We start from the raw sequence: 57,671 nt of genomic DNA on the forward strand, positions 1-57,671 counted from the left end.
CTCTGTGTCCTTATTTTGCTCTGTGTCTACAGATCTTTTTGACTTTCTGCCCCGCTACCACGCCCAAGCTTCTGCAATTTATGTCCCTGCTTTTTGAATTCTTTCTGAATCAGCTTAAACACATCCAGTTCAAATTTACGTGGCTTGGCCATTAGGGCGGGCAGCTCGTCAATGTGGTTGATCGCACCCAGATAGCACCATTGATCGAACACCTGTAACACTGGTGCCCATTCAGGGCCTTCTGCCAGAGCAACTGCCCCCTTGTAGGGCCACAACGGAAAGCGATAACGCTCTATTGCGGCAGAAAAGCGGGCGTTATGAGTGATATCGCGCCCCACACAGGCACCTCGACAACGGTTTTCTAAGAATGCCGAGCAAGGCGCAAGCGACTTGGGCTTAGGCTCTAGCCCCAAAATCTGTCGACAAAGTCCATGACCATCAATCATTTTATTTAATACATTGGCGGCTTCGCGGCGCGAACGGAACGGGCCGAATACTGGCTCGCTGCCCACCTCGGTCCACGGCGTCCAATAGGGCTGTAGTACGTCGTCTTTCGAGACTAAGCGCCACCCACCTAGTTCTTTAATCCGTCGCTGAGGCGGGTTGTAGCTTGGCTCTAATTGGGAAACAAGACTGGTTTCCAGTAGCACCGCACCTAACTCGCCCGATGTTTCATGCCAGGCCAGCCTTTGAGTACGCTTAGCCAGCTGCACTTCCTTAGGATTGGCATCACTAAAATGAGCCAGTACGCGCTTTCTGATATTGTGATTTTTGCCGATATAAAGCGCCACATCGTCCGAGCCGTAAAAAATATAAACGCCGGAAGACTCAGGCAACTCATCAATCTGGACGGGGTCCAGCGCAGGCGGCAAGGCAGGCTGACGTAACAATTCGGCAATCGCCTGATGCAGCGCCTCAAAGCCGTGATCTTTCAGCGCCACATCCAGAAACTGCTGCAAAAGCTCCGCATCGGTGAGAGCACGGTGACGACCACCAACAAAGGTCAGCCCGTAACGTGCAATCAAAGCATCCAGGCTATGCTTATGCTCAGTAGGGTAAAGCTTGCGTGACAGCTTAACGGTACACAGTACCTGCGCCTGTAAACGCATATTGAGGCGTTTGAATTCTTGCTTTAAAAACCCGTAATCAAAACGCGCGTTATGCGCGACAAACACCCGCCCCTGTAATAGCTCTAGTACCTGCTCCGCCACATCGGCAAAGGGTGGCGCATCGGCGACCATTTCATTGCTAATGCCGGTCAACTCCTGAATAAACTCAGGAATCTCTTTTCCAGGATTCACCAGTTGCGACCAGCTACGGCTGCCCTGTTCGTCGATCTGCACAATGCCCACTTCGGTAATACGATCCGAATTCGGGTTCGCTCCGGTGGTTTCTAAATCAACCAGAACGAGAGGATAGGAAAAATAGGGATTGTTCATTGACGGGATAATCCAAACAAGCGGGGACGTACAGAAGATAAAATACTCAAGTCTGTAGACACAGAGAACAGGGAGAACACAGAGCACACTCAGAAAAAATCAGCAGCCTACAGCTTTGCTCGCAGATTTTCTTCCCGTCCTCTGTGTGCTCCGTGCCTACAGAACTTTCAAACCTAATCAGGCTTTTACAAACCTAAAACACTGATGAATTTTGCGGTTGCGGAAGTCTTCTGGTACGGATTGCCCAGAAATATCAGTGCACATTGGCTTAAGCCAGTCATCCAGCGTAAAGGTGCGTAGATTATTGGAAAAATACAGCACGCCGCCCGGTTTCAGTAAGGCCAGCACGCTTTCTAGTAGCCAAGAATGATCACGCTGGATATCCAGAATACCGTTCATTTTTTTGGAATTAGAAAAAGATGGCGGGTCCATTACGATCAGATCGTAGCGGGTACTTTCGCTTAAAGCTTCAGATAAAAACTCAAACACATCGGCGCGCACGCGCTGATGGCGAGATGGATCCATGCCATTTAAAGCGAAATTACGCTCAGCCCATTCCAGATAAGTATTCGACATATCCACGGTGGTGGTATGCGTGGCTCCTCCCGCTGCAGCGTAAACGCTGAACGAGCCGGTATAGCTAAATAGATTTAAGAAGCGCTTGCCATTGGCTTCTTCCATCACACGCTGGCGAGTATTGCGGTGATCCAAGAACAAGCCGGTATCTAAGTAAGCACCTAAATTCACCCAGAATTTATTGCCACCTTCTTGTACCACAAAGTCTTCAGACAACTCGCCTTCCAGCTTTTCATACTGCTGCAGGCCTTTTTGCCGCTGACGTAATTTCAGCACCACGGCAGATTCGTCAATCTCTAGCACTTCGGCACAAGCATTGCGAATCGCTTCCAGCCAGGCAGCGTGGTCTTCATCGCTTTCCATCCAGCCGGTTGCCACTTCTTGCAAGTGCACACGGCCTTCGTAAAAATCAACGATAACAGGAAATTCGGGTACATCTCTATCATATACACGGTAGCAAGTAATGCCCTGCCGGCGGGCCCATTTGCCCCAATGCTTAACGTTTTTGGCAAAGCGGTTACGAAAGCTAGCGATATCAGCCATTTTTATAAAATCTTGAGCATATAAAAGCAGAAGTGTAACAGGCGGGGGAATATGGCGCACAGCGCTCTCGCAAGCGGAGCTTCAAGTACGCCCTAAGCTAAGCACCCTTTGTTTCAGAGATATCCAGACTCAAGGTTGAGGTACGGCCAGCCCTCAGCGCAAGAAAGCGATTAAATACCGGCTCGGGCACATATTGCCTTACCACGCCTTGCCAGCCAGCGGGGCCAACAAGACCTTTCACCATTGTCGAGCTGACTTCGGCGATTTCTCGCGGTGGCATTAAAAAGACAGTGTCGATATGCGGAGCCAGATCAGCGTTTACATAGCGCATTTTGCGCTCGAACTCATAATCGGCCGCTTCGCGAATACCACGCAAAATAAAATTAGCACCTTGCTCGCGGGCGTAATTCACTAAAAATGAATTTTCAAAGGATTCCACACGCAAGGAAGGAAGATGTGCGGTGGTTTCTCTTAGCATGGCCAAACGTTCGGCCAAACTAAAAGTGTAAGACTTATCTGGATTATCACCAATCGCAACAATCATTTCATCGAACATACCTACACCATGCTCAATCATCCACAGATGACCATTGGTCACGGGATCAAAACTGCCTGCATATACCCCTTTACGCATGGGTATCACTTCCTGTTTAAAAGGTTGTGCCACTATACCACCGGCAAAACTAACTCACCCAAGGGGATATCCCCACATAAAAAACGGCGTTTGCTCCTGCTTGCCTAGCTGCCAGAGCATCACGCCGTTTGACTTACATCTGCATCGTCAACGTTTTAATAGAATTATTAAGCGATTGATGTGTCGATTTTAACAATTTGCAGCGTATTCGCGCCCAAACCAGCCTGCGAGCCCCAAGTCATGGCAACACAATCGCCCGGTACAACACGCTCATCGCGCACCAGAGCCATTTTCACGTGTGCAATTTGTGCGTCGCGCTCGTTACCTACCGATTCTGGCATCAGAGTCGGCTGAACATGGCGGTACAAGGCCAGCTTGCGGTAAGTGGCTATATTCTGAGTCACTGCCATAATAGGCACCGCGCTGATATAACGAGACAGCCAAAGCACCGAAGTCCCTGAATCTGTCAGCGCCACAATCGCCTTCATCGGCAAATGGCTGGCCGCGTAAACCGCCGCCATCGAAATCGCCTGATCGATACGCTCAACAACAGCATCGCTAATAAAATCATTATCGCTTTGCATATCGGCGTGTTTTTCCACTTCCTGACAAACACGCAGCATCGCTTCAACTGATTCTACAGGGTACTTACCCGCCGCCGATTCCGCCGACAACATCACCGCATCAGTGCCATCGAGCACCGCATTGGCCACATCAGAAACTTCAGCGCGCGTTGGCACTGGGCTAGTGATCATCGATTCCATCATTTGCGTAGCTGTAATCGACAATTTACGCATCTGACGTGCCATTTTGATCATGCGCTTTTGCAAGGCAGGAACAGCAGCATCGCCCACTTCAACGGCCAAATCACCACGCGCCACCATAATGCCGTCGGACGCTTCGAGGATGTCGACCAAATTAGTAATGGCTTCAGTGCGTTCAATCTTAGCGATCAAGCCCGCATGGCTGCCTTCTGCCAACAGTAAAGTGCGCGCCAACAGCATATCTTCGCCGCTTTTAGGAAAAGACACCGCCACATAATCAGCATGCAATGCAGCCGCTGTTTTAATGTCGGCCATGTCTTTTTCGGTCAGCGCAGGCGCAGTTAAGCCGCCGCCTTGACGATTGATACCCTTATTATTAGAAAGGGTGCCGCCCACCAAAACTTTGGTTAATACTTTAACGCCCGTTACCGAAATGACTTCCAGCTTAATTTTGCCGTCATCCAGCAATAAAATATCGCCCGGCTCTACATCATTTGGCAATTCTTTGTAATCCAAACCAACATAGTCCTGATTACCCAGCTCACAAGCGGCATCCAGAATAAACGCTGCGCCTTTTTCTAACTCAATTTTGCCGTGCTCAAACTTACCCACACGAATCTTCGGGCCTTGCAAATCAGCCAGAACCGCAACAGATTGCCCAAGGCGATCAGCAATAGATCGAACCAGATTGGCTCTGTCAGTATGGTCTTGTGCGGTGCCGTGGGAGAAGTTCAGCCTGACCATATTTACCCCAGCGACGATCAGCTGTTCCAAGACCTTAGGGTCGTTGGAAGCGGGGCCGAGGGTTGCAACAATCTTTGTGCCTCTGATCATTAGGTCTTACTCCTGAATAAGGGGGAATCTTCAAATCAAAAATATATCTTCGATAGTTCTTTCTGATTTCTTGATTTTGCTCGCGATCATACCTACAAAATGCTTACTTTGTGCAAGCACACATCTTTGCCCAAGCCTATTGCGACTATCCCCTTAGCATGAATTAGCCCATAACTCACTGAGATTTTAGCTAAAAGAGGAGATTTTCACCGCCCAAAAGTGTTGTTTTAATCATGCGCATAAAAAGTGCACCATCGGGCAAATCAACGTAGGCAAGAATCACTAAAGCGGATGCCATATATTGTTTATTCCGCATGAGTGAATAACGCGCAGAGATAAACATAGAGCACCTGCCAAACAGAATACGCTTCCCCAAAAATAATTCTTAGATGTAAATCAGTAAGTATGTAAGCCTTGAAATAGCGTAACGCTAATTCGAGCGCAGACGCCATGGCAAGTTCCGCCAAAGCGGAAAAGGAGAATGCTTGCAATTCATGAAGGGTAAAGGGGCAATACAAATCTAATACGTGCCGGGCAAGATCATCGGTTCATTGCTCTATGATCCACCACGTATCAATCAGCATGAATCATGCTTAGGGCAGCTTCCCCGCTCCCTACATGACATCGCATTAATTTACGTTGAGACCAAGAAAAAACTCAAGCCGTCTTACTTACCGATCCTTGCCATCAGCTCGGCGTTTTTAGCTTTTCGCTCTTCCTTGCTCATGGCGGGTTTGGGCTTGTCCCCTGCCAATCGACCACTGATGACCACATCTTCGGGGGGTAATTCTTTTAGAAAGCGGCTCGGCTCGGTAATTTGCCATTCACCCGCGCGGCGGCGCTTGCCGCAATAGCTGATAGTCAGGGAGCGCTGGGCGCGGGTGATCCCCACATACATCAGCCGCCGCTCTTCTTCCACCATATTGCTTTCAATCGAGTTCTGATGCGGCAGGATATTTTCTTCACAGCCGATCAAAAACACATGCGGATATTCCAGCCCCTTAGAAGCATGCAGCGTCGATAACTTCACCGCATCGACATCTTCTTCATCGCGCCCTTCCAGCATGGTGATCAGCGCGATGGTTTGCACGATATCAATCAGGCTTTTATCGTCTTCCTCGCCTTTTTTAGTAATCCAGGCGACTAAATCGAGAACGTTTTTCCACTTGGCCTCGGCTGGGCGTGGCTCGTCGTTTTCATACAGCCATGTTTCAAAATCAATCCCCAGCAGTAACTCATTTAATAAAGGCCCGGCTGGCTCTTTTGCTGCACGGTCTTGCATACGATTAATAAAATCGCAAAAAAGGCGCAAAGGCTCGTATTGAGCAGCTTGCACCTGATGAATAAAGCCTTCTTCATACACGGCAGCAAAAAAAGATACATTGCGTGTGGCAGCATAGCTGCCCAGTTTTTCCAGCGTCACATTGCCCACGCCTCGCTTAGGCGTAGTGACAGAACGAATAAACGCCGGATCGTCGTCTTGATTGGCGATCAGCCGTAAATAAGCCAGCACGTCTTTTATCTCGGCCTTGTCGTAAAACGATTGCCCGCCCGAAATCACGTAGGGAATGCGGCGTCCCCACATCTGCTTTTCGATAATCCGCGCCTGATGATTGCCGCGGTACAAAATAGCATAGTTGGAATACTTGCCATTGCTTAAAAAACGGCTCGACTCCAGATGATCCAACACCATGGCCGCTTCTTCTTCCTCGGTTTTGGTTTCGATCACCATAATCGGATCGCCAACGCCTAGATCAGACCAAAGCTTTTTCTCGAATAATTTAGGATTATTGCCAATAACCGCATTAGCGCAGCGCAAAATACGCGCCATCGAGCGATAATTTTGCTCCAGCTTAATCACCTGCAGCTTAGGAAAATCCTCTTGCAGGAGGCGCAAATTATCCACATTCGCACCACGCCAAGCATAAATAGACTGGTCATCATCCCCCACGGCAGTAAACAACCCCGTTACACCACTGAGAAGCTTAACCAATTGATACTGGGTGGTGTTGGTGTCTTGATATTCATCGACCAGTAAATAACGCAGACGGTTTTGCCATTTTTCCAGCACTTCGGGATGCGCTTCAAATAAATCGACCGGCAGGCGAATCAGATCGTCAAAATCCAAGGCCTGATAGGCAAACAAGGTGTCTTGATAAGAGCGGTACAGCTTAGCCAGTTGCAACTCGCCCTCTGATTGCGCCATAGCCAAGGCCTTGTCCGGCGAAATACGGTCGTTTTTGAGCATGGAAATCTGGCTCATGCTGCTGCGAATCAGCTGCTTATCGGTGGTGACAAGTTGCTCGCTAATAATCTTGGCGGCGTCTGCCGAATCCAGAATAGAAAACTGCGGCTTATAGCCCAGATGCCGCGCTTCCTCGCGCAACATTTTTAGCCCCAAGGAGTGAAAGGTAGAAACCGTCAGCCCCTTAAGCATCTCTTTTGGCAGCAGCGCCCCCACCCGCTCCTGCATCTCGCGCGCGGCCTTATTGGTAAAGGTAATCGCAGCGATGTTTTTGGCATTCATGCCCGCCTTCTCAATTAAATACGCAATCTTCTGCGTAATCACCCGCGTCTTGCCCGAGCCAGCACCAGCCAGGACGAGGCAAGGCCCGCCCAGATAAACGACGGCCTCGCGTTGCGGAGTATTTAAGAGATGCAGCATGAAAAACCTTGAGAGTGAAAGCGGGCGAAGTTTAACATGGGCAGGCCTGCCGCTGATCGGGGGCGGTCCCTCCACTTAAAACAAGCGGGCTAAAGCCTCACAAACCTGCGCCAGATACCTAGCATCGATTTCATCAAACGTCGCCAGCTCGGCGGAATCAACATCCAGCACCGCCAGCACCACGCCATCGCTATTAATCAGTGGCAAAACGATTTCCGAACGGGCCAAGGACGAGCAGGCGATATGCCCGGCAAAGGCGTCTACATCCGGCACCACCAGCGTTTGCGCCTGAGCCCAGGCGCTACCGCACACACCGCGCCCTTTTTGAATACGGGTGCAGGCAATCGGCCCCTGAAATGGCCCAAGCACCAACTCATCCTGCTTCACAATATAAAAGCCCGTCCAAAGCCAGCCAAAGGTGTGATGCATGGCGGCGCAGACATTGGCCATGGCGGCAATCAAATCGCTCTCGCCTTCAATTAAAGCCAAAGCTTGCGGAATCAGATTTTGGTACAGCTCTTCTTTGCTATTGCCTTGAATCAGTAAATTTTCTGCCATTTTTATTCCGATTAATATTGATGATTTATGGGTGAGTACACTCCCCCCAATCAAACCCAAATCTTGAACCACGGAGGGAAGGAGAACACGGAGGAGCACGGAGAAAAACAAAACTTTTGTAATAAAGCCAGTGTGGAAGAAATAAGTAAGTGGCGAGTTATTAAGGTTTTCTCCATGAAACTCCGTGTTCTCTGTGTCCTCCGTGTTTTAAGATTTGGGTTTCCGCTGCGTAACATCAGATCCTAACAATAATTCCCTGTCTGTATCCAGTATGATGCTGTCAAACCTAGTCAGATCAACCCGAGACTTCCATGATCCAAATTTCTGGCCTTACCTTTGATTACCCCGGCCACCGGGCGTTAAATCAATTGAATCTGAGCGTAGAGCGTGGCAGCGTTACAGCGCTGGTAGGTGCCAATGGCGCGGGTAAAACGACCTTGATGCGCTGCATTGCTGGTCTTGAAACACCACTTTCCGGCTCGATTGCTGTGGCGGGTTTAGATGTTCAGGAAGAGCCACGCGCGGTGCATCGGCAGATGGGCTATTTATCAGATTTCTTTGGCCTCTACCAAGATTTAACTGTGGCGCAATGTTTGGAATACGCGGCGGCGTCCCAAGGGCTTGCCAAAGAAGCCATCGCTGCCGCCATCAGCAGCACGGCGCAGCGCTTGTCTTTACAAGATCGCTTGGGACAAAAAGCCAGCAGCTTGTCACGAGGCTTGCGCCAACGCGTAGCCATCGGGCAGGCGATTATCCATGCACCTCAGGTATTGCTACTGGACGAGCCCGCATCGGGTCTAGACCCGGAAGCGCGTAATGAGCTGGCAATATTATTCAGGCAACTGCAAGCCAGTGGCATGACGCTGCTCGTGTCGTCGCATATTTTGGCCGAGCTGGAAGCCTATTCCAGCCATATGCTGGTGCTAAAAGACGGAAAAATCCTCGAGCACCGTGCGCTATCAAATGGCTCACACGGCACAAGCAGCAGAGCCTTGCAGCTCAGCCTGGCCAGCCCCAATCCGCGCCTTGCCGAAATACTGGCTGCCCATTCCAGCGTTGTGCTCAGCAAAAATAGTGATAATCACGCCGAGTTTGATTTCAGCGGCAGCAGCGATGAGCAAGCCCAATTACTAGCGGAGCTGATCCAATCTGGCCTCGCCATCAGCAGCTTTGGCGAACAGAACTTGCAACAAGCTTATTTACGCACCATCGCCAGCAAGGACACAAAATGAATCCTGAATTCAAACGCAATCTTTGGCTGACTTTTTCTACACCACGCTTAATCGGCATGCCTGCCATCCTTGCGCTGATTTTTTTAGCCGTAGGAATGAACACTGAACTAAGCAAACTGGGCAGCACTGCTGTCACACTATTTGTGGGGATAGTCTGGCTGTGGGGCACAAAAAATGCTGCCGCCGCCATTGGTGACGAGCAGCGTGATCACACCTGGGATCAGCAAAGAATGAGTGCGCTTAGCCCGTGGGAAATGACCTGGGGCAAACTATTTGGCGCAACGCTGTTTAATTGGTATGGCGGCGCACTCTGCCTGCTAATGCTGCTTGTGGCAGAGCTGCCCGCCAGCCCAATCAATGCCATTAGCAAGGCGCTATCAATGATTGCCATCGGCCTTTTGCTGCATGGCTCTGCGCTGGTGATCAATCTGCAACTGGGCCAATCCGATCTGGCCCAAAACCGCCGGGGCAGCTTTAATTTGCTGCTGGCGATTCCCGCCTTTTTTATGATGCCCAGCCTGTTTGAAATGGGCGATACGCCAATTGTATGGTGGGATATTTCCTTTTTGCCGCTGCAATTTCAGCTGCTGGCAGGCTCTTTCTTTGCCATTTGCAGCGTGTTTGCTGCATGGAGGCTCATGCAAAATGCGCTGCAAGTCCGTACTCGCCCATGGGCATGGCCGCTGTTTGCCTGCCTGCTGGCAGGATTTATAGCTGGCTTTAAACATGAAAACTGGGCAATACCAGGGCTAATTATTTGCAGTGTGATGACTTATGCCATGCTCTTTGCAGAGCCAAATGGCTTCACCGTCTGGCAACGTGTTATCACCCGCATTCAAAGCCAGAACTGGCACGGGGCACTGATTAATCTGCCGCTCTGGCCAACAACCCTCATGCTGTCTTTCGTTTTTGCACTGCTGGCTAGCGGATCAGGTGTGGACGAGTTTTCCGTACTCAGCAGCACCCCACTCGCCATCGCCCTGATCTTGCTGCGAGACAGCGCCATCTGCTTATTCCTCGCATTGAATAGCAATAGCAAACGGGTGCTCGCCAGCAGCCTGCTCTATCTGGCCATCATCAACGGCCTGCTCCCCTTCTTAGCCCACAGCAGCGGACTGGAAAGCCTGGCATCCATCCTGATGCCCATCAGCCGCACATCCGCGATTGCCAGCATTTTAATCAGCGCAATACACGCAGCAATCGCCATTGCCTTATTGGTTTGGAGATGGCAGGTGATGGTAAAGCAGAAGGATTGATACTGATACGACTCTAGTAATTGCACTAAAGCATCTTGATACCACATTAGTACCACCAAAACATTGTCGCCTTTTAAGCTACATTTGTGGCTTAAAAGGCGACAATTAAAACAAATTTAACCAGAATTATTTGTAATTTCATTCTTCTGTTCTCTCAATTTCAATGAAATAGGGGATGATAACGTCTTGAGAACTGGGGGCTTCTATCTCAATTACTTGTGCACCCAATGTGTACAGTGTTCCACCAAGATGAGTATTAATACAAATCTCAATAATCTCTCCAATCACGATATTAATAAGACTCACCATTTTACTGGTATCGTCAATGAGTCGCCTTAATGCCCCTTCTGCATCACCAACCATAATTGTTTCTAACATTGCTCGACCAGCAATACTCTCACCAAAAACATAAAGTCTATTTGCACAATTTTTCGATAAATAAATATCAAGTGAGTCACCTTCGCCTAAAGCATGGTATCCGGCATCTATTTGATCTAAAGAATAGTGAAAAGCATGCTTATTTCGCACTTTTGATATTAAACTACCCTTCCCAAAATATTGCTTTACATCCTTTAACGCCTTTTCCGCCTCTTGATCAAACCGCGAGATATATGTCCGTGACAAGGCAGGGCGTTTAAAGAATGCCACCTGAAGCAAATTCCAACATTCATAAATTTTCCCCGTCAACACCCGCCCCAAAGCAAAGGTCTGAGCCTTTTCTGCATTTTTCAAAATCGGATTATCAGAACACCCTCCAGCAGAAAAATGAAAAAGCTTTGCAAAAATATTGAGTTCATTGGCAGCATGAGCAATAAGCACTAATAGCTTCCTCTCGTCATCAGGAATAGCGTCAAGCTGTGAACGAGAAATAGTAATTTTATGAATGTCGATCATATTCAAGCTCCTAATATCCAGCCGGCAAAAGACTAAAATTCACAAAGTTAAATATTATCGACCTGCATTTTTTCTTGGGATTTATCTCTCACAGCCACGACCCCAATTTGGATTAACGATTTCAATAATAGATACAAAAACCGCTCCCTAAAGACTCATAAACATCCCCTCACCGCCCCGGTGGCGGAGTGATTTGTTTGGGTTTGTAATCACACACATCATTCACCACACAGCTCCAGCATTCGGGTTTACGCGCTTTACACACGTAGCGGCCGTGCAGGATAAGCCAGTGGTGAGCATTGAGTTTGAATTCACTGGGGGTCACTTTGAGCAGTTTTTCTTCGACGACTTTCACGTCTTTGCCTGGTGCTAAGCCGGTGCGGTTGGATACGCGAAAGATATGCGTATCGACGGCAATGGTCGGTATGCCAAAAGCCGTGTTCATCACCACATTGGCGGTTTTCCGGCCCACACCTGGCAGCGCTTCAAGCGATGCTCTGTCTTGCGGTACTTTGCTGCCGTGCAAATCGATCAGCATCTGACAGGTTTGCAGCAGGTGTTTGGCCTTGCTGTGATAGAGGCCGATAGTGGCGATATAGGATTCAAGCCCCTCCAACCCCAGCGCCAGAATGCTTTCGGGTGTGTTGGCAACGGGGAACAAACGCTTTGTGGCTTTGTTGACGCCCACATCGGTAGCCTGAGCCGAGAGCAAAACGGCAGTAAGCAGCTCGAATGGCGTGCTGTAGTTCAGCTCGGTGGTGGGATTGGGGTCTAGATCGGCAAGGCGCTGATAAAAAATACGCCGGGTTTCTTTATTCATTTTTTATTCCAGAAATTCATTTCTGGCTCAAAACAAGTGCCCGGCATATCCAGCGCTTTGTCTTGCATATAGGCCTGCGCATCAGCGATAGCCTGGTTGTAAACACTAGGGCCGATTTCCTGCATAAAGAAATCCAATAACTGCGCCGCCTGCAAACCACCAATCGGCTCATCCATATTGGCATCAAAATAACGGCAAATAGACTTCACTAATAATGCTTCAGCTTCTTTAGATATTTTTAACGCCATGGGATACCTGTGTATTTAATTTAAAAAAACCCATCTTAGGGTGGCACGATTTTGTTCCACCCTACATATCATCATCAGACATCTCGTCCCACTCATCCCAAGGCCCACTCATTACTTGGAAGTAGTAATACATCGCCACAACAAGAACCACTACGCCCAAAATCAATACCGCCAGCTGGCCCCAAAAGCCCATGCTCATCAGCCACCAAACCAAGCAGGCCAGCAGCAGGTAGGCCAAAAACTCAGTGATTCGGCACAGCATCTGGTAGCCGTTCAAGTTGCGCCTTAGCGGCGGCTCTTTTATCCATTGCAGTTTTGCCAGCAATCAAAAGCCCAAGGCCGATAAATGCGCCGGGGGGAAGAATGGCGAGTAGAAACTGGTAATGCATATCGGCGGGGATAATATAAATTGTCCACGCTTTGGCGGCGGGGCCAAACACCAGATCGATGCCAGAGAGCAGCGTGCCCTTGCCCACCAGCTCGCGCATCCCTCCCAATACCGCCAGCACCATCGTCAGACCAATGCCCATAAAAAACCCATCGAGAGCCGAATCCCAAACACTATTGCGGGAGGCAAAGGCTTCGGCACGCGCCAGCACAATGCAATTGGTGGTAATCAGCGGAATAAAAATCCCCAGCACCACATAAAGGCCATGCGCGTAGGCGTTGAACAATAAATCAACCACCGTAACCAGCGCTGCGATGATCAGAATAAAAATTGGGCTGCGTAATTCATTGGGCACAAATTGCCGGATCGCAGCAATGGCCGCGCCAGAAACCAACATCACCAAACTCGTCGCCAAGCCCAGCGATACGCCATTCACAATATTACTGGAAACCACCAACACGGGGCACATGCCTAAAACCTGCACCAAACCCGCATTCTGCTTCCAGATGCTATTTCTGATAATTTCTTTGCTCACTTGCTGCTCCATGACGTGATGCAATTAAAAGCAGTAACTCACAGCACAGATGAGTTTCCCTCTGAAAAAATTTAAATCTTGAACCACAGAGTAAAACGAGGACACAGAGTTCCACAGAGAAAACCTAAGCTCCCTTTTGAATTTCCTCTGTGAAACTCTGTGCTCTCTGTGTCCTCTGTGGTTCAAGGTTTTGCAAGAGATAAACTTCAACTACCGTTTACTTACATACTTTTCTCGGTGAGGTCTGTATCTACAGACCTTCTTTAACTTACCGCACTCCAAAGCTGCGGTTTGCTGGCCACGTATTCCAGCACTCGTTTTACCGCTGCGGTCACCGCGCGTGGGCTGATGGTGGCGCCGGCCATATAGTCAAAGCCACCGCCGTCTTTTTTAACTTTCCATGCTGCTGCATTCTGGGCGTTCAGCTCTTTGCCTTTAAATTGCTCTATCCATGGCGATTTGGCCGCGTCGATATAATCCCCCAGCCCCGGCGTTTCCTTATGCGCTACGACGCGCACGCCCAGCACCTGGCCATCAACATCCACGCCAACCAGCAATTTAATTTTGCCCGCATAACCATCCGGCGCGGTGGCTTCAAATACGGCGGCGACCGTTTTACCGGCTTTTTTTGCCAGATAAAAAAAACTATCGCCATCGTTACCCAATACTTTTCCATCCGCTGCCGACAAGGCGTGGGCATCTTTCAGCAGATTGTTATCAAAGCTTTTGGCGGGCAATACCTGAGCAATCAGCGCCACTTTGGCTTTTTCTTCGTTAAACAAGACTTTCTTGCGCGTCAGCTGATAAGTGCCCGCCATTAAAGCTGTAAACACCACCGCAAACAAAAACAGCGTCGCCGCACCACGCACCCCATTGGCAAACATGGTTTTCATTAAAAAACTCCTAAAATCTGGAAAACCTAAAGTCTGTAGATACAGAATATGTAGGGTGGGTTAGGCCAGAAAATGCACCGAACACACGTCGCTACCGCATCTTGGCCGTAACCCACCCTAAGATGACTCTCCTACCTCTGTATTTACAGATCTTTTTTAATCAAGACTTACGCCCAAAGACCGGTGGTTGGGTGTATTGGTCGATAAAGGGCGTGGCTATATTCATGATCAATACTGCAAATGCCACACCATCAGGATAAGCACCAAACACGCGGATCATATAGGTCAGCATGCCAGCCAAAGCGGCAAAGATGAGCCTGCCGCGTGGCGTAGTGGGTGCGGTAACCGGATCGCTCACAATAAAAAACGCCCCTAAGATGGCAGCGCCACTAAATAGATGAAACCACGGCGGGCTGTAATGGGCGGGGTCCACCCCATAGAACAAAGAGGCGGTCAGTATAAAGGCAGCAAGAAAACCCACAGGGATTTGCCAGGCGATCAGCTTAGACCAAAGCAAATAAAGGCCACCCAGCAAAAACCCCACCGCCGCCCATTCACTGCCGACCCCGGCTACAGCGCCAAAAATGGGTTGTTGAAAAATATCGCTTAAAGCATGCTGCTGAAGCAGCGCCGTTTTAACCGTATCCAGCGGCGTAGCAGAAGCCATGGCGTCAAAAGCTTGCGGGAGCTGACCGCTAAAAATGGTGAGTATCTGCGCCAGGCTATCCAGATGGGGAATATCCAGCGGCAAAGGGGCCGCCCAGCGCGACATTTGTGCGGGGAAAGACACAATCATCACCGCAAAGCCCACCATGGCCGGATTAAACGGATTCTGCCCCAGCCCGCCATAGAGATGCTTAGCGAGGCAAATGGCAATTAAAGTCGCCAGCACCACCATCCACCACGGCGCAAGCGGCGGCATAGAAAGCGCCAGCAAAACCGCCGTCACCGCGGCCGAGCCATCGCAGAGAAAAGGTTTAATCGGATAGTTGCGCAGCTTTAAACAAGCAGCCTCAGCCAGCAAGGCTGTGCCAAGAGCTAGCGTAATTTGTACCAGCACGCCCACGCCAAAAGCCCAAGTCAGCGCAATAATCCCCGGCAACAAAGCCGCCGCCACTTTGAGCATGACGACTTGCAAGGGCGTCGGTTTAATAAAAAAGGGCGATGTGTTCATTTGATTCCAAAAAAGTAAAAACTCAGGTGCACCACAAAAACCTAAAATCTGCAGACACGGATAACTCAGAGTTTAAAAACAGAACACGGAGAAATCATAAGAAGAAAATGAGTATTTGTTTGGGTTTTATCATGTTTAAAAACTTTCAAAACACAAAAACTTCTTAACAAAGGTTTTTCTCCGTAAAACTCCGTGCTCTCTGTAGCCTCCGTGTTTTCAAGACTTGGTGCGTCACATCGGCTAATAAGGCAAATCGTCCGCATCGATGCCGATAAAATCGGGTTCCGGGTCTTGGTTAAACTGTACGCCCTTAATTTCTGCCAGGCCCAGCATTAAGGCTTTAACCACCCGGTGCATGCCGTCCATTACCCTGCTGTCTTGCGACAAAATAATAGGGAAGCGCAGATCGGTTTCATTGATTAATTTGGCGTGCTCAGAAATAGCCCGGCAAGTTGGCGCGGCTCCGCCCTCATCAAACCAATAGCTCTGATCTAACTCAGCAATCTGTTCCAGCGGCACGCTGATCACGGCAAACTTTGCGCTCAGCTGAATCAGCCGGTGCACGTCCCAAGCCTTTAAGCCCTGCTCAGATGCGCGTAAATGATATTGCTTTCGCATTGCCTCAAGATCATTCATCTTTCGCCGCCTTGGCTGCTTTGGCCGCCATCGCCGCATCAATGCGCGCCTGGCGCTCTGCGGCCAGCACCGCTTTTTCCTCAGGGCTCATGGCAGCAAGCCGGGCTTTTTCTGCATCTCTTTTGGCCATAGCGGCCCGAATCTTGGCCGCTTTTTCTTCATCAAGTAAAGGTACTGCCTCTTCAGCAGGCACAACGCTTTCTGTTTTTCTTAATGCTGCAGCGGCTTTAGCTTCGGCGATTTCTGCCTGCTTGGCCGCTTCCCACTCGCTACGCTCTTCCGGGCTCATGGCCGCAATTCTGGCTCTTTCTTCACGGCGTTTATCCAGAATTTCTTTGGTGCGGTCGGTTTTATCCAGGCTGCTGGCAGGCAGAGTTTGCGATGGAGCCATTGGCAGATCCTCACTGCGCGCCACAGGCACGGCGGCCTCGGCCTCGGCTTTTTTCGCTGCGGCTCTGGCCATTGCGGCGGCAATTTTGGCTTTTTTCTCAGCGGCTAATTGCTCGGCCTGATCGGCATCGCTCGCAGCAAGGCCTGCATCTCTCGCTGCCGATTCGTTTGCTGCCACCGATTTAGCGATCGCGGCTTTAATTTTGGCTGCGCGGATAGCATCTTCAGGATCATCAGACGCCACCGCTTGAGCAAGCTTTTGTGTAGCTTTGGCGGCAAGGCGCTCGGCTTTTTCCTGTTTCTCGCGCTCGGCCCTGAATTCTCTGAACTCAAAACGCTCGCGCGCTAAATCAGCGGCGTGTTTGGTTTTTTCAGCCGCCCAGATTTCAGATTTTGCAAAGCGGTAGTAATCCACGAGACGAATATTGCTGGGGCACACATAGGCGCAAGCGCCGCATTCGATGCAATCAAACAGATTGCGCTCCTGCGCTTTGCCAAAGTTTTTGCTTTTGGCAAACCAGAATAAATCCATCGGTTGCAATTCGGCGGGGCAAGCTTCGGCGCATTTGCTGCAACGAATACAGGGCATTTCGCGCGGTTTTTCGGGGAAATCTGCAGGCGTTTTGGCGATTACACAATTGCCCGCCTTGCTTAGCCCCACGGCCAGAGACGGCAGTTCAAAGCCCATCATCGGGCCGCCATAGATATAGCCGGAGCTGCCCTTCTCACCCTCTCCCGCTGCTTTTAATAAATCTTGCAGCGGTGTGCCGATCAGCGCCTCATAATTCCCTGGGCGCTCTACATTGCCGGTAATCGTTACCACGCGGCGAATCACCGGCTCGGCATGGGCCAAGGCACAGTAAATACTGTGGATAGTGGCGACATTAAAACATTGCACGCCCAAATCTGTAGAACGCACGCCACTTGGCACTTCGATATTGCACAGCAATTTAATCAGCTGCTTGGCGCCGCCCGATGGATACAGCGTGGGCACTTGCACCACTTCAATGGCCTCCACTGCCTTGCTGCGGCTGGCTTTAATCGCATCCCGCAAAGCGGCTGCGGCTTCTGGCTTGTTGTCTTCAATCCCAATCAACACCTGTTTCGCGTTGAGCAAAGACTGCACCATCAAAATGCCGGCGATGATCTCGGCGGCGCGCTCCCGCATCAGCCTGTCGTCGCAGGTGATATAAGGCTCGCACTCTGCACCATTAATAATCAGCGTATCGAGCTGAGTTTTACTGCTTAATTTAAGATGCGATGGAAACACCGCACCGCCCAAACCCACCACGCCCATATCGCGCAAATAAGTGCGCACCGCATTAGGCTCTGCATTGCGCCAGTCAAACAAAGGGCGCTCCTGCCACTGATCTTTGCCATCGGGGATCAGCACAATACAGGCATCGCGTAAGCCAGAAGGATGGGCGATCGGATATAAATCAATTGCTTCAATCCGCCCCGAAGTCGGCGCATGCAAAGCGGCCGAGATCATGCCGTCTGCCGCTGCAATCATCTGGCCCTTTGCGACTTGGTCCCCAACTTTAACCAAGGGCTTGGCGGCGCTGCCTATGCTTTGTTGCAGGGATAAAATTAGCCGCGCCGGTAGCGCCGCTGTTCTGATCGGGTAGTGGCTGGATTCGGCTTTATGCTCGGGCGGATGAACACCGCCATGGAAGGTGATAATTTGCCGATTCATAAGCCACTCAGATGTTTCATAAATTCACACGATGATCGCGCAGGAATTTGTTCGTAATGGGGATTTTGTGAAGGAGCGGCGTAGTGGTTCATACGCCCGACTGAGTAAAACGCCCCAGTACGAACAAAGAGCAAGTGAGGACGGGGGATCATTTATGAAGCATCCGAGTGTAACTTGATTGGGATGACAGGATAGCGCCAACGCCAGTTACTCACCGTGGTGCCAAGCGGAACAATATCGATACAATCGACAGGACAGGGCGCCACGCATAGCTCACAGCCTGTGCATTCCGCAGCAATCACGGTATGCAGCTGCTTGGCCGCGCCCACGATGGCATCCACAGGGCAAGCCTGAATACAGAGCGTACAGCCGATGCAAACGGCTTCGTCAATCAGCGCTACGGATTTAGGTTTTTCTACGCCATTCTCGGCATTAAGCGGCTTGAATTCTTTACCCAGCAAATCCGCCAGTTTGCGAATGCCATCTTCACCACCCGGCGGGCAACAATTGATATCGGCTTCTTCATTGGCAATCGCCGTGGCATAGGGCTTACAGCCAGGAAAACCACACTGGCCACACTGGGTTTGCGGCAAGATCGCATCAATTTTATCGACTAATGGATCTTCATCAACCTTGAACTTAATCGCAGCAAAGCCCAGCACCGCCCCCAGCGCCAAAGCAAGAACAGCCATTAACAAAATGGCCAGTAAAAAAGACATAGCTTTCCTAAAAATGATTACAGATCACAAACCCAAATCTTGAACCACGGAGGACACAGAGAACACGGAGAAAACCTATGAATGAATGAAGTGATAATAAACAAAGGATCTCCCGAAGAAGACATAGATTGAAAAACAAATCCATTACCCACGTAATGCCTTCATCAGGTCTTGATATCGTATTGGTTTTCTCCGTGTAACTCTGTGTCCTCCGTACTCTCCGTGGTTAAAGATTTGGGTTTTACCGCACCAAGCCAGCGAACCCCATAAAGGCCAAGCTCATCAGCCCTGCGGTGATAAAGGCCACCGGTGTGCCTTTAAAGAATTCGGGGATATCTGCGCCCTCTAGTCTTTCGCGCATGGCGGCAAATAGGATCAGTACCAGACTAAAACCTACTGCCGAACCAAAGCCAAATAATAGCGATTCGACAAAATTATATTTTTGCGCCGAGCTAATCAAAGGCACGCCCAATACCGCGCAATTGGTGGTGATCAGAGGCAGATAAATCCCCAGCGCTTGGTAAAGAACAGGGCTGGCTTTATGAATAAACATTTCAGTGAATTGCACAATCGCGGCAATCACCACAATAAAAGCAAGGGTGCGCAAATATTCCAGCTGCCAGAAGATCAATATCTGATCGATCATCCACGATGTGCCTGATGCCAGCGTCAGCACAAAGGCAGTGGCAAGGCCCATGCCGATCGATGCTTCCAGCTTTTTAGACACGCCCATAAATGGGCATAAGCCCAAAATACGCACCAGCACGGCATTATTAACCAGCACCGCGCCCAGAAGCAGCAGTAAATAGTGTTGAAAATCCATGGTTTAAAATCTCTCCGTAGGACGGGGCAAGCCGTCATTGAACTCAATTGCTAAAGTGGCGGCTTGCGCCGGCCTACGGTTTTTTATCTACTTACAAAGCGGCAATCGCCTCAACGCAATCACTAACCATTTGCGGGCCTTCGTAAATCAGGCCGCTATACACTTGCACTAGGCTTGCGCCTGCGCGGATTTTCTCTGCGGCGTGTTCGCCCTTGAAAATCCCACCCACCCCAATAATAGGCAGGGCGCCGTCTAGGGCTTCGGCCAGATCACGAATTACCTTGGTTGATTTGGCCCTGACCGGTGCGCCCGACAAGCCCCCCGCTTCTTGCCCATGTTTTAAATGCTCGACACCAACACGGGATAATGTGGTGTTGCTGGCAATCACAGCATCGATACCGCTAGCCACTAGGCGCTCGGCAATATCCTGAACTTGGTTGCTATCTAAATCGGGCGCTATTTTAAGGGCAAGAGGTACGTAGCGGCCATGACGATCCGCAAGCTCTGTTTGCTTTTGCTTTAAAGCCGTCAGCAAACGCCCCAATTCATCCGCGCCTTGCAGCTGGCGCAAGTTCTTTGTATTAGGGCTAGAGATATTGACCGTGACGTAGCTGGCGTGTTCATACACTTTATCTAAGCAGATGAGATAGTCATCAGCTGCGTTCTCGATCGGCGTGTCCGCATTTTTGCCGATATTGATACCCAAAATACCCTGATAATTGCTGTTTTTAACGTTCTCGATCAGCTTATCCACGCCATCATTATTAAAACCCATACGGTTAATAATGCCCTCGGCTTCCGGCAAACGAAACAAACGTGGCTTAGGATTACCCGGCTGAGGACGAGGTGTGATGGTGCCGATTTCTAGGAAACCAAAACCCAGCTCGGCCATCGCATCGATATGGTCACCATTTTTATCTAAGCCAGCGGCCAGCCCAACAGGATTCGGAAAATCCAGCCCCATCACAGAAACAGGGCATTCAGGCACCGTAGGCGTAAACGTGCGCAAAAATCCCAAGCTATGCAAGGCATGCAAGCCGGTAAACGCCGCAGCGTGCGCTTTTTCGGCGTCGAGTAAAAAAAGAAAAGGTTTAACTAACTGATAAGACATGAGGCAGGGAATCCGGCAATTGATAGGCAAAACTGCGCCAAAGACGCTACTTGTTTCCCTTTTCCAATGTGGCATCACACTGGAAAAGAGTTACATATGTAAGACTAAATGCTCAATCAACCCTTGCGATTTACGCAAGCATCAAAAGTGTTTTGCATCAGAGTAGCCACAGTCATCAAGCCCACCCCCCCCGGCACTGGCGTAATCCACGCTGCTTTTTCTTTGGCAACATCAAACTCAACGTCACCACAGAGCTTGCCGTTTTCTAAGCGATTGATGCCCACGTCGATCACAATCGCGCCCGCCTTAATCCAGTCCCCTTTCACAAAATTAGGGATACCTACGCCAGCCACTACAATATCTGCGCCACGTACTTTGCTTTCTAAGTCTTGCGTTTTGCTATGACAGATCGTAACGGTAGCGCGAGCCAGTAAAAGCTCTAAAGCCTGCGGGCGACCTACGATATTAGATGCGCCCACGATGACAGCGTCTTTACCAACGATATCAATTCCGGTTCGCTCTAATAAAGTCATCACACCGCGTGGGGTGCACGGGCGCAGCAAAGGCATTTTTAAAGCGAGGCGACCAATATTATAAGGATGGAAACCATCGACATCTTTTACCGGGTCGATCAGCTCGATCACTTTCTCTGCATTAATATGTTTTGGTAAAGGCAGTTGTACCAAGATACCGTCGATCTCATCGTCCTGATTAAACTTAGCCACTAGGGCCAGCAAATCAGCTTCAGAAGTATCCGCTGGTAAATCGATATCAATAGAGCGAATCCCAGCATTAGCGCACTGACGCTTCTTATTACCTACATAGACTTGAGAAGCAGGGTCTGCCCCAACCAAAATCACGGCAAGTGCAGGAGCACGTAAGCCACTTGCCACACGGGCATCTACTTTGGCGCGAACATCACTAACAATTTCGGCCGAAATGATTTTTCCGTCGAGAATTTGGGCTGTCATGGGTAAAACTCCTGCTGTTTCTATCGCAAAAAACGCATTTTCTCATGCAAAAGCATCTAGCCCAAACATTTCCTACATATTTTTCTAAGTGGGTGCTGTTTAACTAACTAGGAAATATCAAAAAAATTAACCTATATTTCAGATATTTTTTACGACAAAAATCACCATAAAAAACAAAGAGTAGCGTAAGAATCCACCCCATTTACCCACGTTTAGCGTTATCCGTCTCAGAAAAAAGATCGCGAAGGTGCTTGACGCCAAAAAGCCTGCACAGTATATTGCGTCCTCTGTTCGGGGCGTAGCGCAGCCCGGTAGCGCATCTGCTTTGGGAGCAGAGGGTCGTGAGTTCGAATCCCACCGCCCCGACCAGAACTTATCCTTATCCGATAAGTTGTTTTAAAGTAAGAACTTATTCACCCAGATAAGTAGATTTATAGTACGGTTGTACAGTGTGCCCGTAGCTCAACTGGATAGAGCAACGGCCTTCTAAGCCGTAGGTTACAGGTTCGATTCCTGTCGGGTGCGCCAAGTGTGTGATCGACTATTAAAACGAACCAAGATTTTAGTTTTAGACTTGTAGTATATTAAGTCTTAAACGCACCGCTCAGCGGTGGCTGTAGCTCAGTTGGTAGAGTCCAGGATTGTGATTCCTGTTGTCGTGGGTTCGAGCCCCATCAGCCACCCCAGTAAGAAAGCAAAAAGCCCATCCGCAAGGTTGGGCTTTTTGCTTTGCTGCGTTTCAATCAAATACAGGCTTAAGCTGCAGTTTTACGGCGGCGAGCTACTCCTAATAATCCGAGCAAGCCCATGCCCATTAAGGCATATGTTTCTGGCTCAGGTACCGGAGTTACAGAATCCACTCCGCTTAAATGTACGCTCCAGTTTTTGCCCTTATTGAGACCATTGGCTGGCTGAGCCCAATCTTCCAGACGAATTGGAGCCTGATTGTCGTATGTAAAGCCACTGCTAAGCACTGAGCCACGAGCGCGATTATTATAAGTAGCGATCGTAAACAGATATTCACCAGCGGCCAGAGTTGTAAATTTCAAACCAGAATCAAAGCGGGTTTGGCCCGGAGCAATACTGGCATCATCATCATTCTGCCCCAATAAGCTCCATACTGAGCCTTCCTTTTTCCATACGACAGTAACCGGGTCAAAATTTATGCCGTTACGGAATGAATCTGTCCAGACTTTTACGTTTGTATTTGCTTGATTCAAGGTAAAACCAAGCTTCACAACGTCTTTGTGGTAATTGATACTTCCACTAAAATCAAAAACTGCAGCGTGTGAAACGGATGAAATAAATAGTGTTGCTAGTGCTAGTTTTTTCAGCATGCCAGATCCCCTAAAATTTTTATAGAAACAATTTTACAACAAAAGAAAGCTAACACAAAACTTCAAGTAATTCACAAAAATGAATATAAGAATTATTGTATATAATAAAAATCAAACACTTAATTTCAATAAAATAAAAACACCTAGCAAACCTCGTTCATTTATTTTTATAGAAAAACAAACTGTAAAATTGCCTTTTTGAATTTAAAAATATAAATTTAAAAAATAAAAACATTAAACAAAAAAAATAAAAAAACATTAAAAAAAAAGTAAATTATTAATGTTTTTGTTGTATAAAAACACACAACGCCTGTGCCGGACTCAGTTGTAAAACAAACTGGCATTCGTACTTTGCATGGCTTAACATCCTTGTCATCCAAAGATCAGGACCCTGCTTGTGAAGCTTCTCTTCGGCCTTATCTCTCTCTTTCTTTCTGCCTCACTCTGGGCTGCCCCGCCTAAGCCGCCTTTTTATCAGCTCAACGCCAGCCAGCTAGCCGTGGTCGTGAATCGTAATGATCCCTTATCAGCCGAAATTGCACGTTACTACGCAGAAAAACATGGTTTAAAGCCTGAGCAGATCTTTCAAATTAGCCTGCCCACAGACCGTAGCTGGATTAGCGAAGGTGAGTTGGCGCAAGCCAAAGCGGAGCTAGATACAGCACTGCCCGCTCATATTCAGGCACTGGCACTGGCATGGACCAAGCCTTATCGGGTAAATTGCCTGAGTATCACTTATGCCTTTACGCTGGGTTATAAAGAGGGCATTTGTCAGAGCACGGGCAAGCCGACTCCTGCCTCACCATACTTTAACCATGCCAGCACCCAGCCCTTCAGCGATTTAGGCTTACGCCCCAGCATGATGCTAGCGGCCAATAATCTGGCAGAAGCTAAAAAATTAATTGATCGCGGCAGCGAGGCTTGGGGGAGCTTCCCGCGAGGCACGGCTTATTATTTAACCACGAGTGATAAAACCCGCAGCGCCAGAGCGCCTTTATTCCCGCCCACACAGACGGTAGAGCGCCCAGCCATTAAAATTGAGAATCTGCACGGCGATGTAATCAGCCATAAAAAAGATGTGCTGATTTATCAAACAGGGCTCACCAAGGTAGATAAGCTGGAAACCTTGCAATTTTTACCCGGCGCACTGGCCGATCATCTGACTTCTTTTGGCGGCATGCTGACCGACAGCAGCCAGATGAGCAGTTTAAAATGGCTGGAAGCTGGCGCTACTGCCAGCTATGGCACGGTGAGCGAGCCTTACTCTTACCCACAAAAATTCCCGCATCCACAGGTTTTGCTCTATCACTATCTGGCGGGTGCCACAGCAGTAGAAGCCTATTGGAAAAGTGTGGAATGGCCTGCGCAAGGGGTATTTATTGGTGACCCGCTGGCCGCGCCGTTTCGCAGCCTTAGCCCGCGCAAGCAATAAACCCCTCTAATCCCCCAACCTTAAACCACGGAGAAAAGGGAAAACACGGAGGGTCACGGAGGAAAACAAGGCTTTCTCTGTGCCTCGTTTTACTCTGTACCCCAAGGTTTAGCACTCTATCCATTAACATCTACAGTGCTTTTCCCTAGCCCTGAGTCGTTACAAAGCACCATGCAAATTCAAAAGCCTTATAATCAGGCAGCGATTCCCAGAGGCTTTATCTATATGCATACCTTTTACTGGCACGATTACGAAACATTTGGCATCAACCCACGCCGTGATCGCCCTTCGCAATTTGCTGGCATTCGCACCGATGCAGAGTTAAATGAAATCGGCAAGCCACTCAATATTTTCTGTAAACCCACACCTGACTATCTGCCCGATCCTGAATCCTGCCTGCTTACGGGCATTACGCCTCAGCAGTGCTTAGAAAATGGTGTAGACGAGTTTGAGTTTGCGGCCCGTATCGAGGCCGAGCTGGCTATGCCTAGCACGGTAGGGTTAGGTTATAACTCGATTCGTTTTGACGATGAAGTCACGCGCTTTATGTTCTGGCGCAATCTGATCGAGCCCTATTCGCGTGAATGGCAAAATGATTGCAGCCGCTGGGATTTACTCGATGTGGTACGCACCACCTATGCGCTGCGCCCCGAAGGCATTGTTTGGCCAACACACGACGATGGCCGCCCTTCCTTCAAATTAGAACATCTCACCAAGGCCAACGGCATCAGCCACGAAGCGGCGCACGATGCGCTATCTGATGTGCGTGCCACCATTGCACTGGCACGGCTAATCCGTGAGAAACAACCCAAGCTATTCGATTTTTGCTTTTCACTGCGTAAAAAAGACAAGGTGCTAGAGCAAATTGGCCTCCCCAATGCCAAACCTTTCCTACATATCAGCGGCATGTTTTCCGCAGAGCGCGGCTGCATCGCGCTGGTTTGGCCACTCGCCATGCATCCCAACAATAAAAACGAAATCATCGTTTGGGATTTAGCCTTTGATCCAAGTGAGATTTTCAAGCTGGACGCGGAAACCATCCGCCTGCGTATGTTCAGCAAAACGGCTGATTTACCCGAAGGTGTCCCTCGCCTGCCGATTAAAAGCATCCATATTAATAAGTCGCCCATTGTGATTGGCAATCTCAAAACATTAAGTAGTGAGCGAGCTGCACATTGGAATATCGACGTAGAACAGGCCTTGGCTCACGCCAAAATAGCCGAAAGCGCCCCCGATATGAGCGCAATCTGGCAGCAGGTGTTTACGAGCGAGCATGCAAAAAGCGATGTGGATGAAGATTTATACGGCGGATTTATTGGCAATAATGATAAGCGTCTTCTAGCTAAGCTACGCAACTTTAGCCCCGAAGAGCTGGCTAAAGAGCGGGTGAGCTTTGAAGATAGCCGCCTTGAAGAAGTGCTTTTCCGCTACCGCGCCAGAAACTTTCCAAGCACATTAACCGCGGCAGAATTGCAACGCTGGGAGCAACACCGTGCAGCAAAGTTGTTCGATGGCACAGGTGGCGCACGCACGCTGGAAGCCTTTGGTGAAGCAATTGATACGCTATCGGAAAACGTCAGCGAGCAGCAGGCGGACATTCTTTCTGCACTCTTTGATTACGCCGAAAGCATTATGCCCGACTAGAGCTCCGGGCATTTCTTACTAGCAGACAAAACGCTTTATCTTGCCCACGCAGGCGGTACTCAGCGCACCATTTAGCCCTGCCGCGTGGGCACAAAAGCATGCCCACCACGCCAAGAAGCAACTTGCAGCTTCCCGCAAAAAAACTACTGACCGTGAAAAAAACTAATGTTCTTCTCTAGCACACTAGCGTGCTCGGCCAGCTCCTGTGCGGCGCGGCTGAGCGCATCGGCGGCGCTAGCGTTAGCTTGTGTGCCTTGCGTGAATTGCTCTACCGAAGCGCTGATCTGATCAATTCCTTGTGCCTGCTCCTGCGATGCACAGGATATTTCCTGAATCAAAAAAGAAGTTTTGCGAATCGTCGGCACAATATCTTCAAGCAACTTACCCGCCCCCTCTGCCTGCTCAACACTATTACTGGCTAAATCACTAATTTCCTGAGCGGCCAGTTGGCAGCGCTCAGCCAGCTTTCTCACTTCAGATGCAACCACAGCAAAGCCCTTACCATTCTCCCCCGCCCTTGCTGCTTCAATAGCCGCGTTCAACGCCAGTAAATTAGTCTGATAGGCAATATCATCAATAATGCTAATTTTCTTAGCAATTTGCCGCATGGCATTCACGGTTTGCTTAACGGCTTCTCCGCCCTTTACCGCATCACTAGCCGATTTTCCAGCCATTCCTTCAGTCACTTTGGCATTGTCGCTATTTTGCCCGACAGTAAAGTTAATCTCTTTCAATGCGATGCTGGTGCTTTCGATACTATCCATTTGCTCAGATGCATTTTGCGATAAACGCTGCGCTGAAGCATTAACCTGCACTGAAGTCTGCGCCAAAACAGCCGATGTACTTCTGATGTCGCCAATCACCAGCCTAAAACGTTGATTCATCCCATCCAGAGCGCCTAAAAGACTGCGCTGATGGCTGGCGTTAAATTTCGCATTTAAATTACCCGCAGCAATTTCCTGCACAATCTGCAATGCCTCTTGGGGCTCGCACCCCAAAAGACTAATCAGGCGGTGATACATCCAAACTAAAACCAGCAATAAACCCAAACCAAATAAAAAAATCATGGCCAGTAAAATTTGTAAATAAAACTGCTTGCTTTGCTCGGCACTTATCACCTGGGCCGCAGTGCGTTTATCCAGCAAAACAAAAAACGCATCGACCGGGCCCATAATTTGTGCTTTGTACTGGTGATAAGCCACGTTATGCATCAGATCTGCTGCGAGTTTTAAATCAGGCTCACCTTGCTTGCTAAAACCACCCGCATCATCTGCAAAGCGTCCTTTCACGGCATTCATGGCGATGGTTTCACTTTTAACCAAGCCATCTGAATTAGCCTGAGCTTCTTTTAATTTGGCGAATTCTGCTTCAGTAAAACCGGCTTGTTTCATTAACTCTTGCAGGGCAACTAAGTGGCCATCTGGACGCGGCAGGCTATCGCTCACCGCCTTAAAATCCCAATAAATACGCTGATACTCTTGAGGTCTGGGCTTTTTGCCATTGCGTATATCAAGCACATCCCAGTATTGCTTTTCGTATTTGGCATCGCCTGTAATCACATAGCTACGAGCCAAGCGGGTAAGGTCATCCGAGCTTTGCCTTAACTCATCAGCCAATAAGTAAGAGTTGTAGCGTTGTAATTCGGCCTGGCTATGCTCATCAGCGCTTTGCTTCAGTAAAATGGCGACGCTTACCAATAAAATCAGTGATAGCACAACCAAGCCACCCAGCGCTAAGAACATACTTTTTACACTACGCATACTGTAAGCCCCATTAAGCGATGTGCTTCTATTCAAGAATAGGACAGCTTTGCGCTAACAAAACAAAGAAATGCTTTTTCCAACCTTAGTAGCGCAGTACGGCAAAGCAAGAGGAAGTCATCATTTCGTCTTTTCCTACAAGGCACCATGCCCCGCTACCCGCTAAACACAGAGACAAGCTGAACATGGCCTTAAATGCGGGCACGATAAAACAGCGCCCCACTCTACATACCCGCTACGTTCTAGCTTAAAATAGGTTTTTTGCTTCCAGCCGAAACCCTTACGATGAAAATCGCCATTGCCCAGCTCAACTCCATCGTCGGCGATCTTGCCGGTAACACGACTAAAATTTTTGCTGCGGCTATCGAAGCCAAAGCCAAGGGCGCTGATATTTTGCTCACGCCTGAGCTGGCATTAAGCGGCTACCCGCCTGAAGACCTACTGCTGCGCCCAGCCTTTTTGGCCGAATGCGCCCAGTGTGTTGGCCGCTTTATTGACGAGCTGGACGGCATCACACTGGTGCTGGGCTATCCGCGTGCTAGTGGTGACGAGCGATTTAACAGCGCTATTGTGATTCGGGATGGCAATGTACTGGGCCGCTACGACAAGCTCTTGCTGCCTAATGATCAGGTGTTTGATGAAGTGCGCTATTTTTCACCCGGCTATTCGCCCTTTGTCTTCGAGCAGGATGGCGTACAGATTGGCTTAGCCATTTGTGAAGACATCTGGGATATCGAGCCTGCATCGGCCGCCGATGACGAAGGCGCTGAATTACTGTTAATTCTTAATGCATCGCCTTACAACCAAGCCAAGCAATCCACCCGCCGCGAAGTAGTCGGCCAGCGCGTTGAAGAAACCGGCATGGCGATGGTGTATTGCAATATGATCGGCGGGCAAGACGAGCTGATTTTTGATGGCCAGTCCTTTGCGCTGAATAAATCAGGCGAACTCGTGGCCCAGCTGCCCGCATTTAGCGAGCAAATTGCCATCGTTGAATACAGCAAGGGCAATTTACAAGCCGCCACCATTACCCCTGATTTAAGCGATGAAGCCAGCGCCTATCAGGCCCTCGTCTTGGGCGTGCAAGACTATATCGGCAAAAATCGCTTCCCCGGCGTGCTCTTGGGTCTATCAGGCGGGATTGATTCGGCGCTAACGCTCGCGATTGCCGTAGATGCGCTAGGTGCAGACAAGGTACATGCGGTAATGATGCCGTCTCGCTACACCGCCGATATCAGCGTGGATGATTCACGCGAAATGATTAAAATCCTTGGCTGCAAATATTCAGAAATAGAAATCTGGCCGATCTACGAAGCCTTTATGAATGGCCTGGCGGGTGAATTTGAAGGCACGGCCGCGGATACCACCGAAGAAAACCTGCAAGCGCGCGCTCGCGGTACGCTCCTGATGGCGCTATCGAATAAATCCGGCAAGCTGGTACTCACCACCGGCAATAAATCCGAAATGACCACCGGTTACGCTACGCTCTACGGTGATATGGCAGGTGGCTTTGCGGTGCTCAAAGACGTAGCAAAAACGCTGGTGTATCGCCTCTCTGCCTGGCGCAATACGCAAGGCGTGGTGATTCCAGAGCGGATTATTACTCGCCCACCCTCGGCGGAACTTCGGCCTGATCAAACCGACCAAGACTCATTACCCGCTTATGAAGTCTTAGATGCCATTTTGCAAGCCTATGTAGAAGAAAACCTCAGCCGTACCGAAATCATTGCCAAGGGCTTTGCCAAGGCCGATGTAGATCGCGTGGTGCATTTACTCACGATCAATGAATACAAGCGCCGTCAGGCACCAGTAGGCCCACGTATTACTCACCGCGCTTTTGGCAAAGATTGGCGTATGCCAATTACCAATCGTTTTTCGATGTAGATTTTTGAGGAGTTGGGAGTTGGGAGCAGAACACCAACTCCAGCTCCCAATAACTGACACCGCTCTCCCGACCCCCGGATTAAATCATGCTTAAGCTCGACCGCTTCGCAGGTATTGCCAGCTATTGCCTCATTGGACTGTTTTTACTATTAGTGATGCTCAATCACTTACTCCCTGCTTTACTGATTGGTTTGCTGGTTTACGAGCTGGTGGCTCAGGCAGCTCAAGGCCCCTTTATCTCACGCCTGCCCCCCAAACACGCCAAGCCCGTTGCGCTGATTATTTTTTCTGCGGGCATTATCCTGCTGCTGGTATTAATGGGATTTAGCTTAGCTTCGGTATTTCATGGTGAATCAGCATCAATGCCCAGCATCATGCGTAAATCAGCAGAAATCGCCGAAGCGCTGCATCTGGAGCTAGCCAACTGGCTGCCCGCCTGGATACTGGAAAGCCTTCCGCAAGATGTAAGTGCCTGGAAAACAGCGTTCTATCAATGGTCTGATAAACATATTGCCCAATTACAGCAAATGGGCGCGCGCACCGGCCATACGCTGGCACAGATGCTAATTGCAATGGTGATTGGGGCCATGCTGTCTTTGCACCACAATAATAGTAATAAAGCCCCCTTACTCAATGCGCTACAAACACGCTGCTCTCGCTTAGCCGATTCTTTCCGTCAAATTGTGTTTGCTCAAGTTCGTATTTCCGCCCTGAATACTTTTTTTACGCTGATTTATCTGGCCATGGTTTTACCCGCGCTTGGTATTTCGCTCCCCCTCACCAAAACCTTAATTGTGATTACCTTTCTGGCAGGTTTATTACCGGTCATTGGTAATCTGATTTCCAATACCGCCATTGTGGCCGTCAGCATGAGTGTCTCCGCTTCTGTAGCCGCAGGCTCACTGGCCTTTTTAGTCATTATTCATAAGCTGGAATACTTTTTAAATGCACGAATTGTAGGTGGGCGCATCCATGCTTTTGCGTGGGAGCTGCTGCTTGCTATGCTGCTGATGGAAGCCATTTTTGGCTTGCCCGGCTTAGTGGCTGCACCCATTTTCTATGCCTATTTAAAACAGGAACTCAAGGCAGCCAACTTGATTTAGTTCATCTAAATTACCGGATGATTCAGGCCAGTCATCTGTAACGCGAACGTAACTCTCCGCTGTTATGCTTACAATTCACGTTGCATATTTGGCTTTACAATGAATGAATCACCTAGCCTAGAATCACTCAGGCACGAACTTGAAGATATTATTAGCCAAAACCAGTTAACGGCACTTTTCCAACCCATCGCATCCACCCGGGATGGCGAAATTTTTGGCTATGAAGGGCTCATTCGCGGTCCTTCTTCCAGCTTTTTACATTCTCCCATTAATCTTTTTCGCACAGCAGAAGAGCTAGGCTGCCTGCATGCTTTAGATTTTGCATGTCGCAGAGCGGTGATCAAAGCCTTTGTGCGGGAAGAATTAGCCGGACGTTTATTTCTGAATGTGATTCCTTCTTGCTTAGCAGAGCAAGACTTTAAACCGGGCGCAACGCTGGCCCTACTGAATGATGCAGGGCTAGCCCCGCAGCGCGTCGTCATCGAGCTTACCGAAACCCAGCCTACTCACGATTACAATCTACTCAAAGAAGCATTGCTGCATTATCGGGATATGGGCTTTAAAATTGCACTCGACGATTTAGGGGAAGGCTTTTCCTCGCTCAGGCTCTGGTCAGAGCTCAAGCCTGAATTTGTCAAAATTGATAAATACTTTATCCAAGGCTTGGCTTGCGACGCGCAAAAACGCCAGTTTGTCAGATCAATTCAACATATCGCACTCAATACCGGCACCCGCGTCATTGCAGAAGGCATTGAATCTCAGGCTGATTTGCAAGTCGTACAAAACATCGGCATTGGCTATGTACAAGGCTATTTTATTGCCCTGCCCAATGCGCATCCGCCAAGACAGCTCAATCTTAATCTGCAAGAAAAAGATTACCGCCCAAGCCTGCTTAAAGCGCAAACAGCAGGCCAATTATTAGTTGAAGTGCCCACTGTTTTACCCAAGCAAAGCGGCACAGAAATCTGCCGTATTTTTAGCAAATACCCGCAAATTCATGCGCTACCCGTGATTGATGAGCAGCGCCCTGTTGGCTTATTACGGCGCCATGAAGTGATCGAATTCTTTGGCCGCCCCTTTGCCCACGAGCTCTATGGCAACAAACCCTGCAAGGGACTGATGGATTGCACACCCCTGATTGTAGAGCACTCCACCAGCTTGCAAGAGCTCTCCCAGCTGGTTACCGCGGCAGATCATCGCCATCTGGCCGATGGCTTTATCATTATTGAACAAGGGCATTATCTGGGCATGGGCACAGGCCATGACTTAATGCGCGCCATTACCGAATTGCAAATTCGCGCCGCACGGCACGCCAATCCGCTGACCCTGCTACCGGGCAATGTGCCTATAGAAGAACAAATAGAGATTTTACTGACCGAACAGCGCTACTTCACCGCAGCCTATATCGATTTAGACCACTTCAAGCCCTACAACGATGTCTATGGTTATGCCTGCGGCGATAAAATGATTCGCATGCTAGGGGAGCTGCTGCTCAGCATTGCCGACCCACAAATCGACTTTGTTGGCCATATTGGCGGCGATGATTTTATGATTTTATTTCGCTCAACAGACTGGAAACAACGCTGCAAAAGCTTGCTCAAAGAATTTGAGCTGCGGGTGCAAAGCTTGTTTAAGCCGGAGCATCTCTTACAAAATGGTTACAGCAGCACTGATCGCCGCGGCGAATTGCAACACTTTCCGCTAAGCAGCTTATCGATTGGTGTGATTGAGGCGCATCAAGATATGTATCTTACCCATCATGAAGTCGCCGCCGCAGCGACCCATGCCAAGCATCTTGCTAAAAGTAAACTGGGCAACAGCTTGTTTGTAGAACAGCGCCAAACAGATGACACCGAAGTGCAAATGGCTTAGCGCGGCTCCTGCTTCTTATGAATGATTAACTTCATCTGGTTTACGCAAAAAATCCAAAGACCACCCCAGCCCGTACTCTTCATTTGCCAAATTAATTAATGGCGTTAAGCTCGCCAATAAGGCGGGAAGATGCGGGCGCACCTCATCCTGATGCCCTTTATGTAACATCAGCAACGCATCTGCCAGTGGTAATAGAGGCAGGCGATTGATGTTCTCATCCGGCATTAAAATCCGGCCATCTCCAACCGAGGCATAAAGACGCGTTATGGCTTTGCTAAATAAAGCCGGGGCCGAATGCGTGTCATCATGCCAAGAATTTGCGATTGCCACGCTGGCGCTCACTTCCAAACGCTCATCGCGGAAATTAATTCTGGCTGCCGCAACGCCCTGCCGCAAACGCTCGGCCATCACCCGCACTTCACTTAAGGAAGTACCCGGAGCCACAATCGCAAACTGCGGCCCGTCCACATGAGCCAAAGTATCTTCACGCCGTAATTTAGCCGCCAATAATTTAGCTAATAAATTCAGCATTTGATCAGCCAGCCTATCACCTAGTTTTTGCTTCAGAGGCTGGTAATTATCAATTTCTAAAAGCAGCAGAGTCACTTCAGAATTGTGGCGCAAAGCATAGGCCATGGATTGCTCCATTTGCAGCATCAGCAAATGTGAGCTAGCTACCCCAGTACTCTTGTCCCTCGTCACCGCCTGCGCCTGCTCTGCACGCGCTAATGCCAGTTCACACTGAATCGCCGCCAATTGAATATTAGCCGCCACACGCGCCAGCATTTCGCTGCGATCTGTGGATTTGGTAATAAAATCAGTTGCGCCGCATTCAACGCATTTTTGCTTGGTGATATCGTCTTCTTCACCCGAGATAATAATCACCGGTAATAAATAAAGACGACCATCGCCCGCACTGCGCACCCGGGCCAAAAGGCCCAAACCATCAAGTACAGGCATGGATAAATCGGAGATCAGCAGCTGAATTGTTTCATCGGCCAACAGGCGCTGCCAGCCCTCCTCGCCATTGGGCGCTTCAACTACATCATAAGCCGCAGCAAGGTGCTTCTTAATTGTTGCGCGGACAATCCGAGAGTCATCCACAACAAGAATGCGTGGTAAAGGAAGTTGTTCTGAATCCACTTGCGACATCAATTCATGCTCGTCTTGCATCGTTGATAAAATTTAGCATAAACGCGTCCGCCCTGCCGATATACGGTCAAGAAAGCAGCTATAAATCCTATAAGATTCAAGCCACCCACAGGGCTTAAGACTGATCTAGCTAAGGGAAAAACAGATTAGGCCACACTTCAGATTCTTTTTATTTTTAAACCAACTACTCGCCTCAATTAACGCATAAAATTTGTATCAAACCGGAACCTGCAAACATCATCAAAACCAACAAACTGCCAGCCAAAACAAGGAGCGAGCATTATGTCCGTTAATTTGCAGCTTCAACTGAGTATTGCACCACTTTCCTGTTTTGAGGCTAAACGCTGCCTTTATGCTCTGACGCGAGAAGGCATTGTAACGCTATGGCATGAACAGCGCCTCTTAAGTAGTGATACTTGTCTACTAAATCTGAATGGAGAATGCAGCAGCTCTGAAAGCCCGGAGTGGATCAGTGAGCGTTTAGCTGCTGCTATCTGGAAAGAAACAGGCCGTTTTGTACGGCTCACTTGCCTTGTTGATCACGATGAAATAGAGCATTTATCTACCTTTGAAGAAGCAGACTATCAGCGCCTTATGCCCGCCTTCCGGTTGAGAATGCCGCCTTTACGCCGTTAACCTGTAAATAGCAGGCAAACAAAAACCCCAGCCGAGGCTGGGGTTTTCTTCACTCGAACATCTACAGAATTAGGCCATAGCCTTGATTGCTGCAGACAGACGGCTCTTATGACGAGCTGCCTTGTTCTTGTGGAAGATTTCTTTGTCCGCGATACGGTCAATGATGCTGACTGATAGCTGGAAGACGGTCTGAGCCGCAGCTTTATCACCTGCTTCCACAGCCTTCAGCACCTTTTTGATCGCGGTGCGGAAAGCGGAACGCTGGCTAGTATTGTGCTGGCGGGCTTTCTCAGCCTGACGTGCACGCTTGCGAGCTTGGGCACTGTTAGCCATGTTTTGAAACTCCTGACGGGCTTGCCCAAAAATCGGGCTAATTCGGAAACCGGCGATGATAGCCTCACTTTTACCTTCTGGCAAGCACATATCAACTCGATCTTTGTAGCCTAGGCAAAAAAAACTCATTTTTCCCATAAATTCAGTGAGTCAGTGTTTGCTTGCTACAGGAATAAGATACGGCCTTATAATTGGCCCCTCACTACTCAGACCCTCCGGTATGAACCTCCTTAAAACACTGGCCGCAGTCAGCTCAATGACACTGGTCTCCCGTATTCTGGGCTTTGTTCGCGATACCATTATTGCCCATGTATTTGGCGCAGGCGCTGCCACTGACGTCTTTTTTACCGCATTTAAACTGCCCAATATGCTGCGGCGCATTTTTGCAGAAGGTGCGTTTTCACAAGCCTTTGTCCCCACGCTGGCAGAATATAAAACGCGGAAAGGCGAAGAAGCGACCAAAGAATTTATCGCCAAAATTGCGGGAATGCTGACCTTGGTTTTGATTTTAGTCACCCTAATCGGTGTTTTAGCGGCCCCGGCAATTATTTATTTTTCTGCGGCAGGTTTTGCTAAAAGTCCGGATAAATTTAATCTGGCGGTAGAGCTGCTCCGCTATATGTTTCCCTATATTTTATTGATTTCTCTATCATCTTTAGTCGGGAGCATTCTCAATACTTATAACCGATTTTCGGTTCCTGCCTTTGTCCCCACACTTTTAAATATTTCATTTATTGCCTGCGCATTATGGCTAGCTCCGCTGATGGATCACCCTATTTTTGCGCTTGCCATTGCCGTACTCATTGGAGGCGTGGCCCAGCTTTGCTATCAACTACCCCACCTAGCCAAACTGGGCATGCTCATGTGGCCCAAGCTAGATTTGAAAGATGAAGGGGTATGGCGCGTCATCAAGCAAATGGGCCCTGCTATTTTTGGCGTATCAGTGGCGCAGATCAGCTTGATTATTAATTCCAACCTCGCTTCTTTCCTAGCTTCAGGCAGTGTGTCATGGATTTACTATGCCGACCGCCTGATGGAATTCCCGACCGGCGTGCTTGGCGTTGCACTGGGGACGATTCTGTTGCCTAGCCTAGCCCGTAGCCATGCCAGTGGCGATCAGGTCAGCTACGATCGTTTGCTGGATTGGGGGCTGCGCCTGTGCATCATGCTTTGCCTACCCGCCACCGTGGCTTTAGCCATCCTTGCCGAGCCCTTAGTGCTCACTCTATTCCAAGGCGGCAAGTTCTCTATGCACGATGCCTTAATGACCCAGCAGGCGCTAGTGGGCTATAGCGTGGGCTTAATTGGACTCATCCTAATTAAGATCCTCGCCCCCGCGTTTTATGCAAGGCAGGAAATTAAAACCGTAGTACGAATTGGGATAATCACGCTATTCGTAACGCTAGCAATCAACCTGATCTTCTTGTATACCCTGCCTTTCAAGCACGCAGGACTGACGCTAGGGATGAGCCTAGGCGCATGCCTGAATGCAGGCTTGCTATACCGCACGCTGCGTTTACGGGGCTATTACACGCCACAAGCAGCATGGAAGGGCTTTATGCTGCGCATCGCATTCGGCGTAGTCGCCATGAGCGCCCTGCTGTTTCTCTTATTGCACTTTATGCCTGTCTTTGCCGAAATGAGTAAGCTGGTACGCGTTGGCTGGCTCAGTGTATTGGTGGTCGCTGGAGCAGGGACTTACTTCGCATCGCTATTTGCCTTGGGCTTTAGACCCAAAGACTTCTCACGCAAGGCGATTACGGATTAGTTAATCATCGTCAGGGGATTTACCCTCCCTGCTGGCCACAAGCTCATTCACGTTAAACAGAGGTATCAATGAAGCCGCTAAGAAAAATCATTACTGGCATGATGTTTGGATTTATTTGTCATGCTTCTTGGGCTGCTGATGAATTTGCCCTGCTGCGAGAAGAGAAAATAGGCAATCTACTGATTGATCTTCCTGAGAAAGAAGTCAGAAAAGCAATCAGCTGCAAAGAAAAACGGGGGCCTGATCAATTGTGGGGGGCAGACGGGGCCTATCATCAGGAGTGGGCCTATGCCGATTGTGGTATTACGCTGGATATGGTTTCAGATAAAAAACAAGGCGCAAAAAAAATAGCATCAATCACCCTATTTGCGCCCAGCACTTTAAATACCCAGCGTGGCATCCGAATTGGCAGCTCCACTCAAGAGGTGATGAAGGCCTACAAACCTTATTGGAATAAAGAAGAGAGTGACTCCAATCAGTTTGTAGCAGGTAGCATCTATGGTGGGCTAATTTTTACCCATAAAAAAAAGAAAGTGAACGGCATTTTTCTTGGCGCAACGGCTGAATAAGGGGCCTTGCCGTGACTGCCGAGCCCTTACGATTTTCAGCAATAAAAAACCCACGAATCGCTTCGCGGGTTTTTTATTGAGCGCAAGCTAAATTTACAGCACTTTAGCAATCGCATCCGCTACGTAATCAATGTTTTTAGTATTGAGTGCAGCCAAACAAATACGACCAGTCGACACAGCATAAATGCCGTACTCATCTTTCAGCACTTCAACCTGAGCCGCTGTCAGGCCGGTATAGGAGAACATACCGCGCTGAGCCGCTACAAAGCTAAAGTCTTGCGCCACACCGCGCTCTGCCAGTTTGGCAACCAAACTGGTACGCATGGCACGGATACGATCACGCATACCAGCTAGCTCGTCTTCCCACTGCTGACGCAATTCTGGGTTCGCCAATACCGCCGCCACCACAGCACCGCCGTGAATCGGCGGGTTGGAGTAGTTGGTGCGAATCACACGTTTAAGCTGGCTTAATACACGGCCCGCTTCTTCACGGTTTTCGGTCACGATAGACAAGGCACCTACGCGCTCGCCATACATCGAGAAGCTCTTAGAGAATGAGCTGGAAACAAAGAATTGCAGGCCAGAAGCAGAGAATAAACGCACAGCAACTGCATCTTCTTCAATGCCATCGGCAAAGCCTTGATAAGCCATATCGAGGAACGGAACCAGCTTACGCTCACGGCAGGCTTCAACCACTTCGGCCCACTGCGCATCGCTCATATCTGCGCCCGTTGGGTTGTGGCAGCAAGCGTGCAAGACAATAATCGAACCTGCTGGCAAGCCAAGTAAAGCGGCCTTCATCGATGTGAAATTAACACCGCGAGTCGCTACATCGTAGTAAGGGTAGTTTTCTACCTTAAAACCAGCCGATTCAAACAATGCGCGGTGGTTTTCCCAGCTTGGATCGCTGATATAAACGCTAGCGTTGGCATCAAGGCGCTTTAAGAAATCAGCACCGATTTTCAAAGCGCCAGTGCCGCCTAAAGCTTCTGCGGTAACCACACGACCTGATGAAACCAACTCGCTGTCTGCACCAAATACCAGATTTTGTACTGCTTGATTGTATGCACCAAGGCCTTCGATGGCTTGATAGCCACGAGGCGGCTGAGCATCCATGCGGGTTTTTTCGGCCGCTTTTACTGCAGCCAACAATGGAATCTTGCCATTGTCATCGTAATACACACCTACACCCAGATTAACCTTGCCAGCACGTGTATCGGCATTGAAGGCTTCATTAAGACCCAGGATCGGATCGCGAGGTGCCATTTCTACTGCGGTAAAAATCGAGGATGTCATCCTGTACTCCAGCAAAAGTAATTGGGGAAGGCGTGAAAGCAATCTGGCTATCTATAAGGCCGCATGCGGCTTAGCAGTAGAAAAGCAAGACAGCTAGCAATGCACAAAAAGCGCACTTTACAGTCTTTAATTTTAGCATGGACAGGCACAAATACGACCTTTTCCTTGTAAGCTAATGTGCTGCGCACACCAATCTTACCGACCACCGGTCATGATTTTTATGCAGTGCAACAAAAAGCGAGCCTGTCAGCTCGCTTTTTAATAAATATCCCCAAGCATTAACTTCCAGCTAAAGGCTCAACCAGCTTCACCACCTGCCGCACACCCGATACACGGCTAGCAGCACGAGCGGCAGATTCGGCGATATCGGGCCTGCTTACGCCCATCAGATAAACCACGCTACGCTCGGTAATCACTTGCAAATGCACTGCATCGGCATCATTGGCATCGGCCAGCAAGGCCGTTTTAACCCTTGCAGTTAGCTGCGTATCAAATAAGCGATTCGCGGCAGTAGAGGGCACAGAAACAACGGTTTCATTGTAGATCTTGCGCGCCCTTGATTGCCGCTGCGCAATCTCATACGCCTTGGCTTTAGCCGCCTCATCTGGCACTTCACCCGTCAGCAGCACGATGCCATTAAAGGCAGTCACGTTCACATGGGCTTGTTCTTTCCATGTATCGATCAAATCGCTGCTAATTTTGGCGCCTAAATCAAAATCCGTTTTAATCACTTCTGATTTACGTGGATCCGACCCCACCATAGCGCCCACAGCGACACCGCCCACTAATAGAATCGGCACGCAGGCAGATAATGATGCTGCCAGCCCCAAGGCGAGTAATGCGCTTTCTAGCCGCATCATTCGCCGCCCAGCAGCATATAATCAACCGCATCGCATAAAGCATGAATCATCGTAATGTGGACTTCCTGAATCCGCGCCGTGCGCTGCACAGGCACACACAGATGCACATCGTCCCCCGAAAGAATCTCACCAATTTGCCCGCCGTCCCGCCCAGTAAAGGCAATGACGTTCATTTGCCGATCATGCGCGGCATGAATCGCTGAAATCACATTGGCCGAATTGCCCGATGTAGAGATCGCAATCAGCAAATCGCCCGGGCGTCCCAAGGCATGCACTTGCTTAGAGAAAACCAGATCGTAGTCGTAATCATTGGCAATTGCGGTAATCGCCGAAGTATCGGTCGATAAAGCCACCGCAGCCAAACCTGGGCGTTCACGCTCGAAGCGGCCCACCATTTCTGCGGCAAAGTGCTGTGCATCAGCAGCGGAGCCACCATTGCCACACGTTAAGATTTTGCCGTCCGAGATAAAGGTTTGCACCATTTTCTCGGCACCAATGCGAATCCCTGGGGATAGCAGCTCCATCGCCATTTGCTTGGCGTCGATGCTATCTAGAAAATGCTGTCGAATACGTTGTGCTAAATCCATTTTTATCCCTCAGTGGCGTCTATACAGTTTTTGAGCCAGTTGATCGTTTCCCCTTCAAAGCAAATTGCATCAAAGCGGCAAGGCGGTAAAGGAGAAACATTTATTAGGTAATATTGTGCTGTCGCCCGCAGTTTAGCGCGTTTCGCCGGGCTTATGCTGGCCGCTGCCCCACCAAAGCGCGCATTACGGCGCTGCCGCACCTCTACAAATACTAAGGTATTACCATCCTTAGCGAGTATGTCAATTTCACCACGGCGGCATTGCCAGTTGCGCGCAATGATTTTTAAGCCCTGCTGCTGCAAAAAAATCACGGCTGCGTTTTCAGCGGCAAGGCCTAAATTATTCATGGCGCAGGAATGACCGGCGCGCTTTCTTCTGCGCTACTAAAAGTATTCAGCGTTAGTTCGCGCACAATCAGGCCACCACTGCCCAAACTAATACCACCGCTTAAGCCATCAAAATTAATCTCTTCTTTTTTACTTAATAGCGTGGCTAATTTCCAAGCATCAACGCCTAAAGCAAATAAGCGCTCAACATCATTTGATTTAGAACGAATGCGGTTTAATAAGGTGTAATCGCTGTTGAACGGATTCAAAATCCACGGTGCTTCTAAATAACGAATCCCATTCATGTCCACACGGGCCGTTCTGCTCAAATGACCAGGATTAATTTGGCTGGTGGCATAAACGGGCCGCTCATTACCCACAAAAGGGCGAGACAAGCGCGTTTGCCTCGAATTAGCCGCAAAAAAAACCGAATCATGCTCGCCTTCTTTCAGCTGATCGCGCAAAAGCTGCGCCTGGCTGCGTGCATCTTTTAAAGTAAAAATTTTAGGTAATGAGCCATTTGCCTCCTGCCAGGCATCAGCAAAACCCTGCACCATCCTTGCTGACAAAGGACTATCGCCTTGCAAAACCAGAGGCATACGCAAGCCCTCATCAAACATATGCTTGGCCATTTGCTGGGCTTCTTGCTCTATTGATAGTGAAAAGCTATAGAGCTGGGCACGACGCAATGTTTTTTCATCAAAAGAATTCAAAGCAATCACAGGAATATCAAACTCACCTGTATCCGCCAGATAATTAATGGATGGCTTAGTTAAAGGCCCGATAACCGCCACCGCACCTTGCTGGCTAAGCTGTTTAAATTGCTCCAGCACCTCTTCAGGCAAATCGTCCGTATCAAAAATTTTTACCACTGGCAGCTCAGCATTACCATTCGATTTTTCTGCCGCCAGCACCCCGGCCTTAATCGCATCCACGGCCGGGCGCATTGCTTTGCTCTTGCCCGGTAGCAATACCGCAATAAAACCATCACGGCGCACAGGTTTAGGATCGGTAGTTGGGACGAGGGGTAAAACGTGCACCGCACTTGCCTCAGCGGCGTTGGCCTGCGCTGCAATCGTAAACGTTGGTTTTGCCGCCACAGGAGGAATAACTGGCGCAGCAGCGCAGCCTGCTATGGCAGTAAGCAGTACAGCACCGTATAGTACGGACCCTAGCGCACTGCGCAATTCCGAAGCAAAAAGGAGAGCCTTAGCGTGCATACAGAATCCAATCCTATTATTAAGTCCGCATTATATGTGGTGGCCACCCCAATCGGTAACCTTAACGACATGACGCCTCGCGCCATTGCCGCATTAAAAGGGGCCGATGTGATTGCGGCCGAAGATACCCGTGTTACTGGGCAGCTACTTAAACATTTTAATATTTCAACGCCGATGGTGTCTTTGCGAGAGCACAACGAACACAGCATGGCTGAAAAACTCGTTGCCCGCATGCTGGCCGGTGAAACCATCGCCCAAGTATCCGATGCTGGAACACCTGCAGTATCTGACCCAGGTGCCCTGCTTGCTGCAGCAGCACACGCAGCCGGCTGCAAGATTATTCCTGTTCCCGGCGCTTCTGCACTAACAACCGCCTTATCAGCCAGTGGTTTTAACTGCCCGCATGCCTTGTTTTATGGCTTTTTACCGCCAAAAACCAAGCAACGCTGCGATGCACTGGCTGCGCTAAAAGAACAAAACTTCATTAGTGTATTTTATGAAGCGCCACATCGTATTGTGGATTGTTTAAACGATATGGCCAGCGTATTTGGTCCGGAGCGCGAAGCCGTACTCTGCCGTGAAATCACTAAAACCTTTGAAACCATCCGCCGCCTGCCTCTTGGCGAGCTAGCCGCTTGGGTAGCCAGCGATAGCAATCAGGAGCGAGGCGAATCGGTCGTGGTAGTGAATGCAGCACCACGAGCGACCAAAGCCGACGGGGCAGATTACGATAACGTTTTATTGCCTTTGATTGCCGAGCTGCCGCTCAAACAAGCCGTGGCTCTGGCCGTATCCATCACCGGCGCACCTAAAAATGCACTGTATGAACGCGCTTTAACGCTTAAAAAAGAAGTATAAAAATCTTTTTGGCTTGAGAAAGACAGAAAGTTTGCTGACAAATTCATCCAAGCACCCGATTCTTTGTTCAGCTGGCTGTATGAATCGGCAAACTTTCAATAAAAAAACCGCCTTAGATAACAACAATTTATATTATTTTTTAGTAAAAATACGCGATTAACGGCAGATAATGCTTGCCAAGCAAAGCGGGTTTCTACATAATCCGACTCCTGCACTGAACGAGCCCGGGTGGCGAAATTGGTAGACGCAAGGGACTCAAAATCCCTCGCCGCAAGGTGTGTCGGTTCGAGTCCGACCCCGGGCACCACTCGTTAGGTACAGATAAATCAAGGATTTCAAGGCTCAGCCTGAAATCCTTTTTTTTCGCCTGCGTTTCTGAAACAGCAAGCACAGCACTCCCTTTTTGCAAATCACCCTCACCGCAACCCCTCAATCCACGCCCTTGCTGCGTGCGATAGATAGACATCTTTGCGCCAGCCCAACGCTATTCGCCATGGAATTTCGGGCTCACTTAAGGCGGCGATCACACAGCGACCGAGGGTAATACGGCGGGCGACCGATTCGGGAAGAAGCGCCACACCCAGGCCGCTTTCAACCAAGGCCACCATAAATTCCCATTGCCCGCTTCGCCCCGCAATTTGCGGGCTAAAGCCTTGCGCTTGGCAGGCGGCCAGCACTCTATCGTTTAGCGAATAAGAAGCGCTGTAGAGTACAAAATGCTCCGTGCTCAGCTCGATCAGGCGCACGGCAGATCGGCCCTGCCATTTGGATGTTGTTGATGCAACTAAAACCAGACGGTCATCCGATAGCGGCAGCATTTCAAAGCGATTTTCATCGACGGGCAGCAGCAATCCGCCCACCTCTAGCTCCCCCGCGTCCAAGGCGGCTTCAATAGCCTTGCCTCCTTCTTCACGTAAGGTCAGCTCAATCTGTGGGTAAAGACGTTTGAAATGAGCAATCAGCGGGATAAATAACATACCGGCCAAAGGTGGCACGCCTAGCACCAACTCGCCCACCGCCATGGTATTTAGATCAGCCAATTCGGCTTGCAGGCGCGCTTCTGCTGCCAGCACTTCCTGACCACGTTTCAGTACCACGCGGCCCGCATCGGTTAAATGAAAGCGACGATATTCGCGTAGCAGGAGCGGCATACCGAGCTCTTCTTCCAGGCTTTTGACCATTTTGCTAATAGTAGGCTGAGTCACATTCAGTGCTGCAGCCGCTGCGGTAAAGCTTTGCAAGTTCACCACTTCGATAAAATAACGCAGTGCTTTGATATCCACGGCTCATGCCAAATTGGAATAGATATCATGATAATAAGTCATTTCAGCTATTTATCTAGAGGGCGTAAGATCAAGCCCTATGACAAGGAGTTGAAGTCGTGCCTAAGAAGCTGTTTTCCTTTTTCCGTGTGCTTGCCCAAATTGGCCTCTTGATTGCCATCTGGCTGGCATCTGACTGGTTTGTACGCCGCACTGGCTTGCCGGTGCCGGGCGGCGTATTGGGGCTGGGCATTGTCTTTGTACTACTGCTTTTGGGTGTGCCACTCAGTTGGGTAAAAGATGGCGCTCAATGGCTGCTAGCCGAAATGCTGTTGTTTTTTGTACCTGCAGTTGTCGCTATGGTTAAGTACAAAGCACTTTTTATCAGCGAAGGCTGGCAGCTCCTGGTGGTGATTTTCTTAGGTACGGCACTGGTGATGTGCGTGACTGCACTAGTCGTCGACCGCTTTTTTAAAATTGAACATCAGCTACGTTTGGCCAAGGCTAAAAAGCGAGCAGCATCATGACAACCTCCACCCTAGCCCTCATCTGCCTAGTGCTGACGATAGGTGCTTATGCTCTGGCCAAGTTTTTATATGCACGCCATCAGCGCTGGTGGCTGGCACCGCTGGTGTTAACGCCGGTGCTGCTGGTGGCTTTTATGCTGCTAACGCATACCCCCTATGAAACTTATTATTCCGATACCCGCTGGCTGCTATGGCTACTTGGCCCTGCGACTGTTGCTTTTGCTGTGCCTCTGTATGAATACCGCGCCCTAATGGTAAAGCACTGGCTGGCTCTATCTGCTGGCGTAATTGCGGGCTGCATCACCGCACTACTGAGCTGCGTTTTACTCGCCAAGTTATTTCATTTATCGCCTGAGCTCACCCGCAGCCTTTTGCCCAGATCAATCTCTACGCCTTTTGCACTAGCGGTATCCGATACTTGGGGTGGATCGCACGAGCTAACTGCTTTATTTGTAGTCATTACCGGCTTGATGGGCATGCTGTTTGGCGAGCTGATGCTGGTGCTATTGCCGCTTCGCTCCAGACTGGCACGCGGCGCCCTATTTGGCGCTGCGGCCCATGCAGTTGGCACGGCAAAGGCGAGAGAAATTGGCAATGAAGAAGGCGTAGTGGCCTGCATTACAATGATGGTTTCTGGCGTGGTGATGGTGTTAATTGCCCCTCTGCTTACGCCGTTGTTCGCTTAGCATCTGGCGGGTTACTGCAAAAACCACCGCCACTTCCCGCCGAAAACAACTACATGACATGTAAGTATTTTTCTTACACCACCGCATCTGAGTCATTATAAAATACGAGAATTATTCTCATTAAAAAAATCAATGCCTAAATTATCCCCAATCCTCTTGCTTGATGTCATTCAACAGCAACGGTTTGGCGTTGAATACCAGCCTTTAATTCATACGCACAGTTTAGAAACAGTCGCCCATGAAGCGCTCGCCCGTTTTTATCAGGGCGATGAGCAGCTGCTGCGTGCCGATCATTTTTTTAATGCACTACACGAAAGCCCGCTCACTTTGTTTCAAGTGGAATACCGCATGAAGCAACTGCAATTAGAAAATGCCCCCAGCGGCGAATTGTTTTTAAATCTTGATCCCGATGCCTATGCAGTGGCCGATATTGCGGGTGCAATCAATCCCTTACTTGAGCTTATTCATTGCCGCACACATGTGGTGCTCGAGATCATAGAAAATAGTGATATCTCTGATGCGCGCCAAAGCGCCAATATGGCCAAAGCATTTCATGAAAAGAATATCCAATTAGCATTAGACGATATTGGCTCTCCTCATTCCATGCTATCGCTCCCCATCTTGATTGCAGTCGATTGCTTAAAATTTGATCGCAGTTGGTTTGATAGTCTGCATCAAACCAATCATCGCATGGCTTTAGAAAGCTTGATTCGCTATGCAAAAGATTCAGGAAAACGCACTGTACTAGAAGGGATAGAAACGATAGAGCAGCTCGCCATTGCTCGTCAGCTAGATGTAGATATGGTGCAGGGCTTTTTATTTAAAGAACGCTTTGTTCATGTGCGCGCTTAAAAAGACAATTAATTCAAATCACTAAGAAATAATCCCCTATTAAGCCTCTTTTACTTCCTGTAAAAGCAATATGCTGTGCACTGCGTCTTATAAAATGCAGCTCTATTTGCCAATCACACAATAATCCGTACAGGAATAGACCGAAGCAATGCAGTTTAATAAAAAGCATAGCAATTATGTAATTGCCATAATACTTCTGATTTGCAGTTTAAGCGCTTGTGACGATAGCAGCATGGCTCAAATCGCAAAAATAGCCCATAGCCAAGAAGCCAAAACCCTCGCCAAGCTGGGTGAAATGGCCCTAGATAAAGCACTCAATCAAAAAAATGAAGTAGAACCAAACAACGCCCCAGACGAGCCGGTGGAATTAGTAAGCGGCCGTACCGCCACAGGCCCGCGGGATTTCAACCGCGCCAAGCAAGTTTTACCCGATGTATTCCGCGGTATGGAAAGCGATTTTTACTGCGGTTGCGCCTATCAGGGCAAGGAAATGGATTTAGCCAGCTGCGGCTATATACCCAGAAAAAACGAAGCCCGCGCCCAGCGCTTAGAATGGGAGCATGTTGTACCAGCCTGGGTATTAGGCCATCAGCGGCAATGCTGGCAAAACGGCGGCCGCAAAAACTGCAGCAATAATGATCCGCAATTTAAAAGCGCCGAAGGCAATCTGGTGAACTTAGTGCCATCGGTGGGCGAAGTAAATGGTGATCGCAGCAATTTTTCTTATAGCGCATGGACCAGCAAGCCCGAGCCCATGTATGGCCAATGCAAAACGATTGTCGACTTTAAAAATAAAAAAGCCCAGCCAAGGGAAGAAGTCCGCGGCCGCATTGCCCGCATCCATTTTTATATGTATGAACGTTATCAACTCAAACTATCCAGACAAGACCAGCAGTTAATGTGCGCTTGGGCCAAAACTTATCCGGTAGATGATTGGGAGATCAAGCGAGATCAGCGTATTGTGAAACTACAGGGTGATGGCAATCATTTTGTGAGTGAAAAAACAACAGCTGCTTTTTGCACCTAAACACGTACGCCTTAATAAGCCATTGCGTAAGTCGGGTTAGCAGTTTTACCGCGTAACCCGACGCCCCTACAACGACACAAGCATGCCCGCCCTAAAATGCTAAGGCAGTGTTTTTAAAGCAGCGGCCGCAGGTTTAGAAAAATTATACCCATCGTACTTATCCCAATTAATCGACCATGTCATCACGCCACGGTAATCGGGATACGCTTTAGCTGGCTTGATACTGCCGCAGCTTTGTAGCTTGGTCAGGCAGCTGAGTGAATCAGCCACCACTTTGGCGGTCACAAAACCACGACCAGCGGATCGTGGCCCCGATGGCACGCCGAATGCCACCTGATCCGGGCGCAAGCCTTTGAAAGCCCAACCCGTGCCATAACTAGTAGAGAAGCCTTCGATCAGCATCATGCTACCCGCCACCAGCGCATCCACCGTACCTTCGTTGAGCGTGGCAGTAGAATACGGCGAGGTAAAACCGCCGTTATTGTAATACTGCACATGCAGCACCGTTAGCTCATCCCGCAGGCCATCAATAATCGGTAGGTAAGCACCCCAAATACTACCGTATGAAATATATCCTCCCTGCACATAAGGATGCTCGGGAGCCATAGACAGATAAAAACTTGGCCCCACCCTAGCTTTAAGCTGCTTCACGCCGGTAATCAGATTATTAATAATCGGCGCACCAACCGAAACACCGCTGCCACTCTCCAAATCCAGATCAATCCCATCAAAGCCGTATTTAGTGATGATGGCATAGAGACTATCAACAAAGTGGCTAACATCTGCCGCCGTATTCAGCGTGATCGAGCCATCTTGCCCGCCTAAAGACAGCACCACTTTCTTACCCTTGGCCTTGAGGGCCGCCACATCGGCAATAAATTTCGCCTCACCACCAGCATTTTTATCCAGATTAAACGCCACATTGCCGCTGCCTGCGTTATCAGCAAAAGCCACGACCACCACATTCCAATCATCACTCACCAGAGCCAGAGGGAAAGTATCGCCCGCTGGATTGGTGAAGTTATGCCAGTAGCCTACCAAAGCATGTTTAGGCAGAGTACCTGGTGTTGGTGTTGGTGTTGGTGTTGGTGTTGGTGTTGGTGTTGGTGTTGGCGTTGGCGTTGGCGTTGGCGTTGGCGTTGGCGTTGGCGTTGGCGTTGGCGTTGGCGTTGGCGTTGGCGTTGGCGTTGGCGTTACTGCAATTTCTTTCCACAGAGCAGGCGTTGCCGCCGGATTCCAATTGGTTCCCACATAGGCAGTATGCGTCACCAACGCTTGATAGGTTTTACCTGCATACGTCACTTGAGTGCCGCTGCTATAGGTCTTTCCCTCCTGCCAGTTATCCAAAGCGAAAGCTGAAATACTCAACATCAGCGAGGCAATTAACACGGCAATACGGGTGCTGCTAGTCTTTTTAGTCATAACTCCATCCTTATTAAGTATATTGAAAGTGCCCACTACTTTCTATGAAGCAGTCATAAGCACGGCGTCAGCATACAACAAGGCGATAAGAAGCTAAGCCTTTGAATTTAAAAAAATACCTCTTGAAATATCGCTACGCGTAGTCTAATAAATGCGGCAATTCCAACCATAATTTGCTCATTTCTTTCATATTTGCAATGAATAGCCTGCATGCAATAAACAGAGAGGCAATGTTAAGATGATTTGATTAGTACAGAGGATAAAAAATCATGACGCCTTCCCCTATCAGCTTTGAGTTTTTCCCCCCGAGAACGCCAGAAGGCGCAGAGAAACTACGCACAACGCGTCGGCAATTGGCGCAATTTAAGCCTGAATTCTTTTCGGTGACCTTTGGCGCCGGTGGTACAACGCAGGAAGGCACGCTGAACGCCGTGCTGGATATCCAGTCCGAAGGCCATGCTGCTGCGCCACACCTATCCTGTGTAGGCTCATCCAAAGAAAGTATTCGCAGCATTGTACAAAACTATAAAGACCACGGCATTCGCCATATTGTGGCTTTGCGGGGCGATATTCCTTCGGGAATGGGGGATTTTGGCGAGTTTCGTTATGCCAATGAATTAGTGAGTTTTTTACGCGATGAATTTGGTGATTGGTTTCATATTGAAGTGGCGGCCTATCCCGAGTTTCACCCGCAAGCCCAAAGCGCGGAAGCCGATATTCGCAATTTTGTGAATAAAGTGCGCGCAGGTGCTAATTCGGCCATTACCCAATACTTTTTTAATGCCGATGCTTATTTCCGCTTTGTAGACGAAGTGAATGCGCGCGGCGTAACGATTCCTATTGTGCCGGGCATTATGCCTATCCAAAACTTTAGCCAATTGGCACGTTTCTCTGATATGTGCGGGGCAGAGATTCCCCGCTGGCTCAGGCTGCGTTTACAAGCCTTTGGCGACGACACGGCATCGATCCGTGCCTTTGGTCTGGACTTTGTAACCGAGCTATCAGATCGCGTTTTAGCGGGTGGTGCACCCGGCCTGCATTTCTATACGCTCAATGCCGCGGGTGCTGTATCTACTGTTTGCCAGCGCTTAGGTCGCTAAATCAACAAACTGCACCTGATTGCGTCCGCCCCTCTTTGCACGATAAAGCGCTTTATCTGCCATACGCAAGAAGTCAGCCGCGCTGACTTCTTCTGGCCCTGCATAAGTGGCAAGGCCTTGGCTAATCGTCAACGCAGAGCCATCTTCATGTAAAAGCCCAAGTTTAATAACCGCTAAACGAAGCCGCTCGGCCAGTAGTTTGCCCACATGCAAATCGGTATTAGGCAATAACAGAACAAACTCTTTCTCGCCAATCCGTGCCGCACAATCACCTGAACGCTCCGCAAACTTTCCTAATACTGCGGCGATTTTCTGCAAGGCGATATCCCCCGCATCCCGGCCATGAGAATCGTTATATTGCTTAAATAAATCCACATCCAGCACGATCAATAAAAGCGGCTTGCTGTGGCGCTTTGCTCTGCGCATATCTTGCAAAAGCACCTCATCAAAAGTGCGCCGATTGGCAATTCCAGTTAAAGCATCATGCCCCGCTAAACGCTCTAATTGCTGATTAGCAGCCAGCAAAGCATTCTTCGTTTCTTGCAGAGATAACTGCTGGCGGCGATGCGCTAATACATTGGAACATAAGCCCGCCACTAGGGGGAGTAAGCGCATTTCTAATTCAGAATACTGGCGATGCTGATCGGATAAACCTGCAAATAAAACGCCTAGGCGTTCGCCATTAAAATCTAAAGGCAAAGCGACCAGCTTAGCCAAATGTAAATCACGGCATAATGCCGCTTCACCGCTTTCTTCAGCCAATTCATTTGGCACACTCATCATAAAAGCAGCTTGTGAATTCAGTTTCTTTTCACTTAATGGAAACAAATTACGCTTTGCTAAAGTAAAATCAGGCCGAATTTTCTTATTGCCCTTATGCCATAAATAAACGCTGCCTTGTTGAATCTCGCCTGCAAAATGAACTGCCACTAAAGTATCAAGCCCCATCAGCTGGCCCGTGTCTTTTAAGGTTTGCTCTAAGCCAAATTCAGCCCCATCCAGCGGCATACTTAAATATCGAGCCGCATCTTTGGATAGCAATTGTAAAAATTCGGACAAATAAAACGATTCATCAGTACGCTGTGCAACTTCAACCTCTAATTGATCACGACTCTCGGCTAAGGCATGAATTAATTGCCCCCGCTCCTTTTGCTGGTGCAATAAATTACTCTGTAAATTCGCAAAACCTTGCAATAAATTATCCAATTCATCCCGCACAGGACTTTCAAATAAAGGCGGTGGAGGAGCGGTATCTAAATGATCAGGGCGCAAAAGATGGGTATGAATCGTCAATGCATCCAAACGCCTTAATACCACTTTGCGTAAAAAAAGCTGCAAGGCAAATAAGAGCCCCATCACAAATAATAATTGGGCAAGTGCAAAAGGCAATACCCGATAAGCAACCTGTTTCCAGATTTCATAACGATCGCTGATCAAAGTTAAGCGGCCAACAGGAATAATGCTGCTCTTATGCATTAATTCCACGGTATAGCTTAATTCTTTCGAAACCTCGTCACTCACCCCTCGCATATAACGAGCACCACTGGGTGTAATCAGCGCAATGCCTGCCACGCTGCTTACTGCCGAGAGGCTATCAAGCTCTTCAGTAATCGCAATCGGATCAATATCCCATAGCGCAGCGCTTAAGCGAGGCCGGTGCTCTTGAGCAAGACTCACTAGCTGCGCATGTAAATTCTCAGCAACATCAAAATAACTCAGTACCGAATAAACCATAACAATCACGAGCATCAGCAAAAAACCAATGCGATATAAAATTTTACTTAGCCGCTGTGCGATCGGCTGAAAGTGCTTACGTGCGCTCATTGTAATAAGGACTCTAAAGAAAAATCATACTGCTTTACTTTGGGATTAAGTGTTTTGCTATAGCTAGAAAAATGAATTTTCTTAACACCATGCGGGCTAAACCGGTCTAGAAATAAATGGGCGTTCGACGGGCTGACTAAACCAAATAAAGGCAATTGCATTTGTGTGCCCTGCCCAATAAAGTCCCGACCATGAGCATAATCATACAGCAGCACCATGCTCCATGCTCCCACCATAAAATGCCCGGCAGATAGAGTAGTCAAGCGGCCATTTTTTACCATCATGACTGCATCATTGGAATAATTAATGGCAGAGACTAGAACTTCTTTATGTGGCCCTTTACGCTGCTCCAAGCTAGAAATCACCCCAAACGCCATTAGATCGCTGGCGCACCAAACCGCAGCCGCCTGAGGGTAGCGATCGCTCAGTACATTCATCTGCTCTGCAGCAAGCCCTCTACCCCAATTGCCATAAACAATCTGCTTAAGTTGTACCTTGGGAAACTCTTGCAAAGCCTTTTGCAAACCCTGCACGCGCGCCTGAGATGCTGGCGTCGATTTATCCCCTGCAATTGCAACTAATTGATAGAAGCCATTAGCAGCAGGTTTTTGCGTTTGCACTAATCGTGTTAATAAAGCCTTGCCCGTCAAATAACCAGCCTGCTGATTATCCGGATATAAACTACCTATCCAATATTTAAAGTGGGAGCGGGGCGGCCCGAACTGCTTCATTTGCTCAGGCGTTAAATCATTCAATGTAAGCAGAGTAGGAATCTGTGCCTGCTCTGCAATCGCCAATAAAGGGGGGGCCATTTGCCTTTCATTAACCACAATTAAATAATCAGGCTTGGGCCCTTCAGCCAGCGTTTTTTGTAACAAAGAAGGCATACGCAAATGATCACGATCTGCATAAACAACCCTGAACTCCATGCCCAAATTTTGCGCAGCCGCAGCCATAGCCTGGCTGACGCTCAGCCAAAATGTTTCACTTTGTTTGCCCGGATTAATAAATAAAACCGAAATAGCCCACGAAGGCGAGCTACTTAATAGCAAGATCAAAATACAAAAACGACGAAGTAAGCTCATCTGTCACCCCTATATAGCAAAGAGGTGAAACTCTTATTCTGCATTGATACCGCTTCCCTAAAGGCCTTACTGATATGGTTGAACGAATAGCAGGAGTAAAGTTTACACTTTACTCCTGCTATTGTGCTGAATCACATCGATCTGCGACGAAACCAACCTGTTAATGATAAACGCTCACGCTTACTAATTAAGACCTCATGCTCAAATCGATTAGATAAAAACACCACCAACTTGCCTCCTTCGGGAAGGATATCTAAATAATTCGCTTCGTCTAGATATAAGCGCAGCTCTCCCCCATCATCTTTTTCCCACTCCGGGTTTAAATATAAAACCATTGTTACCACCCGAGCATCTTCGCCCCGGTGCTGATCTAAATGACGCGAATAAAAACTACCAATCGGATAGGCCGCAAAATGGCACTCCAACTCACTCAAACCCAAATACAAAGCCGCATTCAGCTCGTTTTTCAAATCATCTAACTGGCTTAATACCTTAGCCGCAATGGCATCTGTAGGCTCAACCCAGCAAATATCATCTCCACGGATCTTCTCAATCACCGTATGGCCGGCTTGTCTGCCTACACCAGCCCGATGAAATAAATCGCGCCGCTCTTGCATCACGGTAGCAAGGATATTGACCTCGGCATGCTCTAAAAACTCTGGCATAACGGCAAAGCCATGCTCTGCCAAACCATCGATGATTGACTCAATGCCTATTGCCATTTGCTTCACTCGATACTTCTTCTTTAGTTGGAATAAAAAAGTCTGCAGGCCGTTTTAAAAACCGGCTTATCAACTGGCCCAGTAAAGGCCTTGTCTGGCGAAACGATAGTTTACGCGAACGTAATGCAACCCAAAGCGCCAAAGTGAAACTAATCACTAAATTGGTCATCCCAATCAAAGCAACTCCAAGGAGGGAAATCACAAGTACATGCCAATCCATTTGGAAATTTTGTGCAACAAGTGCAAAAGAAAAATTGGCAGATGAAAATGTAATATGCCGGATATCAATCGGCAGCCCCAACAGAGCACCTATTGTACCAATAGATCCAAGCATAATCCCAAAATAGAAATTCCCCGCAAGAGCACCTAAATTATGCTCAATATAATTAGCCATCCTTTGCGTTCTGGCAGTACCAAACAAGCGATTCAGCCAAGGCAGAGCAGCAATTCGTTCAGGAATCTCATTATAAATTGCTTTGTTATCGTAATAACCTGAAATCAAACCCGACATAAATAAGCATACCCCGGCAATAGCTGCATGGAAAATAGCCAGGCTGGCAATCGGGCTTAAATCTTGCAATAAATGATTAGCTTTGTCTGTGTTAACAAAGGCCTCACCCAGCTGCCATTGCCAAGCCATACCAATCAGCAATGCCACCGGCATGGCCAGTAAAACATTGCCGGCAATCGCCACAAATTGCGTTCTGAATACTTTAACAATCAGCTCAACCAAATCACTCAAACCATCTTTTTGCTTAGAAGATAAATGAATCGATGCGGCAATTTTAGCTGCCGTCATTGCGGGCTGCTTTGTCGCCACCGTAAAGTGCATGATATGGATAAACATAAAGCCAAATGCATAATTCATGCTAAAAGCAATCGCTTCGAGCAGCAAAGGCAGGTGCGCTTTAGTAATCAGAATTTTTAACATGGCCATAAAGCCAACAATCACCCCGGCACCGGCGGCTGATTTAAACATCCCTGCCCAATCGCGGCGCGTTTCGGCAATATAGTGCTCACCTGTATGGCTGGCATGTTCGGTGACCTGTAAGGCCAACAACTCGGTATTTTCTGCAAATAAATCTTTCAAGCTGTACTTGCGATTTTCTGCCGTTACAAAAGCATGCAGGGTGCACAGCAAAGTGGCTGATTTTTCCGGGGATGGGTCAGGATTAGCTAAAGTCAGTAATGTTTTTAAGCGATCAATATGCTGACGCAATCGAATCAATAAATAGGTCAGGCTAACTGACACGCCTTGCTTGGCGGCGTTTTTACGTACTTTGGCAATGACTTCTTCGCATTGCGCCAGCAATACACGAATCTGTAAATCATCTTCACTGGGCTTACCATCATGAATTAAATCTTGGCGATAGCGCTCTATCCACGCCAGTGTTTCAACATTCTGCCGCACAAAGGGAGATTCAAACCGCTCAATATCCGGATGATTTTTTACAATTTCCGGCTCAAGCCCAATGGCAGAAACACGGCAAGATAAAACCTGAATCGCTTCCAACATTTGCACCAAAGTGCGGTTAATACTTTCTCTGTCTGTTTCATCATGAAAATGCAATGCCAAGCCTAAATCCTGCCACACTTCATGCGGTACATTACCAAACCACACATAATCATCGGAGTAATTAAAAGCAGCGCCAAATAAATCTTTTAATGACGATAAATTAAGCTTAGGCGGCAGCAGTCGATGGCCAATTCGCCTCACCAGTGCGTCATAAAGGCTTTCATTCGAAAGAATGCCGGTATCGGTATAAAGATGTACTTGTTTTGTGGTCGACAACAGATGCAATAAATGGCGGCGCAAAGCGGCACGCAGCTCGATATTTTGTTCAAGTAAATAGCATAACGCTTGAATATTGTTCACAGCTTGCGTGGTGTTTTCAGCTTTAGCCGGGCGCAATTCGGCAATCAGTTGGCAAAGTAGCTCAAAGGCATGATCTACCGTGGCTGTTTGCATTAATTTCAGTATTTTTTCCATTCAGTACTCTTTGTTAAATCCAGATAAAACGCTTAAAGCGCCACACGTTTCTATTACCGCTTAAGGTGTCATTACCTGCCGCCCTTCATATCATTATTCTGCAGACCATAAGCAGAGCAAACTCTTTTGTGAGCGGCGATCAGCAAACAGATCATAAAAAGCTGAGTAAGCCCATACAGAGTGCAAGTAGACGCGCAAGCTGCCTGATGTGGATTGAACGGGAATCACACACGCTTGGCAAGCCGCCTTTTTCCCCTTTTTATATTTATAGCGCCCAGAGCTTGGCTTAGCTGAATAGTAAGCACATACAAAACGAGGGTGATTGTCAGCTAAAACAAGCCATTAGCACTCATTAAATCATTTTAAGCTTGCACTTATGTACAATCAGTCAGCAAAGCCTTATATCGGAGCAAGCAATGCATTTGATTTACTTGGTGCTAACAGCAGCCATTCTACTTGTAAATTTAGCCGCACTAGGCCGCCTATTTAGTCGCTACTTCGCCGATGCACAACTTGCAAGAGCGGCCGGAACACTTACTCTGCTGACGGGCCTATTCTTTATCGAGCATTTTATCGGTCTGGGCCGTTTAAGCTGGGTTTGGCCACTTAGCACCCTCATCAGCTTGCCCATATTATTTAGCCACTGGAAATCCGGTGGCTGGCGATCTGAGCTGCCATTCTGGCTATCCTTTGCCTATGTGTTTGCTTGGCGCTTTGTTTTCCCCGATATTGATGGCCAATCTGAGCATCTGACTGATTTGGCCTTTGTATCCAACTACCTCAGTGGTATGCAGCTTCCTCCTATCGATGTTTGGCTGCCCGCTTACCGCTTTGATATTTACTACGGCTTTTTACATTACGCCACCGCCTTGATGGGCCGTGTATTGGCGCTAGATGCTGGGCGAGCCATGAACTTTGGCTTTTGCCTGACCATCGCATTTACCATCAGCTTGGCTTGGAGCGTGGCAAGCCATTTTTTTACTTCTCGCTGGAAAAAAGGCCTGGTTATCGCAGCACTCTTAGTCGGCGGTACAGGCGTGGCCCCGCTGTTACCTGTGCTCTATGGAGCGGCCAACAGCGATCAAGCTGCAATTAGCCAGCTCTGGGCCAATACGCGATTTGCAGGGCTTTATGATCAACAGATCAATACCTCAGCAGGACAAGCACTTTTTCCCAAAGCAGCCCCAATTTCAGATGATGCAGCACCTCGCGAGCTACCACTGGAAACGCTGTCTTATTACATTTACCTTGGTGATTTACATCCGCCATTAGCAGGCTTTGCTCTGCTCTTTTTTGTGCTGGCGCTAATGATCCGGCTGGAAAACGAAGACAAAGCCAAACCACTGGCCTTTGCCTTAGGCGCGAGTGTGCCGCTGCTGCTTGCGATAAATGCCTGGAATCTGCCCTTGCAAGGCTTATTGGTCTTGGGGTGGTGCATCTATCGCCGGGCAGGTCGGCAAGCTTGCTATTTAAAATACTTGCTTGCTGGTGCTGGCTGCGCCTTAGCTCTGCTCTACCCCTTTATCAATAGCTACGCGCCGAATGCATTATCTGCGGGCTTTGCCTTAGTCACAGCAGAAGACCATACGCCACTGCGCCAAGGCTTAGCTGTTTGGTGGCCGGTCTTACTGCTGGCCACTTTGGCTCTAGGCCAAGGGCCTAAAAATCGGCTGGCATTCTGGAGTGGGGCAGGGGTTTTACTGCTGCTTGGCTTGATGGAGTTCGTGTATATCAACGATCCGCTTTCGGGCACTTATAACCGCTTCAACTCCACCTTAAAGTGGTGGTCCTGGCTTTATCCAGCGGCACTCTTATTGCTTGGCTCTATTGTGCTTAGTAGCCCTAAGCGCTGGCAGCAGTATCTGGCCGCCGTGCCACTGATCGCCGTCTGCGCCTATGCTTTGCCACAGGCACAATATTGGTACCATCACCCTAAAACCAGCCTTGGGCAATTTGCTGGCGATGGTTGGTTAAAAAATGATTATGTTCATCGGGCAATTTTGAATCATCTGCGCGTGGTAGAAAAAGGTATCGTTTTAGAGGGATTAGACGGCGGCTCCTACACGCCTGCCAGCGCGTTTGCCCTGCACAGCGGCCAAGCTGCGGCTCTAGGTTGGCCAGATCATGAAAGCCTTTGGCGTAATCAAGCGCCTTTTATTCAGGCTGAAGCGGGTAAAATCCGCGCCTTCTATCACGCGTCCCTGCCCAACGCTGATGCTTGGCTCAAAAGTCAGAATATTCGCTACATTGTTTGGAGCCGCTTCGATCAGGCTCGCGGACCAGAAGCGTTTGCAACGCTACGTGCGCAATTAGAGCCACACTATGCATGGCGGATGCTGGTGATCGAAAACGGCATTGAATATGGAGTTTGGGAGCTGCGTAGCTAAACCTAGCCCTGACAAGAGCGGCCATTGCCACTCTTATCTACTGACCCTGCGCATAAGCTATCTAAGCCAAGGCGCAACTTTGCCGCCCTGCCGCCATTGCTCTTCTAGGCGTGCCCAGATTTTATCTTTCTGCTCATCACTCATCATCACCCAAGTTGAAACCTCGACCACATCGCGGCCGCACCCCCGGCATATATCATCGCCTAAGGCGGTCGAACAAACGGCAATACACGGTGAATCGGGGCGCTCTTTTTTCAATATCTTATCTCCCAAGCATGGTTGTGGCGGAAAAGTTCCACTCACCCTGTTCAAACTTCTATATCACTGATCTGTCATATAAAACCGGCATCA

Annotated in this window: 53 protein-coding genes and 4 tRNA genes; 21 read left to right on the top strand and 36 right to left on the bottom strand. The window is 48.8% G+C overall.

What is annotated here, in order from left to right; translation table 11 throughout:
• Positions 1–26: 26 nt before the first annotated feature.
• The 7 genes from VN23_RS14955 to VN23_RS14980 form a co-directional block, all read right to left on the bottom strand.
• Positions 27–1,439, bottom strand: a complete 1,413-nt coding sequence (locus VN23_RS14955; RefSeq protein ID WP_046351406.1) for an exonuclease domain-containing protein — start codon at positions 1,437–1,439, stop codon at positions 27–29.
• A 177-nt stretch (positions 1,440–1,616) separates the two neighbouring features.
• Positions 1,617–2,558: a class I SAM-dependent methyltransferase gene (locus tag VN23_RS14960; protein ID WP_082752797.1), complete on the bottom strand. Its 942-nt coding sequence runs from the start codon at positions 2,556–2,558 to the stop codon at positions 1,617–1,619.
• A 97-nt stretch (positions 2,559–2,655) separates the two neighbouring features.
• A complete protein-coding gene (gene coaD / locus VN23_RS14965) occupies positions 2,656–3,192 on the bottom strand; it encodes a pantetheine-phosphate adenylyltransferase (RefSeq protein ID WP_046351404.1) in 537 nt (178 codons plus the stop codon).
• Positions 3,193–3,359: 167 nt separating this feature from the next.
• Positions 3,360–4,790 (bottom strand): pyruvate kinase, encoded by a 1,431-nt coding sequence (gene pyk, locus VN23_RS14970; protein ID WP_046351403.1) that lies wholly within the window; start codon positions 4,788–4,790, stop codon positions 3,360–3,362.
• Positions 4,791–4,980: 190 nt separating this feature from the next.
• Entirely contained in the window at positions 4,981–5,133 is a 153-nt protein-coding gene (locus VN23_RS21860; protein WP_156455209.1) for a hypothetical protein, read from the bottom strand.
• Between the two features lie 324 nt (positions 5,134–5,457).
• Positions 5,458–7,455 (bottom strand): UvrD-helicase domain-containing protein, encoded by a 1,998-nt coding sequence (locus VN23_RS14975; RefSeq protein WP_046351402.1) that lies wholly within the window; start codon positions 7,453–7,455, stop codon positions 5,458–5,460.
• A 75-nt stretch (positions 7,456–7,530) separates the two neighbouring features.
• Positions 7,531–8,013: a GAF domain-containing protein gene (locus VN23_RS14980; protein WP_046351401.1), complete on the bottom strand. Its 483-nt coding sequence runs from the start codon at positions 8,011–8,013 to the stop codon at positions 7,531–7,533.
• A gap of 311 nt (positions 8,014–8,324) precedes the next feature.
• Here VN23_RS14980 and VN23_RS14990 point away from each other — a divergent pair, with 311 nt between their 5' ends.
• Positions 8,325–9,245 carry an ABC transporter ATP-binding protein gene (locus VN23_RS14990; protein WP_046351399.1) on the top strand — a complete coding sequence of 307 codons (921 nt, stop codon included), beginning with the start codon at positions 8,325–8,327 and terminating at the stop codon, positions 9,243–9,245.
• Positions 9,242–10,501, top strand: a complete 1,260-nt coding sequence (locus VN23_RS14995; RefSeq protein WP_052746526.1) for a hypothetical protein — start codon at positions 9,242–9,244, stop codon at positions 10,499–10,501. The genes VN23_RS14990 and VN23_RS14995 overlap by 4 nt, the downstream gene beginning before the upstream one ends.
• 138 nt (positions 10,502–10,639) lie before the next feature.
• Here VN23_RS14995 and VN23_RS15000 read toward each other — a convergent pair whose 3' ends face one another.
• The 13 genes from VN23_RS15000 to folD form a co-directional block, all read right to left on the bottom strand.
• The gene (locus VN23_RS15000) at positions 10,640–11,395 is read right to left on the bottom strand and encodes a hypothetical protein (RefSeq protein ID WP_046351396.1); all 756 of its coding nucleotides are present in this window, start codon (positions 11,393–11,395) and stop codon (positions 10,640–10,642) included.
• 169 nt (positions 11,396–11,564) lie between these two features.
• Positions 11,565–12,215, bottom strand: coding sequence for an endonuclease III (nth, locus tag VN23_RS15005; protein WP_046351395.1), 651 nt, complete (start codon positions 12,213–12,215; stop codon positions 11,565–11,567).
• Positions 12,212–12,463: a DUF2164 domain-containing protein gene (locus VN23_RS15010; RefSeq protein ID WP_046351394.1), complete on the bottom strand. Its 252-nt coding sequence runs from the start codon at positions 12,461–12,463 to the stop codon at positions 12,212–12,214. Before VN23_RS15010 ends, nth begins: the two co-directional genes overlap by 4 nt.
• A gap of 61 nt (positions 12,464–12,524) precedes the next feature.
• Positions 12,525–12,725 carry a hypothetical protein gene (locus VN23_RS15015; RefSeq protein ID WP_046351393.1) on the bottom strand — a complete coding sequence of 67 codons (201 nt, stop codon included), beginning with the start codon at positions 12,723–12,725 and terminating at the stop codon, positions 12,525–12,527.
• On the bottom strand, positions 12,706–13,386 hold the full coding sequence (locus VN23_RS15020; protein WP_231743268.1) for an electron transport complex subunit E: 681 nt from the start codon (positions 13,384–13,386) through the stop codon (positions 12,706–12,708). Before VN23_RS15020 ends, VN23_RS15015 begins: the two co-directional genes overlap by 20 nt.
• 263 nt (positions 13,387–13,649) lie before the next feature.
• Positions 13,650–14,279, bottom strand: coding sequence for an electron transport complex subunit RsxG (gene rsxG / locus VN23_RS15025; protein ID WP_046351391.1), 630 nt, complete (start codon positions 14,277–14,279; stop codon positions 13,650–13,652).
• Between the two features lie 160 nt (positions 14,280–14,439).
• The gene (locus VN23_RS15030) at positions 14,440–15,453 is read right to left on the bottom strand and encodes an RnfABCDGE type electron transport complex subunit D (protein ID WP_046351390.1); all 1,014 of its coding nucleotides are present in this window, start codon (positions 15,451–15,453) and stop codon (positions 14,440–14,442) included.
• Between the two features lie 240 nt (positions 15,454–15,693).
• Positions 15,694–16,089, bottom strand: a complete 396-nt coding sequence (locus VN23_RS15035; RefSeq protein WP_197432928.1) for a hypothetical protein — start codon at positions 16,087–16,089, stop codon at positions 15,694–15,696.
• A complete protein-coding gene (gene rsxC, locus VN23_RS15040) occupies positions 16,082–18,175 on the bottom strand; it encodes an electron transport complex subunit RsxC (protein WP_082752798.1) in 2,094 nt (697 codons plus the stop codon). The genes VN23_RS15035 and rsxC overlap by 8 nt, the downstream gene beginning before the upstream one ends.
• A 152-nt stretch (positions 18,176–18,327) precedes the next feature.
• Positions 18,328–18,894, bottom strand: coding sequence for an electron transport complex subunit RsxB (gene rsxB / locus VN23_RS15045; protein WP_046351389.1), 567 nt, complete (start codon positions 18,892–18,894; stop codon positions 18,328–18,330).
• Between the two features lie 241 nt (positions 18,895–19,135).
• Entirely contained in the window at positions 19,136–19,717 is a 582-nt protein-coding gene (rsxA, locus tag VN23_RS15050) for an electron transport complex subunit RsxA (RefSeq protein WP_046351388.1), read from the bottom strand.
• Between the two features lie 91 nt (positions 19,718–19,808).
• Positions 19,809–20,828: a quinone-dependent dihydroorotate dehydrogenase gene (locus VN23_RS15055; RefSeq protein WP_046351387.1), complete on the bottom strand. Its 1,020-nt coding sequence runs from the start codon at positions 20,826–20,828 to the stop codon at positions 19,809–19,811.
• A gap of 116 nt (positions 20,829–20,944) precedes the next feature.
• The gene (folD, locus tag VN23_RS15060; RefSeq protein WP_046351386.1) at positions 20,945–21,799 is read right to left on the bottom strand and encodes a bifunctional methylenetetrahydrofolate dehydrogenase/methenyltetrahydrofolate cyclohydrolase FolD; all 855 of its coding nucleotides are present in this window, start codon (positions 21,797–21,799) and stop codon (positions 20,945–20,947) included.
• A 292-nt stretch (positions 21,800–22,091) separates the two neighbouring features.
• Between folD and VN23_RS15065 the strand changes: the two genes are divergently transcribed.
• The 3 genes from VN23_RS15065 (at position 22,092) to VN23_RS15075 (ending at position 22,485) form a co-directional block, all read left to right on the top strand.
• A tRNA-Pro gene (locus VN23_RS15065) sits at positions 22,092–22,168 on the top strand.
• Between the two features lie 82 nt (positions 22,169–22,250).
• Positions 22,251–22,327, top strand: a tRNA-Arg gene (locus VN23_RS15070).
• 82 nt (positions 22,328–22,409) lie between these two features.
• Positions 22,410–22,485 (top strand) — tRNA-His (locus tag VN23_RS15075).
• Between the two features lie 69 nt (positions 22,486–22,554).
• Here the strand turns inward: VN23_RS15075 and VN23_RS15080 are convergent.
• Positions 22,555–23,136, bottom strand: a complete 582-nt coding sequence (locus VN23_RS15080) for a DVUA0089 family protein (RefSeq protein WP_046351385.1) — start codon at positions 23,134–23,136, stop codon at positions 22,555–22,557.
• A 397-nt stretch (positions 23,137–23,533) separates the two neighbouring features.
• Here VN23_RS15080 and VN23_RS15085 point away from each other — a divergent pair, with 397 nt between their 5' ends.
• A complete protein-coding gene (locus VN23_RS15085; protein WP_231743269.1) occupies positions 23,534–24,568 on the top strand; it encodes a TIGR03790 family protein in 1,035 nt (344 codons plus the stop codon).
• Positions 24,569–24,739: 171 nt separating this feature from the next.
• Positions 24,740–26,212: an exodeoxyribonuclease I gene (gene sbcB, locus VN23_RS15090; protein WP_231743270.1), complete on the top strand. Its 1,473-nt coding sequence runs from the start codon at positions 24,740–24,742 to the stop codon at positions 26,210–26,212.
• Positions 26,213–26,355: 143 nt separating this feature from the next.
• Here the strand turns inward: sbcB and VN23_RS15095 are convergent, their stop codons facing one another.
• Positions 26,356–27,972, bottom strand: coding sequence for a methyl-accepting chemotaxis protein (locus tag VN23_RS15095; RefSeq protein WP_052746525.1), 1,617 nt, complete (start codon positions 27,970–27,972; stop codon positions 26,356–26,358).
• Positions 27,973–28,257: 285 nt separating this feature from the next.
• On the opposite strand from VN23_RS15095, the gene VN23_RS15100 reads away from it, so the two are divergent.
• The 3 genes from VN23_RS15100 (at position 28,258) to VN23_RS15110 (ending at position 32,831) form a co-directional block, all read left to right on the top strand.
• On the top strand, positions 28,258–29,856 hold the full coding sequence (locus tag VN23_RS15100; protein WP_046351383.1) for an NAD+ synthase: 1,599 nt from the start codon (positions 28,258–28,260) through the stop codon (positions 29,854–29,856).
• Positions 29,857–29,942: 86 nt separating this feature from the next.
• Positions 29,943–30,959 (top strand): AI-2E family transporter, encoded by a 1,017-nt coding sequence (locus tag VN23_RS15105; RefSeq protein WP_046351382.1) that lies wholly within the window; start codon positions 29,943–29,945, stop codon positions 30,957–30,959.
• Between the two features lie 99 nt (positions 30,960–31,058).
• Entirely contained in the window at positions 31,059–32,831 is a 1,773-nt protein-coding gene (locus VN23_RS15110) for a GGDEF domain-containing protein (protein WP_046351381.1), read from the top strand.
• Positions 32,832–32,846: 15 nt separating this feature from the next.
• Here the strand turns inward: VN23_RS15110 and VN23_RS15115 are convergent, their stop codons facing one another.
• The gene (locus VN23_RS15115) at positions 32,847–33,983 is read right to left on the bottom strand and encodes a GGDEF domain-containing response regulator (protein WP_197432929.1); all 1,137 of its coding nucleotides are present in this window, start codon (positions 33,981–33,983) and stop codon (positions 32,847–32,849) included.
• Between the two features lie 282 nt (positions 33,984–34,265).
• Here VN23_RS15115 and VN23_RS15120 point away from each other — a divergent pair, with 282 nt between their 5' ends.
• Positions 34,266–34,619 (top strand): hypothetical protein, encoded by a 354-nt coding sequence (locus VN23_RS15120; RefSeq protein ID WP_046351379.1) that lies wholly within the window; start codon positions 34,266–34,268, stop codon positions 34,617–34,619.
• Positions 34,620–34,688: 69 nt separating this feature from the next.
• Here the strand turns inward: VN23_RS15120 and rpsT are convergent, their stop codons facing one another.
• Complete coding sequence (gene rpsT / locus VN23_RS15125) at positions 34,689–34,952, bottom strand: 30S ribosomal protein S20 (protein WP_046351480.1); 264 nt, start codon at positions 34,950–34,952, stop codon at positions 34,689–34,691.
• Positions 34,953–35,172: 220 nt separating this feature from the next.
• Here rpsT and murJ point away from each other — a divergent pair, with 220 nt between their 5' ends.
• Positions 35,173–36,720: a murein biosynthesis integral membrane protein MurJ gene (gene murJ / locus VN23_RS15130; protein ID WP_046351378.1), complete on the top strand. Its 1,548-nt coding sequence runs from the start codon at positions 35,173–35,175 to the stop codon at positions 36,718–36,720.
• A 68-nt stretch (positions 36,721–36,788) separates the two neighbouring features.
• Entirely contained in the window at positions 36,789–37,289 is a 501-nt protein-coding gene (locus tag VN23_RS15135) for a hypothetical protein (protein WP_046351377.1), read from the top strand.
• 93 nt (positions 37,290–37,382) lie between these two features.
• Here VN23_RS15135 and VN23_RS15140 read toward each other — a convergent pair whose 3' ends face one another.
• The 5 genes from VN23_RS15140 to VN23_RS15160 form a co-directional block, all read right to left on the bottom strand.
• Positions 37,383–38,585, bottom strand: coding sequence for an amino acid aminotransferase (locus tag VN23_RS15140; protein ID WP_046351376.1), 1,203 nt, complete (start codon positions 38,583–38,585; stop codon positions 37,383–37,385).
• Positions 38,586–38,863: 278 nt separating this feature from the next.
• Positions 38,864–39,445, bottom strand: a complete 582-nt coding sequence (locus VN23_RS15145; protein ID WP_052746524.1) for a BON domain-containing protein — start codon at positions 39,443–39,445, stop codon at positions 38,864–38,866.
• Positions 39,442–40,032 (bottom strand): phosphoheptose isomerase, encoded by a 591-nt coding sequence (locus tag VN23_RS15150; RefSeq protein WP_046351375.1) that lies wholly within the window; start codon positions 40,030–40,032, stop codon positions 39,442–39,444. The genes VN23_RS15145 and VN23_RS15150 overlap by 4 nt, the downstream gene beginning before the upstream one ends.
• Before the next feature lie 2 nt (positions 40,033–40,034).
• On the bottom strand, positions 40,035–40,379 hold the full coding sequence (locus tag VN23_RS15155) for a YraN family protein (protein ID WP_046351374.1): 345 nt from the start codon (positions 40,377–40,379) through the stop codon (positions 40,035–40,037).
• A complete protein-coding gene (locus tag VN23_RS15160) occupies positions 40,376–41,578 on the bottom strand; it encodes a penicillin-binding protein activator (protein WP_046351373.1) in 1,203 nt (400 codons plus the stop codon). The genes VN23_RS15155 and VN23_RS15160 overlap by 4 nt, the downstream gene beginning before the upstream one ends.
• On the opposite strand from VN23_RS15160, the gene rsmI reads away from it, so the two are divergent.
• Both rsmI and VN23_RS15170 read left to right on the top strand, forming a co-directional pair.
• Complete coding sequence (gene rsmI, locus VN23_RS15165) at positions 41,573–42,436, top strand: 16S rRNA (cytidine(1402)-2'-O)-methyltransferase (RefSeq protein WP_231743273.1); 864 nt, start codon at positions 41,573–41,575, stop codon at positions 42,434–42,436. The genes VN23_RS15160 and rsmI overlap by 6 nt on opposite strands.
• A gap of 222 nt (positions 42,437–42,658) precedes the next feature.
• Positions 42,659–42,743, top strand: a tRNA-Leu gene (locus VN23_RS15170).
• A 109-nt stretch (positions 42,744–42,852) separates the two neighbouring features.
• On the opposite strand, the gene VN23_RS15175 is transcribed toward VN23_RS15170, so the two are convergent.
• Positions 42,853–43,719: a LysR family transcriptional regulator gene (locus VN23_RS15175; protein ID WP_046351372.1), complete on the bottom strand. Its 867-nt coding sequence runs from the start codon at positions 43,717–43,719 to the stop codon at positions 42,853–42,855.
• Between the two features lie 98 nt (positions 43,720–43,817).
• Between VN23_RS15175 and VN23_RS15180 the strand changes: the two genes are divergently transcribed.
• From VN23_RS15180 to VN23_RS15195, 4 genes are all read left to right on the top strand, one after another.
• Positions 43,818–44,225, top strand: a complete 408-nt coding sequence (locus VN23_RS15180; protein WP_046351371.1) for a CidA/LrgA family protein — start codon at positions 43,818–43,820, stop codon at positions 44,223–44,225.
• Complete coding sequence (locus VN23_RS15185) at positions 44,222–44,911, top strand: LrgB family protein (RefSeq protein WP_046351370.1); 690 nt, start codon at positions 44,222–44,224, stop codon at positions 44,909–44,911. Before VN23_RS15180 ends, VN23_RS15185 begins: the two co-directional genes overlap by 4 nt.
• A 132-nt stretch (positions 44,912–45,043) precedes the next feature.
• Complete coding sequence (locus VN23_RS15190; RefSeq protein WP_052746523.1) at positions 45,044–45,763, top strand: EAL domain-containing protein; 720 nt, start codon at positions 45,044–45,046, stop codon at positions 45,761–45,763.
• 232 nt (positions 45,764–45,995) lie between these two features.
• Positions 45,996–46,790: an endonuclease gene (locus tag VN23_RS15195; RefSeq protein ID WP_082752927.1), complete on the top strand. Its 795-nt coding sequence runs from the start codon at positions 45,996–45,998 to the stop codon at positions 46,788–46,790.
• Positions 46,791–46,889: 99 nt separating this feature from the next.
• Here VN23_RS15195 and VN23_RS15200 read toward each other — a convergent pair whose 3' ends face one another.
• Positions 46,890–48,212, bottom strand: a complete 1,323-nt coding sequence (locus VN23_RS15200; protein ID WP_082752799.1) for a chitinase — start codon at positions 48,210–48,212, stop codon at positions 46,890–46,892.
• Between the two features lie 269 nt (positions 48,213–48,481).
• Between VN23_RS15200 and metF the strand changes: the two genes are divergently transcribed.
• Positions 48,482–49,312 carry a methylenetetrahydrofolate reductase [NAD(P)H] gene (gene metF, locus VN23_RS15205; RefSeq protein WP_046351369.1) on the top strand — a complete coding sequence of 277 codons (831 nt, stop codon included), beginning with the start codon at positions 48,482–48,484 and terminating at the stop codon, positions 49,310–49,312.
• On the opposite strand, the gene VN23_RS15210 is transcribed toward metF, so the two are convergent.
• The 4 genes from VN23_RS15210 to VN23_RS15225 form a co-directional block, all read right to left on the bottom strand.
• Positions 49,301–51,136, bottom strand: coding sequence for a GGDEF domain-containing protein (locus VN23_RS15210; protein WP_052746522.1), 1,836 nt, complete (start codon positions 51,134–51,136; stop codon positions 49,301–49,303). The genes metF and VN23_RS15210 overlap by 12 nt on opposite strands.
• A complete protein-coding gene (locus VN23_RS15215; RefSeq protein WP_046351368.1) occupies positions 51,133–52,221 on the bottom strand; it encodes an ABC transporter substrate-binding protein in 1,089 nt (362 codons plus the stop codon). Before VN23_RS15215 ends, VN23_RS15210 begins: the two co-directional genes overlap by 4 nt.
• Positions 52,222–52,352: 131 nt before the next feature.
• Positions 52,353–52,943 carry a 2OG-Fe(II) oxygenase gene (locus tag VN23_RS15220; RefSeq protein ID WP_046351367.1) on the bottom strand — a complete coding sequence of 197 codons (591 nt, stop codon included), beginning with the start codon at positions 52,941–52,943 and terminating at the stop codon, positions 52,353–52,355.
• Positions 52,927–54,933: a site-specific recombinase gene (locus VN23_RS15225; protein WP_046351366.1), complete on the bottom strand. Its 2,007-nt coding sequence runs from the start codon at positions 54,931–54,933 to the stop codon at positions 52,927–52,929. Before VN23_RS15225 ends, VN23_RS15220 begins: the two co-directional genes overlap by 17 nt.
• A gap of 416 nt (positions 54,934–55,349) precedes the next feature.
• Here VN23_RS15225 and VN23_RS15235 point away from each other — a divergent pair, with 416 nt between their 5' ends.
• Positions 55,350–57,320, top strand: coding sequence for a DUF2298 domain-containing protein (locus tag VN23_RS15235; protein WP_046351364.1), 1,971 nt, complete (start codon positions 55,350–55,352; stop codon positions 57,318–57,320).
• A 57-nt stretch (positions 57,321–57,377) separates the two neighbouring features.
• On the opposite strand, the gene VN23_RS15240 is transcribed toward VN23_RS15235, so the two are convergent.
• Positions 57,378–57,578 (bottom strand): DUF1289 domain-containing protein, encoded by a 201-nt coding sequence (locus VN23_RS15240; protein WP_231743276.1) that lies wholly within the window; start codon positions 57,576–57,578, stop codon positions 57,378–57,380.
• Between the last annotated feature and the right edge of the window lie 93 nt (positions 57,579–57,671).

The organism is Janthinobacterium sp. B9-8 (genome assembly GCF_000969645.2).
Lineage (GTDB): Bacteria > Pseudomonadota > Gammaproteobacteria > Burkholderiales > Chitinibacteraceae > Iodobacter.

Coding starts and splice junctions, on each gene's coding strand:
- metF (WP_046351369.1), top strand. CDS start 48,482: ATGACGCCTTCCCCTATCAGCTTTGAGTTTTTCCCCCCGAGAACGCCA.
- folD (WP_046351386.1), bottom strand. CDS start 21,799: ATGACAGCCCAAATTCTCGACGGAAAAATCATTTCGGCCGAAATTGTT.
- VN23_RS15000 (WP_046351396.1), bottom strand. CDS start 11,395: ATGATCGACATTCATAAAATTACTATTTCTCGTTCACAGCTTGACGCT.
- VN23_RS15235 (WP_046351364.1), top strand. CDS start 55,350: ATGCATTTGATTTACTTGGTGCTAACAGCAGCCATTCTACTTGTAAAT.
- VN23_RS21860 (WP_156455209.1), bottom strand. CDS start 5,133: ATGTTTATCTCTGCGCGTTATTCACTCATGCGGAATAAACAATATATG.
- nth (WP_046351395.1), bottom strand. CDS start 12,215: ATGAATAAAGAAACCCGGCGTATTTTTTATCAGCGCCTTGCCGATCTA.
- VN23_RS14995 (WP_052746526.1), top strand. CDS start 9,242: ATGAATCCTGAATTCAAACGCAATCTTTGGCTGACTTTTTCTACACCA.
- VN23_RS15120 (WP_046351379.1), top strand. CDS start 34,266: ATGTCCGTTAATTTGCAGCTTCAACTGAGTATTGCACCACTTTCCTGT.
- VN23_RS15145 (WP_052746524.1), bottom strand. CDS start 39,445: ATGATGCGGCTAGAAAGCGCATTACTCGCCTTGGGGCTGGCAGCATCA.
- pyk (WP_046351403.1), bottom strand. CDS start 4,790: ATGATCAGAGGCACAAAGATTGTTGCAACCCTCGGCCCCGCTTCCAAC.
- VN23_RS15080 (WP_046351385.1), bottom strand. CDS start 23,136: ATGCTGAAAAAACTAGCACTAGCAACACTATTTATTTCATCCGTTTCA.
- VN23_RS15160 (WP_046351373.1), bottom strand. CDS start 41,578: ATGCACGCTAAGGCTCTCCTTTTTGCTTCGGAATTGCGCAGTGCGCTA.
- VN23_RS15135 (WP_046351377.1), top strand. CDS start 36,789: ATGAAGCCGCTAAGAAAAATCATTACTGGCATGATGTTTGGATTTATT.
- VN23_RS15190 (WP_052746523.1), top strand. CDS start 45,044: ATGCCTAAATTATCCCCAATCCTCTTGCTTGATGTCATTCAACAGCAA.
- rsxA (WP_046351388.1), bottom strand. CDS start 19,717: ATGGATTTTCAACACTATTTACTGCTGCTTCTGGGCGCGGTGCTGGTT.
- rsxG (WP_046351391.1), bottom strand. CDS start 14,279: ATGAAAACCATGTTTGCCAATGGGGTGCGTGGTGCGGCGACGCTGTTT.
- VN23_RS15100 (WP_046351383.1), top strand. CDS start 28,258: ATGAAAATCGCCATTGCCCAGCTCAACTCCATCGTCGGCGATCTTGCC.
- murJ (WP_046351378.1), top strand. CDS start 35,173: ATGAACCTCCTTAAAACACTGGCCGCAGTCAGCTCAATGACACTGGTC.
- VN23_RS15195 (WP_082752927.1), top strand. CDS start 45,996: ATGGCTCAAATCGCAAAAATAGCCCATAGCCAAGAAGCCAAAACCCTC.
- VN23_RS15015 (WP_046351393.1), bottom strand. CDS start 12,725: ATGCTGTGCCGAATCACTGAGTTTTTGGCCTACCTGCTGCTGGCCTGC.
- VN23_RS15155 (WP_046351374.1), bottom strand. CDS start 40,379: ATGAATAATTTAGGCCTTGCCGCTGAAAACGCAGCCGTGATTTTTTTG.
- rsxB (WP_046351389.1), bottom strand. CDS start 18,894: ATGTCTTTTTTACTGGCCATTTTGTTAATGGCTGTTCTTGCTTTGGCG.
- VN23_RS14980 (WP_046351401.1), bottom strand. CDS start 8,013: ATGGCAGAAAATTTACTGATTCAAGGCAATAGCAAAGAAGAGCTGTAC.
- VN23_RS14955 (WP_046351406.1), bottom strand. CDS start 1,439: ATGAACAATCCCTATTTTTCCTATCCTCTCGTTCTGGTTGATTTAGAA.
- VN23_RS15035 (WP_197432928.1), bottom strand. CDS start 16,089: ATGAATGATCTTGAGGCAATGCGAAAGCAATATCATTTACGCGCATCT.
- VN23_RS15110 (WP_046351381.1), top strand. CDS start 31,059: ATGAATGAATCACCTAGCCTAGAATCACTCAGGCACGAACTTGAAGAT.
- VN23_RS14990 (WP_046351399.1), top strand. CDS start 8,325: ATGATCCAAATTTCTGGCCTTACCTTTGATTACCCCGGCCACCGGGCG.
- VN23_RS15150 (WP_046351375.1), bottom strand. CDS start 40,032: ATGGATTTAGCACAACGTATTCGACAGCATTTTCTAGATAGCATCGAC.
- VN23_RS15225 (WP_046351366.1), bottom strand. CDS start 54,933: ATGGAAAAAATACTGAAATTAATGCAAACAGCCACGGTAGATCATGCC.
- sbcB (WP_231743270.1), top strand. CDS start 24,740: ATGCAAATTCAAAAGCCTTATAATCAGGCAGCGATTCCCAGAGGCTTT.
- VN23_RS15095 (WP_052746525.1), bottom strand. CDS start 27,972: ATGCGTAGTGTAAAAAGTATGTTCTTAGCGCTGGGTGGCTTGGTTGTG.
- coaD (WP_046351404.1), bottom strand. CDS start 3,192: ATGCGTAAAGGGGTATATGCAGGCAGTTTTGATCCCGTGACCAATGGT.
- VN23_RS15030 (WP_046351390.1), bottom strand. CDS start 15,453: ATGAACACATCGCCCTTTTTTATTAAACCGACGCCCTTGCAAGTCGTC.
- VN23_RS15055 (WP_046351387.1), bottom strand. CDS start 20,828: ATGTCTTATCAGTTAGTTAAACCTTTTCTTTTTTTACTCGACGCCGAA.
- rpsT (WP_046351480.1), bottom strand. CDS start 34,952: ATGGCTAACAGTGCCCAAGCTCGCAAGCGTGCACGTCAGGCTGAGAAA.
- VN23_RS14960 (WP_082752797.1), bottom strand. CDS start 2,558: ATGGCTGATATCGCTAGCTTTCGTAACCGCTTTGCCAAAAACGTTAAG.
- VN23_RS15115 (WP_197432929.1), bottom strand. CDS start 33,983: ATGTCGCAAGTGGATTCAGAACAACTTCCTTTACCACGCATTCTTGTT.
- VN23_RS15220 (WP_046351367.1), bottom strand. CDS start 52,943: ATGGCAATAGGCATTGAGTCAATCATCGATGGTTTGGCAGAGCATGGC.
- VN23_RS14975 (WP_046351402.1), bottom strand. CDS start 7,455: ATGCTGCATCTCTTAAATACTCCGCAACGCGAGGCCGTCGTTTATCTG.
- VN23_RS15010 (WP_046351394.1), bottom strand. CDS start 12,463: ATGGCGTTAAAAATATCTAAAGAAGCTGAAGCATTATTAGTGAAGTCT.
- VN23_RS15200 (WP_082752799.1), bottom strand. CDS start 48,212: ATGACTAAAAAGACTAGCAGCACCCGTATTGCCGTGTTAATTGCCTCG.
- VN23_RS15140 (WP_046351376.1), bottom strand. CDS start 38,585: ATGACATCCTCGATTTTTACCGCAGTAGAAATGGCACCTCGCGATCCG.
- VN23_RS15210 (WP_052746522.1), bottom strand. CDS start 51,136: ATGAGCGCACGTAAGCACTTTCAGCCGATCGCACAGCGGCTAAGTAAA.
- rsxC (WP_082752798.1), bottom strand. CDS start 18,175: ATGAATCGGCAAATTATCACCTTCCATGGCGGTGTTCATCCGCCCGAG.
- VN23_RS15105 (WP_046351382.1), top strand. CDS start 29,943: ATGCTTAAGCTCGACCGCTTCGCAGGTATTGCCAGCTATTGCCTCATT.
- VN23_RS15185 (WP_046351370.1), top strand. CDS start 44,222: ATGACAACCTCCACCCTAGCCCTCATCTGCCTAGTGCTGACGATAGGT.
- VN23_RS15215 (WP_046351368.1), bottom strand. CDS start 52,221: ATGAGCTTACTTCGTCGTTTTTGTATTTTGATCTTGCTATTAAGTAGC.